The sequence below is a fragment of the Hahella sp. CR1 genome, from assembly GCF_029813005.1.
GTDB lineage: Bacteria > Pseudomonadota > Gammaproteobacteria > Pseudomonadales > Oleiphilaceae > Hahella.
Map to the genome: position 1 here is coordinate 1 of NZ_JAPELK010000020.1, position 56445 is coordinate 56445.

Below are 56445 nucleotides of genomic sequence, written 5' to 3' on the forward strand. Positions count from 1 at the left end.
GTCAACCGCCGGTAAGCTGTGAGGAACTAGATTGGCTTCTCGAAGATAGGCCAGGGGGTGGTCACCTAGCACTACGCCTGTGCTGGCATGATCTTCATAAATGCTGTCCAGACGACCGGGAGGCTTGAAGTCTACGCCTCTGTATTCAAACTCGGAGAAGAGTTGATAGTAATAAAGAAAGCCTGAGCACTCCCAACGTTGCTGATATCTATTGTCGCCTAACGAAGTCAGAGCGTCGGCGGAGGCAAGGGCTTCAAGGTCTTCTCTAGTTATTTTCGGAAGATGCATTACCTGTGCGAGAGAAGTAAAACCTTCGTCGGCCCTATGCTGAATAATGGAGACTGCGGCCTCTTCTGATAATCCTTTAACGAGCTTGAACCCTAGTCGTAAAGCACCTTCTTTTGTGTTGTCGGTGTGTGGCTCTAAACGGTGCTCCCAGTAACTATTATTTATATCCACGGGTAAGACGATAACGCCATGTCGCTGGGCGTCTTGGACTAATTGCCAAGGAGCATAAAAGCCCATTGGTTGACTGTTTAAGAGTGCACAGCAGAAAGCGGAAGGGTAATAGTATTTAAGCCAGCCCGAATGATAGGCCAGCAGCGCAAAACTGGCGGCATGGGACTCAGGAAAGCCGTATTCGCCGAAGCCCTCTATCTGTCGGCATAAACGCTGAATATATTCCTGGCGTACACCTTTGTTAAGCAGATTGGTTATCAGTTTGTCCATTAACTTGCCCATATGACCGCGGCGTTTCCAGCTAGCCATAGAGCGTCTTAGTTCTTCTGCTTCTTCGGAAGTGAAACCAGCCCCGACAATGGCTATGGCGATAACCTGTTCCTGAAAGATGGGAACGCCGAAAGTACGCTTCAGAATGGGGGTTAGCTCAGGTAACGGGACGTCTTCAGGATCTTCCAGATTATGTCGTCTACGCAGGTAGGGGTGAACCATATCGCCATGAATCGGACCAGGCCTGACAATCGCCACTTGCACCACAAGATCATAGTATTTAGCTGGTCTGAGACGAGGAAGCATGTTCATTTGGGCGCGAGATTCCACCTGAAAGAGCCCAACTGTGTCGGCCTGCTGCAACATGCCATAAACTTGGGAATCTTCGTCTTTGGGAATGCTTTCCAAAGAGAACGTCTTTCCCGTTATTTCACTAATATATGTCGTACATTTTTTCAGTGCTGTCAGCATGCCTAGCGCCAACACATCGACTTTCATTAATCCAAGAGACTCAAGATCGTCTTTGTCCCACTGTATGACTGTACGCTCTTCCATTGCGGCATTTTCTATTGGGACCAGTTCAACTAAAGGACCTGCGGATAAAACAAAGCCGCCTACGTGCTGAGATAAGTGTCTTGGAAAGCCTAGCAGTTCAGGTAGCAACTCTTTAAAACATGTCAGGATATGATTGTCCTGGGAAACCTGAGGTGTGATGACTTCATCTATCCAGTTCTGTCCCCGATATCGCCAGCCATAATTAGCGATCACATTTTCGAGCTGAAATAAGTCGACTCCTAGCGCCTTACCCAAGTCCCTTATTGCGCTTTTGGGGCGATAAGTAATTACTGTCGCAGCAATGGCGCAGCGCTCACGGCCGTAGCGCCGATAGAGATATTGGATAATTTCTTCTCTGCGCACATTTTCGAAATCCACATCAATATCTGGTGGTTCGTCACGTCCCTTGGATATAAAGCGCTCAAAAAGAAGGCTGGCTTTGGTGGGGTCAACAGCGGTTATACCAAGACAATAGCAAACCACAGAGTTTGCGGCCGAGCCTCTTCCCTGACAGAGTATGTCTGATTTTTTCGCGTAATCCACAATGTCGAAAATAGTCAGGAAGTAATACTCATATTGCAACTCACTGATGATCTTAAGTTCTTTCTCCAATGTAGCTAAAACTGATTCAGGTATGCCTTGTGGATAACGAAGATGCGCCCCTTCATAAGTCAGGCGACGTAAATAAGCGCTAGGGTCGTCTCCTTCGGGAACGACTTCCTTGGGATATTGGTAACGGATTTCATTCAACTCAAATGTGCACCTCGCTGCGACCTTCAGGCTCTCTTGTATTGCGCTAGGGGGATAAGTTTCATGAACTTCACTTAAAGGGCGTAAATAGTTTTCCGCATTAGGAGCCAGGAGCTCTTTTATAGAGTCCACTGATTGATTGAGGCGAATTGCTGTCAGTGCGTCGTGAAGCTGCTTTCGCTCGGGCGTATGCATCTTGACTTCATTGCTGCACACAACAGGAAGGTTATAGGCCTCGGATAGCGTTTGTATAAGCTCTCGCTTTGAGCTGTCCTCTTCTGACAGGGATAGCTCCAACAATAGCCATAGACGGCCAGAGAATGCTTGTACTAACGCTGGGATAAACTCTTGATCACTTCGCTTGGGGCGCCAAAGTAGGAGGCCTTGCTTGATGCTTTCATTAAGGTCATGAGGTGAAAATCGATAGTCCCCTTTTTCTGCTTTTCTCCTGCAGTTGGTAATAAACCGGCAGAGTTCGCCATAAGCTTTTTTATGGGGCGTCAGTACGACAAAGCAATCTCCTTCATAATGAAACTCGCTGCCAATGATTAGCTTAAACGCTGAAGCTTCAGGAGTTTCCTCCCTTAGCCGGCGTAGCTCTCGCCACGCTTTGACGGCGCCAGCGACGGAGCACTCGTCCGTAATCGCCAAGGCGCTGTAACCCTGTTCAACGGCTTGTTGCACTAGCTCTTCAGGGTGAGACGCGCCTTTTAGAAATGAATAGTTGCTTATGCAATGGAGCTCGGCGAAGGACATGGGATAACTGCTTATTCAGGAAAAAAAACCGTGCCGGAACCACTGTTTTTCAGGGGTATGAAAAATCCAGTGCAAACTATTGTTTGGGGTGACGGCAACATAGTAGTCCCGCCTTACGGCATATTTATCCCACCAGCCCGAATCTATGCGTAGTGGCCCATGAAGCAGCTTATAAGACTCAATATTGATAAGCGGCGCCGAAGGCAGCAGCCAAACCGGCTGTGGTGAGGTGCGTGAACGTGGATATTTTACAAGCGCGGGTAACGGCGTTTGTTGGGTTTTTAGTTCTGGTCTATGGTCGGTGGTCAGACTAAGAAAATGCACATGATCGGAGCCCAGCCGGGCAGCCAGCCGATTGAGCAAGCGAGTCTTTTCGGCAGCGATATTTTCGTTGAAATGTGCGAATAAATACTCTGACTGTTGGGGCGCTTCTTCAAAGTTGGAGGCGAAAAGCTCAACCATTACAACCGGGGCGGACAGCTCTATTCTTTCCAGGCTCTTATTCAGGATGTATAACCAGGAGTCGGGCCGGTTATCTCCCTGTGCGAGTCTGATGCTTTCCAGGGTCGGCGGTTGATGACGATGAATAAGGCGTACTTCCAAGGACTGACTAATCAGGCAGCGCTCCTGTAAAAAAAGGCAGAACTCTTTAATGGCTTTGGCTAAGTAGAAGAGCAAAGGCTGTAGGCTTTCAAATTCCTGCTCCAGGTCTAGCCGCTTTTTGAAACGGCTTGGAGGAGTAAAAGGCGAAGGCCGCCAAGGTTTGCGGCCAAGCGCGTGGTCAAGATACAAAGCAAGGTCTGCATCGATTCGATACGCAAGATCGCAGCTTGGAAGTTTGGCGATATCATAAATAGTTTTTAGACCCACCTTGCGCAGCTTATATTCAGTACGACTCTCCAGCTTCAGGCGATCTAATTTCAGGAGCTTGAGCGCCCGCCAAAAACTCTCGGCGTTTACATCTTTTTCTAGGTTTGAGCGAGCAAGGAGGCGGGCTGCTTTGGGGTGAGGCGCTGTTGCGTTCAACGTGGTAACGCCAAGGGCTGCAAACGCCTGCTGAATGTCCTGGCGCAATTGTGAAGGGCGTGTATACAGGCGTTTCATTGAGGCGACTTCCAAATACAAACCGTCAGGCTCGTCCAAGCTGACCCAAGAGGAAAAGCGGTTAGCAATTTGCGCTGCTCGATGTATTGCTTGCGTTTGCTTGTGGGGCTTGATGTGGAGAACCTGTAAGGTGGGGCATAGGCAGAATGCTGTGTTTAATAGCATCCCAGTATCCACGCCTGAGTCCGAGGCGCTCGCGTTTGTGTCAACAATGACAGAACCATTTTCCTGAATCAGAGCAATGGGAGTGGTTTCTCTGAAGTCTGGACTCCACGTTTCTGCATACAGGTGTGGAAAGTAAAGATATAACCATCGCATAAGATCATACCGCCTTTGAACTTATCCGGTTCTTTCCCTACGAGCGTCACTTTCAGCTTCCGTGTGAAATGAGGGGTGCCTAAAAAGAGAGAGCGGATGTAGCGAGTCTATGGCTATTTTGGATGTCGCCCACCCCCTACGCTGTTTTAGGATCTCCACGCATAAGACTCCTTGAGAGAGCATATTTAAACGAACTCGCAATGAGCTGGGCGAGTTGGCGTACTGTCTATCCTGAAACAAGAAGCACGGCTTTTGCTGTTGAGCGGCAATAATCTGTAGTCGACGCACGTGCTCTGGTCGCATGCTCCCAGGCCATGCCAGTACCGCGGCGGACGATGAGCTTTTCAGACCTTCTTCTATCGACCAGAGCAAATCCCTGCGAGATTGAGGTTGCGTTATCAGGTTGTTGTAGAGACTTAAACCGCCATTAATTAATGCAGGCGCATATAGTGGATACGGCGGCGCTACCCACAGTATCCACTGTTCTTGATGGCTTAATGGAGCCAAAGCCGGAAACAAAAGGCTGACCTCTCCCATACCTGGTGATCTATATCCTATTTCTGTCACGCCATCCGCTGGCCATCCACCGTCGGCCAATGCTTGGTTCAAAGATGGAAAGCCAGTATCCAATCCTTTTATTGGGGCTGAAGAGAAATGTCTTCCTCGCCATATCTGGCCTCGATTAATTGCTTGTTCTAGCCCTGATTTGTTCATTGTCTGAGTAGAATTAAGTTTAAATAAAAACACTGTATATAAAAGCAGTATTTTTGTCAAAATAGAGATTACTTACTCTTTTTTAGGGCATGGATATTCAGTTATGCTTCCAAACGGCCCCGCTTAAATAAGCGGTTACAGGAAAAGCGAAACATGTGACAACGAGGCATTCATGGAAATAAGAGAGGCGTTAGAACAGGACTTTGAGCAGATTTGGCGGATATTTCACTCTGTGGCTGTCGCGGGAGAAACCTATGCTTACGCCCCTGACACAAGTAAAGAGGAAGCCTACGAATTATGGTTGCGGCAGCCACAGAAAACCTATGTCGCAGTTGAAGGCGATACAGTCCTGGGAACCTATTACCTGAAGCAAAATCAATTGGGGCTGGGCTCTCATGTCAGCAATTGTGGTTACATGGTGGCGGAGGCCGCCCGTGGTAAAGGCGTAGCGGCGTCCCTGTGCGAACACTCGCAAGCCATGGCGAAAAAATATGGGTACAAAGCCATGCAATTCAATTTTGTGGTATCCACCAACGAAGTCGCGGTTAATCTGTGGCGCAAGTTGGGCTATGACATCGCCGGCCGCCTTCCCAAAGCCTTCCGTCACTCAAAGCTTGGACTTGTGGATGCGTTGGTTATGTATAAGTGGCTGGGGGACTAAGACTTGGATGAAAGGCCATAGATCTTGTTGCCTATGGCCATATTGCTTTATTGCTTTATTGCTTGCTAAGCATCATTTCAGTGCTTTCAGACTGTGGAGACACCAATACCCACTTTTCATTTGTATTCTGAAACTTCTCAAGCGAGTCTAGCTTTGTATTGGAAACCTGAGACATCCATTTGGAGTTAATGTTGTGAGAGTCTCCCTCTACCAGAACCGATAACAGACGGCTTTCTGGGCTTGTAAAGCGCAGTTTATACCAGCTAATGAAGTTTTCTTTGTTAATATTTTTCACTGCTTCCGCCGTGCGTATATGTGAGCCAAAGTCTAAGCTGCCGTTCTTGATTTCTTTCCAATATTCATAAGCTTTTTCTTCCAGCTCTTTATCCGCATTTAACTCCGTAATTAGGGTGCTTTTAAAGATGTTGAAGTCTTTCTCTGGCATGGCAATTAATGTTTCGAGAAAGTTTTTCATGAAGTTTAGTGTCTCTTTCTCCAGCTTGTCAGGGCCTGAAACTGGGGATTGCATGTTAAACTTCATGCCCGGGATGTTTAAATAGTTGTTTGATGTAGCGTGAACTACATATCCAAGTTGTTTCTCTGTTCGCAGCTCTTTAAAGAAGGATTCAGATAGCATTTTCTCCAATAGCTCAAAATGAGCGCGCTCCTCATAGCTTGCAGAGGCTCCCTGTACATATACAAGCGAAACTGAGTCTGTAAATTCCGACTCCTCGAATACTCGGGTAATACCTTTTGGCATACGCATTACATACTCCCTTATTTGGGGACTGCTTTCTTTATTTATGATTGCGTCGGCCACCATTTTATTCCATGTCTCTGCTTGGACTTGTTCAACATTACCGTAGGCAAATGAAGCAACATGTAGGTTGTCTTTGAAATCCTCAAGAAGATTGATCATTCTTGAATAGGATGCGCCTTGCATGCCCTTTGCGAGATCAGAGCGACTATAGCTTGGAGTATAGATAACACTATCCGTTGTTTCTTGAGCGACGGTTAATGGATGGGCTTCCTCTGTATATTTTTTTAAATACTCTAACCACCCATATCTGTATCCCTCATAGCGTCGCTCCTTTACCCTGAAGGTTTTAATTTCTTCCAAGGTTTGCGAAAGCAGGAGTTCTACGCTTTCTGGATAGCCGTGGAAGTGCAGAGCTATTCCATTTTTTTGTCTTTCGATACTCAAATCCGTATTTACTTCTTCAGCAATAAGCGTTTGATGCTCAAGTTTCTTTCTTAGTAAGTTCCAGAACAATTGCGTAAGCGCTGCATTTCTTCGGTCTTCGTCCATTTCAGGAGAGCGTAGTAACACAAAGTAGTAAGCTAATGGGCTACCTGCTTTGGTATTTTTGCCATACCAAGCCTTGATGTTTTGATGCGTGCTCAGTAGTTCGGGCGAGGCTGATATATTGCCGCTTATCTGCACTTTACCTTTCGGCAGAAAAGGATTTGTAGGTGGTCGAGCCATGTAATAGCTCTCTTTCGGTAAGTAATGTTTTTGCTCTGAAGGGGTAAGCATGCTCACTGAGTAGGGAGTGTTGAACCATTTGGACTCTTTGGATAAAACGAAGTCAGGATGGGTGACGATCGCCATCATGTTATCAGGACGAATGGCTTCAAGAATCTTCTGGTAAAGTGAGGGATTGAATTTTTCTGCGACATATCCTTTGGCTACAGCGTAGTCTGGGCCATAGAGGTTTAAGTTATGAGCTGCATTGGCGATATTGAAATCGTTAAAGTAGCACCATTGCAATCCTCTGGCTTTTTGAAACTCATTAAATCTCCATTCTTCCAGCGGCTCTTTCTTTAGTATGTCGACATACGCCATCAGACGTCTGATAACATCCCAGTATTGTTCGCCACCTTTGTAATGAAGGTTTATATATATTTCAATGCGCGAAGCGCCTGGGTCATCTGTGTTAAATCGGACGCTCACGCCCTGCGCGTAGCTGTAGCCTCTCAGGTTGCTGGAAAGCGTCTGAGGAACTTGTTGCTCAAGTAAAAAGCTGATGAACTCTTCTGGCACCGCTTTATACTCTTCCTTGATATCAGGAATAGGGAAGTAAAGTATCATGTACCTTTCCAAGTCATCGAACTTTGTCTTCACCAAAGAGGGAACTCTATTCAACTTGAGAGGCTCTTGATATAGAGGCGCTATAGCCTGACGCACAGGTAAATCTTTAAACTTTTCTCTGGCCAGCGATTCCAATACCTCGTTGGACTGTGGAGCGCTAATTACCAAAGACATCTTTTCTGCACTATATTGCGCTGTCCACCATGCCTTCACCCGGTTAGCGAGCTCTTGATCACTGAAAGCTTCGAAAGATTTCGCATTACCCATTCCAAAACGCGTAATAGGGTGATTGGTGGCGAATGCCTCTGATGCGGCATCAGTTAGACGCCAATAAAGCATGTCCTTTCTATATTGGTACTCCGCCTGGATTGCGTTTCTTTCTCTTCCTACATAGGTTGAATCCAGCGTAGGGGCAGACATGGCGTCGGCGAACAGATCCAAGGCGCCTTCCAGATGCTGGGGCTCAACATCAAAGTAGTAGTTTGTAGCGTTATAATCAGTGGAGGCGTTGGTTGAACCTCCATGCTTCGCCAAGTAGGTCTGTAAGGCGTCTGCCTCTGGATACTTTTCGGAGCCAAGAAAAAGCATATGCTCCAGGAAGTGCGCCATACCCAGTATATCTTGAGGGTCTTGCTGAGTTCCTACAGAAGCTTCGAGGGATATATTGGCTTTATTTAAGGATGGGTCCGAAATTGTCAGAACCTTCAGTCCATTGTCTAGCTTTAGATAAGAGTATTGTTTTGATTGCTCACACTCTTTAGGAAGCAAAGGGTTAATTTCTTCAGCGTAAGCGCTAGCAGAGAGAACTAAAGCGCAGGATAAGTAAATGAAGTGTGTAATACAGCGAAAAAACACTAAAAACTCCAATGATCAGACTAATCTGGTTGGGGGGAATTACTATTTATCAGGGGGTATGGGGCTACTGCATTGATGGGAATGCTACGACAGGGACGATTCCGTTCGATGAAGCTCCAACATACTACTGGTTAACAAGCGCGCTATTTTATAAGTTTTTTCCTGAAAGATTAACTAAATTTTAGAAAACAAGTGACGGGCATATTAACTTCAGCCTGTTGAGCCGGAATTACCGGCGTCCAGTAATGTGAGTAGACGTAATAAAGGAGCACCCCATGCCAAGCCTGGGATTACAGACTGATTTGATGTTCAGCCGGTATTCCGGTGTGGTTGAGGATGTGGGTCGGTATGTTGTGATTACCACGCCGAGCAATCCGAATTATTACTTTGGCAATTATCTGTTGTTGAAGACGCCGCCGCAGGCGGGGCAGTGGACTGATTTGGAGTTGGATTTTGCGCGTTATGTTGGCGCGCCGCCGCGGATCAGGCATTTTGCGTTTCAGTGGCGCGTCAGCGGTGAAGAGGACGGGGCTGATATGAGCGGTTTTATGCAGCGGTTTTATGCAGCGGGGTTATGAGTACATGGAGTGTGCGGTCCTCACTGCGAAGCAATCAGAGTTGTTAAAGCCGCAGAAAGTTAACGTTGATGTTGATGTGCGGACGCTGCAGTCGGAGGAAGATTGGCGCGCCTGGTATGAGCTTGAGCTGCAGGAGCGGGATGTCGATCAGCCGAAGGAAGAGAATGTGGCTTTCCTGCAAGGCGTTCGTGATATGTACCGGAGTATGATCGCGGCAGGAAGAGGAGATTGGTTCGGCGCGTTTCAACAGGGAGAGTTGGTGGGCAGCGTTGGTCTCTTTTTTGATGAGCGTATCGGCCGGTTTCAGAATGTGCTGACCAAGTCCTCCCATCGAAGCAGGGGGATATGCCACACACTGGTGCACGCCGTCGCCAAAGCGGGTTTTGATCGGGCGGATATATTAGTCATGGTGGCGGATGAAAACTATCACGCTGCGCGAATTTATGAATCCTTGGGATTTCAGCCCAGTGAACGGCAGGCGAGTCTGTGTCGTCGTAATGTGGGTGGGAGTCAGTCGAGCGAGGAGAATGGTGAGAAAACAAGCAGGCCGGAATAACTCTCCGGCCTGCTTGTGAACTGAAATCAGTTGCCGGTTTTCAGCTTCTGCCAGTAATCGTTATAAAGCTCCATGGCTTCGCCTACGTCCTGCTGGAAGTCGCCTTTCTGGATGACTTCGGCGGGTGGGAAGATGGTTTGATTGTTACGCAGCTTTTCGTCCAGCAGGCTCAGCGCTGATTTGTTGGGAGTGGCGTAGCCGATAAACTCCACGCAGCGCTTGGCGATTTCCGGTTGCAGCATGAAGTCGATGAACTTGAGCGCATTTTCCTTATGCTCAGCGCCAGCGGGAATGGCGAAGCTGTCGACCCAGAATGCTGCGCCTTCTTTGGGATAAATATACTGGATGTCCGGGTTTTCCTGTTGCGCCTGTATCACTTCGCCGTTCCAGATCATGCCCAGATTGACGTCGCCCGCCATATAAGGCTCACGGGGCGCGTCTGAGTTATAAACCAACACATTGGGCATTAGGGTTTTCAGCAGCTCATAAGCCTGTTTGATTTCCGCAGGATCAGTGGAGTTGCCGGAGTGGCCGTTAATTTTCAACGCCATGTGGAACACTTCGCGAACATCGTCCGTCAGCAGCAGGCTGCCTTTCCATTTGGGGTCCCACAGATCTTTCCAGGAGGTAATGCTCTTGGGATCGATCGCTTCCGCGTTAATGCCAATGCCTGTGCTGCCCCAGGTGTAAGGGATACTGTATTGGTTGTCCGGATCGTAGGGTTTGTTCAGCAGGTTCGGGTCCAGGTGCTTGAAGTTGGAAAGCTTGGACTTATCGATTGGCGCCAACAGACCTTCTTTGCGCATTTTCGAGATGTAGTAGCCAGAAGGCACGACAACGTCATAGCCTTTGCCTTTTTGTAGTTGGACTTTGGCGTACATGACCTCGTTGCTTTCGTAAGTGGCGTACTCCACTTCGATGCCGGTCTTGGCGGTGAACTCGTCCAGCACGCCTTCAGGTATGTATTCCGTCCAGTTGTACACGACCACTTTTTCCGCCGCCCGGGCTGTGCCGATAGCGGCGAACAGGAAGCCTGCCGCGAAGAGGAAGCCAGTTACAAAGGAGGTTTTTTTCATGCTTCGGTTTTCCTTTTCATAAGTAGCGTCACCACCGTGACAAGAGTTAAAGAAATAAACAGCAATACTGTGGCCAACACATTCACCTCGGGCGAAATGCCCACCTTCACCATTGAGAACACCCGAATGGGCAGAATCTCAAAACCGGGTCCGGTCACGAATGAGCTGATAATGACATCGTCCAGAGACAGTGTGAAACTCAGCAGCCAGCCGGAAATAACGGCGGGCAGGATAATCGGTAAAATGATCAGGCGAAAGATGCGGCTTTCACTGGCGCCTAAATCCTGCGCCGCTTCCAGTAAGTTTTCGTCAAACCCTTTCAATTGGGCGTAAACGGTAATCACGACGAAAGGCAGGCAGAACGTGATATGGGCGATCAACAGGGACCAGAATCCCAGCTGAATTCCCAGTGCGATAAAAATAACCAGGAAGGTTATCGCCAGGACGATATCCGGCGACATCATCACCACGAACAACAAGCTGCCGGCGGTTTTCTTGAGGGGAAACTTATAGCGATAGATCGCCAGCGCCATTAACGCCCCAATGACTGTCGCCGCTGTCGCGGACAGACAGGCGATAAGCAGAGAATTGCCGAAGGCGTCCATCAACGCATCGTTATTCCACAGCTTTTCATACCAGCGCCAGGAGAAGCCTTTCCAGTCATAGCCGTACTTGGATTCATTGAACGAGTTGACCACCAGCACCAGGATGGGCAGATACAGGTACAGGAAGATCAGGCCCAGAAAACCGGACTTAAAGATTCTGATCATCGAGGCCTCCCATGCGCTGTACTTTCTTGTTGGCGGCATAATACAGCCATAGCATCATCCCCATGATGACAATCAGCGTGACGCTGAAAGCGGAGCCGAACGGCCAGTCCCGCACCACCAGGAACTGATTCTTGATGATGTTGCCCAACAGCAGGTTCTTGGCGCCGCCGAGCAGATCCGCCACATAGAACATGCCCATGGCGGGCAGGAATACGATCAAACATCCGGCGACGACTCCCGGCATGGTGAGCGGCAGTACGATGTGATAGAAGCGCTGCCAGAATCCCGCGCCCAGATCGTGGCCAGCCTCAATCAGATCCTTGTCCAGCTTGTCGAAGCTGGAGATCAACGGCAGGGCCATAAAGGGCAGCAGGATGTAAGTCAGGCCGAACACGACTGCGAACTCGGTATAAATCATCTGAATAGGGGCATCAATGACGCCAATGGCCTCCAGCACCCAGTTGAACAGGCCTTTATTGCCAAGCAAAAGCTTGATGGCGTAGGTGCGTATCAGGCTGTTGGTCCAGAAGGGAATGATCATCAGGAACATCATGAAGGCGCGCCAGGCTGGCGACATCTTGGCGACAATGTAGGCGAACGGGTAGCCGAGCAACAGACAGATCAGCGTCGCCTTGGCGGACAGCGCCAGACTCTGCCAGAAAACGTCGGCGTAAAGGGGCTCCCAGATACGCGCGTAGGCGTCCAGCGTCATCGGCCAGACCGCCAGATGCTCGGAGTCAGGCGTCATCACGCTGGTCAGCACTACCAGAAAGTGGGGCGCCAGAACGAACAACGCCAGCCAGGCCAGCGTCAAAATAATGATGAAACGGCGAAAAGGCGATTGGCTCACGTCAGGACTCCGCTTTGATCACGTGTTCCCAGCCATCCACCCAATCGACCCAGACTTTCTGATTGATGCTGTAGTCGAAGTCAGGATCGTCTTCATCAAAGAATTCACTGGCCATGATGGTCTGTCCTGACGGCAACTGGATCTGTGAGTCCAGGGTCTGTCCGGTGTAATTGCGCTCCAGTACTTTTCCTGAGAAACCAGGACGATCTGGCGCATCCTCCAGATATTCAATCCTCAAGTCTTCCGGGCGCAGCAATACATGTACTTTATCGCCCGCCTCGAAACGGCGGTCTGCGTGAATCTCACGCTTGAAGCCGTCCATCGCGGCGAGATAGCGGTAATCGCCCAGGCTTTCCAGGATTTCCGCGTTGAATACGTTGATTTCCCCAATGAAGCTGGCGACGAACAGATTATTCGGGCACTCGTATATTTCACGCGGCGTGCCTACCTGCTGCGCCTGACCATTGTGCATGACCAGAACACGGTCGGACATGGACAGGGCTTCTTCCTGATCGTGGGTGACGTAGATAAAGGTGATGCCCAGCTTGCGCTGTAGCTGTTTCAGCTCCATCTGCATCTGTTGACGCAGTTTGTAATCCAGGGCGCTGAGGGATTCGTCCAGCAGCAATACTTTGGGGCGATTCACCACGGCGCGGGCGATGGCGACGCGCTGCTTCTGACCGCCTGACAGCTGATGCGGTTTACGCGTGGCGAAATCAGACAGGCGTACGGTGGCTAACGCCTCTTTTACGCGTTCGGCGATTTCCGGCTTGCTGACCTTGGCCATTTTCAGACCGAAGGCCACATTGTCGAACACGGTCATATGGGGGAACAGGGCGTAACTTTGAAACACCGTATTCACCGGCCGCTTTTCCGCGGACAGCTTGGAAACATCCTGCCCGTTCAGCATGATGCGCCCTTCATCCGCGCCCTCAAATCCGGCGATCAGGCGCAGCACGGTGGTTTTGCCGCAGCCTGACGGCCCCAAAATCGTAAAGAATTCTCCGTCTTCAATGCTCAAGTTGAAGCCCGACAGCACTTCTTGCGTATCAAAACGTTTGGTGATGTCGGCAAGCGTAAGAATGGGCGGTTTGCTCAATGTGTATAACCCTGACTCTGTGACTCCGCGAAAATCGCGGGAAAAGTGACTTTTCTGGCAACGTTTAACGTATGACCCTCTTCAACCCCGCGATTAAAGTGGATTGCATGGCCAACGTCAATTCCGGTCTAAGACTTAATGTCTATACTTTAGCCAGAAGTGACGAAATGACGCCTGTGAACAACGCAATTAGGAGGCTTTAATGAAGCGCCTTATTCTATCTGTTTTGACTGTCTTTATCGCCGCTGTAGGTCTTGAGGTGAGGGCTGAAGGTAAGAACGTGCAATTGACGTCCCTGGACTGGCCGCCCTATACCTCGGAAGGTCTGGCCAACCAGGGCGCCAGCGCGGCGGTGGCCAAAGAGGCGTTCGCCGCCATGGGTTACACGTTGGAGGTGAAATTCTACCCCTGGAAGCGCGCCGTGGCCCTGGCCAAAAACGATCCGGCCTATGACGGCTATTTCCCTGAGTACTACGCCAAAGAGCTGGAAGACGACTTTATCCTGTCCGAGCCGATGGGCTCAGGCCCTTTGGGGTTCGCCCAACGCAAAAATCATCAGATTGACTGGGCAGCGCTGCCGGACCTCGCCAAATATCGCATCGGCGTGGTCAGCGGTTATGTGAACACCGCTGAGTTTGACGACATGGTGGCCAACAAGCAGCTCAATGCGAGCGAGGCGGGAGATGACGTGAAGAACCTGATGAAACTGGTCTCAGATCGCATTGATTTGGCGGTCATCGACAAAAACGTCATGAAATACCTCCTATCCACTGAGGCGAGCCTTAAATCCGCCGCGGGCGCGATTGAGTTCAACCCGACGTTATTGGAAGACAAGAAGCTTTATATCTGCTTCAAAAAAGGCCCTCGTGGGGAAGAGCTCGCCAAGGTGTTCAGCGAGGGCTTGAAAAAGATCGACGTCGATAAAATCATGCAGGGATATTTTTAAGCCTGACTTTGTCTCCGGGATAAGCCTCAGGAGAGATGAGGCGTTTCCTGCGGTCCCGCCGCCAGCTCCATGCCAGGGATTCGGCTCCAGTAACCATTGCTGTGGTTGAGCTGGTAGGGCAGGACCCTGTCCTGCTCCTGTTTGAGCGCCAGCGCTAAACTCTCTGCGACCCGCAGGGTATCCGGCGACTCAGGGCTCAGACGAATCACATTCACGCCTGCATGCTGCAGATCGCGCCATTGATTCAGCAGGTGATAACACTTGCCGGACTGCGTCTGAATGCCGTTGAGGTTGAACAAGGTTTCGCCTTCCTGGCTTCGTGTGGGAATGCCTTGAGGGTATTTCTTACAGACGAAGCGACAGTCGTCTTTGGGCAATCCCTCTGATCTGGCTGTGAAGCAGCGGGCGGAGAGCGCAAGGGGAAGATGACCGTAGGCGAATAACTCAGTTTCAATGGGGGAGGCGAGACTCCCCAGAATGCCTTCCAGCGCGTGCCGGCTGATTTCTACGGGCGGCGTCCAGCGTTTAGCGCCTGCTTGTCGCATGATTTCCAGCGCTGGCGCGTTATAGATATTCAGGTAAGGGCCGGCGATGAAAGGCCTTCCGGCTTCCGACATCAGGTGCGCCGCCGCCATGTCATTGGCTTCCACGCTCAGGCGTTCGTTTGCATTGGCCGCTTTGCAGATAGCGCGCAGGGACTTTAATTCCGACTCCGCTTCTATCAACGCGAGGGTGGAAAGCGCGACTTCTTTTCCGGCATCAAGCAGTGAGTCAGCGATGTCCAGCCAGTCGCGCAAGTTCATCTCCCGGCGCTTGGAGCAGACAGTTTCTCCGAGATAGACAATATCGACCGGCGCGGCGGTGACCTGGGAATAGAATTGAACGACCATGTCTTTCGGCCAGAAATAAGGCAGGGGACCCAGAGAGATTTTCATAGTACTGCGCCTTCTATCTATTGATGATTCGGAGATACGCGACCCGAGGTCAACGCTTTGATTTACTGCCAGGGACGGGAATACGCGCCTAACGTAGTTTGCGCGCCCTCAGACAGCGCCTGTAACGCCTCCAGCCAATCTTGCTGACATCGGAACGCCGCAGGTTCGCGCTGGAAGCAATCCAGGGCCTGACGCCAGGTGGACACGACCTGTGCGACATAAGACGGGCTGCGCTGTCGGCCTTCTATCTTCACCGCCTTGACGCCGGTTGCGGCGAGTTCTGGAATGAGATCGAGGGTATTCAGGCTGGTCGGCTCTTCAAAAACATGAAAAGCATGGCTGTCGCCGGCGTCAAAGCGTCCCTTGCATAAAGTGGGATAACCGGCGTTTTCGTCCGCTTCGAAGCGATCAATGAGTGAGCCGTTTAGGCGGGACTCCAGGCGTCCGTCTTTCTGTTCCCACTTTACGAACTTAGCGGGCGAGCAGGCGCCGCTGTTGTTGGGCGATTCACCGGTCATGTAGGACGACATATAGCAGCGCCCCTCGGCCATGATGCACAGGCTGCCGAAAGCGAAGACTTCCAGATCAACCGGGCTATGCGACGCCACCTGCCGCACCTGCGGCAAGGACAAGACTCTGGGCAGAACCGCCCGTTTGATATTGAAACGGTTGTGATAGAAGCGCAGCGCTTCATAGTTGGTGGCGGAGCCCTGTACGGAGAGATGCAGGTTCAGCTGGGGATATTGGCGGGCGGCGTAATCCATGACGCCGATATCGGCGGCGATCAGCGCGTCCGCCTGCAAGCCGGCGACTTTATCCACCGCGTTGCGCCAGCGCTCCCAACCTTGTGACTGAGCATAGGTATTGATGGCGACGAAGAGCTTCACGCCACGGTCGCGGGCGTAAGCCAGCGCTTGTTGAGCTTTGGCGTCGTCGAAATTCAGCCCGGCGAAATGGCGGGCGTTGGTATCGTCTTTGAATCCGATGTAAACAGCGTCGGCGCCGTTATCCACGGCGGCGCGAAGAGCGGGAGGACTTCCCGCCGGACAAACCAGCTCCATTGCATACTCCCAGGGCGGCAAATGCGAGTAAGGTAGCAAAAGCGCTGTGTGGGGGATTTGATGGAAATCAATATGCCCCGGGTCCTGAGTCTATTTAATAACGGCGACTAAACGCTGCGACAGGGGAGACTGATGTTCATGTTTAAAAGCCCGCTGCAATTTTCCAAAGAGCTTGCCGCCGCCTTGCCGGCGCTGACAGATGTGGTGCGCCGGCCGGGACGCTATCTGCTGCATCCCTTGGCGCGCACGCCGTTTCCGCTGCAGGCCGCGCTTATTCGCAAGCTGCTGCAGGACGGTTTCGGTGAGGCGATCAGAGAAGGAGAGTTCGACTCTCTTATTCATCGCTGGGTTAAAGTGACGGTTGTGGATTTGGAACTGAGCTGGAGCCTGAGTCTTGCTGAGGATCGCTCCATCAGAGTAGCGCTAACGGAAACGGCGGATACGGAAATCCGGGGCGATTCCGCCGCCTTCGCCTTGATTGCTGGCCGCAGGATGGACCCGGATACGCTGTTTTTTCAACGCCGGATTGTGATTCTCGGAGATACGGAGCTGGGCCATGAGATGAAGAATCTGCTGGATACCGGCGATCTCAACGATCTGCCCGCGCCCGTCCATAAGATGTTGGAGCTGGCTTCCTCCCTCGCTGCTTACTGGGAAGCCTCCAAACGGGATCTGGCGGCGGCGCTGAGCTATAAAATTCCCGTTACGCCGCAAACCTCCTGACGCCTGAAAACCCGCGTCAGAAAAACGCCAGCCAGGCTCCGACGCCGATCATTAAGGTCCCAGCGATACGGTTCAACAAGCGGACGTTATCGCCTTGCAGCAGGAAGTGGCGCAGCGTGCGGCCGCCGCTGGCGTATAACACCAGGCAGAAAAATTCCACAATCAACAGGATCGAAACCAAGGTCGCCAATTGCGGCGCCATTGGGGCGTCGGTTGAAATGAAGGGCGGCAACAGCGACACCATGAACGCCCAGCCCTTGGGGTTGGAAATCGCCGTCACAAAGCCCTGTGTAGCCAGCTCTGTAGGGCTGGCGACGCGGGAGTCCTCCATCTTCTCGGGAATGGCCATTTTGCCCCGGGATAGCCACATCTGTACGCCAAGGTAGGCGAGGTAAGCGCCCCCGACGTACTTAAGCACGGAGAACACCTGCGGATACTGCAGCATCAAAGTGGCGACGCCTACGACAGAGGCGACGGAGACAATGCCGACGCCGATCAATTCGCCCCACATCATCCAGAACGTACGCTTCAAACCAATGCTTAATCCCATGGTCAACGCCAGCGTCATGCACATGCCCGGGGTGGCGGACACAAACAGGCAGGTGGAGAGAAACACCAGAAGCACGGAATAGTCGGTCATACAGCGGTCGTCCTGAAAGCGATGGTCAAGCGGATGGCGTTAGGGGAATAAATCAGAAAAGCCATTATCAGGCAAGCCGGAGCCGCCCGATAATTGCTTTTTTCAATAGGGCTCCGGCGCTGGCGGGCGCCGGAGGCTAAGAGGGAAAGGTCAGGCGTGGGACAGCCTCGCCGTCCACGTCTTCCTGTTTTTCGACCAGACTGTGGTCCGTGCCCAGGATCATGTACATGGTGGGCACTACAAACAGCGTGAAGATCGTGCCGATGGACAGGCCGGATGCGATCACCAGACCGATATCGAAACGACTGACGGCGCCGGCGCCGCTGGCGAACAGCAGAGGCAGCACGCCCACCACCATTGCGGCGGTGGTCATCAGAATCGCCCGCAGACGAATGCCGGCGGCCTGCTCGATGGCCTCGCGCTTGCTCAGTCCCTGTTCCACCTGCAACTGGTTGGCGAACTCCACAATCAAGATGCCGTGTTTAGTGATCAAGCCAATCAGCGTCACCAGACCGATCTGAGTGTAGATATTCACCGACGTCACACCGAAGGCGATGGGAATCAACGCGCCCAGCAACGACATCGGCACGCTCACCAGAATGATGAACGGATCGCGGAAGCTCTCGAACTGCGCCGCCAGCACCAGATAGATCATCAACAGGGCGAAGAAGAAGGTGAAGATCAGCGCGCTGCCTTCCTGCTTGTACTGTCGGGACTGTCCGGCGTACTCATATCCATAGCCCTGCGGGAAGATGGTCTGCGCCTTCTGGTCCAGGAAGTCCAATGCTTCGCCCAGACTGATTCCGGGCGTCATGACGCCTTCCACCACCATGGAGTTCAACTGCTGGAACTGCCCGCGCTTATTTGGCTCCACGCCTTTGGAGACTTCCGCGATGGTTGAGAGCGGAATCAGCTCGCCGGAAGCGGTGCGCACGTAGTAGTCGTCCAGTTGCTCAGCTGTGGCGCGGTATTCCCGCAGCACTTGTGGAATCACCTTGTAACTGCGGCCTTCCACGCTGAAGCGGGTGGTATAGCCGCCGCTCAACATGGTCGCCAATGCGGCGCCGATATCCTGCATGCTGATGCCCAATTCCGCCGCCTTGCTGCGGTTGATGGAGATATGCGCGGTAGGCTTGTCGAACTTCAGGTCGGAATTAACGAACAGGAACTTACCACTCTTGCGTGCTTCCGCCAGCAGCTCCTGACCCAGCTCATACAGCACCTTGTAATCCTGCGCGGTGGTGATGACGAACTGCACAGGCAGGCCGCTGGAGCCGGGCAGGGTGGGCAGGTTGAAGGAGACCGATTGATAACCGGCGATATCCCCCATGCGCTGCTGCATGATGGGAACCAGCTCCATCTGACTGCGCTCACGCTCTCCCCAGGTTTTCAGGATCATGCCGGAGAACATGCTGTTGGCGGAACCGTTGGCGCCTTGCACGATGAAGTAATCGTTTCTCTCATCAAAGGTCTCAATGGTTTTGATGACTTCATCGGTATAGGCGGCCACGTAGTCATGAGTGGCGCTCACCGGCGCGGTGGACATACTGAAGATGATGCCCTGGTCTTCGTCCCTGGCCAGCTCTTTGTTGGACAGCTGGTACAGGTAAAAACAGCTCACCAGCATCGTCAGCACCATCACCAGCGTGACCGGACGATAATTGAGCGCGTTATGCAGGCGACGCTGGTAGGCGCCTCTGAGCTTTTCAAATACCTCATCCAGCCAGATCGCCATCTTGCTGTTGGTTTCCGTCATCAGCTTGGAGCACATCATCGGCGACAATGTCAGCGCAATGACGCCCGAGATGATCACCGCCCCCGCCAGGGCAAAGGCGAACTCTTTGAACAGGCCGCCCGTCAGTCCTCCGAGGAAGCCAATCGGCGCATACACCGCCGCCAGGGTGAGGGTCATGGAAATGACCGGCGTGGCGATTTCCCGGGCGCCAATGATGGCGGCTTTGAACGGCGACAGGCCTTCATCGATGTGGCGGTGAATGTTCTCCACCACCACGATGGCGTCGTCCACCACCAGACCGATAGCAAGCACCATCGCCAGCAGGGTCAGCAGGTTGATGGAGTAGCCCAGCGCCAGCATGAAGAAGCAAACGCCTACCAGAGACAGCGGAATAGTCACCACCGGAATCATTACGGCGCGCAAAGAACCCAGGAACAAAAAGATGACGAATATAACGATGACCGTCGCTTCGCCAACCGTCTTGATCACTTCGTTGATGGAGTCGCGAATGAACTTGGTGGCGTCATAAGCCACTTTGACGTTCAGCGCGCTGGGCAACTGCTTCTCAAGCGCTGGCATCAGGTCATAGATATTGTCGATGACTTCCAATGGGTTGGCGGCGGGCAGGGACGTAATGGCGACAAACACGGCGCGATTGCCGTTGAAGTACACCGCTGAATCGTCGCTTTCCGCATCCAGCTCAATGGTGGCGACATCCTGCAGACGCACCAGGGTGGCGTCATCCCGTTTCACCACCAGCTGCTGGAATTCCTGCACGCTGTGCAAATCCGTATCGGCGGTGATATTGGCGGTGATGTACTGGCCTTTAGTCGCGCCGGCGGCGGACAGAAAGCTGTTGGAGCCGACGGCGCGGGCGACATCCTGAGGCGTCAGGTCGAAGGCCGCCAGCTTCTGCGGATTCAGCCAGACGCGCATGGCGAATGTTTTGCCCCCGAGAATTTCCGCTTTGGCCACGCCATCGGCGGTTTCCAGCTGCGGCTGCACCACGCGTTTCAAGTAGTCGGTGATCTGCGCTTCGCTCATGTCCTGGCTGAAGAAGCTGACGTACATGAGCGCAGTGGTGCCGGCGGTGGACTTCTGAATCACCGGCTCTTCCGCATCCGCTGGCAACTGACGGCGCGCCTCCGCCACTTTGGAGAGAATCTCCGTCATCGCGGTGCTGGAGTCAAAGCCCAGTTTCAGGTGCACTTCCACCAGACTGGAGCCCTGGTTGCTGGAAGAGGTCAGATAGTCGATCCCCTCGGCGCTCGCCACGGCCTGTTGAATGGGCGAAGTGATGAACCCCGACACCAGTTCAGAACTGGCGCCAGGATAAGCAGTGGAAATATTGATGACCGCATTTTCCAATTGCGGATATTGCCTCACCTGCAGAGTCTTCAGGGCGTTGAGACCCAATAGCAGGATAATCAGGCTGACGACGGACGCCAGCACCGGACGGCGTATGAATATATCGGTAAAACGCATAGGCTTCTCCTAGTTTACCGGTGCGGATCAGCGCAGTTCCACGTTGTTGTTGATCTTCACGCGGGAGCCGTTCTGCAATTTGAGCTGACCGGCGGTGACCACGGACTCGCCGGGCTCCAGCCCTTTGGTTATTTCAGTCCAGTTGTTCTGCGACAGCCCCGTTTCAACATAACGGCGCTCGACCACCATATTTTCCTGGGCGTCTTTGGTGGCGGCCTGACCTTCTGCGGACGCCTTGCTGATTACGAATACAGAGGTGCCGTACAGCTTGGCTTCCAGAGCAGTGGAGGGAACTGTAATCACATCGCGCTCGGAGCCCAGCAACAGCTTCACTTCCGCGAACATGCCGGGACGCAACGCCTGGTCGGAATTCTCGAAAGTCGCCTGGATAGTGAAATTTCGGGTTTGCTGGTCCACTCGGGCGTCGATGGCGGTGACCTTGCCGTTGAACGTGCGTTCAGGAAACGCCGCCACCTTGGCTTCCACCTGCAGGCCGTTATGCACTTGGCTGAACAGTTGCTCGGGCAAAGCAAAATTGACGTATACCCGAGACAGGTCCTGTAGGGTGACAATGGGGGTTCCTGGCTGCACATACTCGCCAAGATTGACCTTGCGGATGCCCAATGTGCCTTTGAACGGCGCGCGAATGCTTTTCTTGTTGATGCGGGCGCGCTGGCTTTCCACCTGCGCCTGCGCATTCTTTAACTGCGCGCGGCTGGTTTCGAAATCCAGGCTGCTGGCGACATTGCGTTCTAAAAGCTTCTGATCGCGTTTGTAGGTGGCTTCCGCGAGTTCTGCGGAGGCCTGCATCCCTTTTATTTCCGCCACATCCACATCGGTATCCAGTTGCACCAGCAGATCGCCGGCATTGACCTGCGCGCCGGACGAAATCGGCATGGATTTGATGACGCCTGCTTCTTCGGAAGTCACCGTCACCTGCTGCACGGCGACAACGTTACCGATGGAGCTGTAGAAAGGCGTCCATTTCTCCGTGCGGGCGCTCTCTGAGGAAACGGTGACCGGCGGGGGCTGAAAGTTGGCGAAATATTCGCCCATCATTTTCGGCTTCAGATAGCCCAGGAAGTAGAAAATTCCACCGAAGACGACAGCAAGTACGACAATCATTATCGTCATGCGTTTAGCCATGAAGTTCTCCCTTTATGATTACTTGTATATGTCCGAGTCCGGCCGGAAGGCGGCCGGGAAAAGTTGTATGCTGGCGATGGGGTTGGGGCGTTGCCCCGAGGTTCGTTGATTGCAATCGCTGAGTTCCGGTTCTTCCTGATCCTGCTGAATTGTAAGTGCTTTTCGCGAATGTTCCTGAATAAAGGCGAAGCCGCCCTATGTTAGCGGATAAAACATGGTTGTCACCTCTAGTCATTATTAAATACGGGTAATTCCTGCGGTTTCATCTAGAAGGACATCGAAAATTATCGCAAAATGCCGAGTCTCATAGGACGAAGCAATTTCATCACCTGACTCTATATTTCGGATAGCCATTTCAACCTGATGCATTTAATAAGGTGTTTAGCTAGTTTCACATTTTTTCTGGCCGTTTCCGGACTTGCACACGCCATCGACATTCCGTTTTTTTCAGACAAACTCAAATATGAAGTTGTGGTGGAGGATAACGAGAAGCTGAAATCCTTGGTGGAGGACGAGCTGGATCGCCAACGGGATGAGAACCTCACGCTCAAGCAGTACACCAACCCGGTCAAAATCGCCCGCTACGAAAAAGACATCATTCAACGTCTGCTGCGTTCTCAGGGATATTACGCGGGGGCCGTGGAATACCGCCTCAAGGAAGATGACAAAGGCGTGACCTATCTGCTGACCCCGGGTCCCCTGTACAAAGTGCAAAAAATCACTTTCGACGTGCCTGACGGGTTCAAGATGCCCAGAGCTTCCACGTGGCCTTTGCGAGAGGGGCGCGCGCTGGTGGCTTCCAATGTGCTGGACACTCAGGACGCGCTGAAAAAATATATTCAGGAAAACGCCTGCTTTTACGAAGTGAAGCTCAGCTATGTAGCGGAAGTGAATCACGCCGATCATTCCGCGACGGTGTCTTATCGCATGGAGCCCAGTCCCAGCGTCAACTTCGGCGAGATCGCTGTTTCCGGTCTGACGTCCGTCAAAGAAGAATATCTGCGCACAAAACTGGGATATGAACCGGGACAATGCTTCAACCGCGCCCGCGTGGATCAGGCGCGCTTGAATCTGCTCAAAACCAACCTGATTGCGCGCATCGAAACGAATATCGCCCAACCGGAGAACGGACGCGTCGATACCTCCTTCAACTTGCAGGAGCGCAACCACCGCACGCGTAAAGCGGGGATTGGTTACAGTACGGATGAAGGGATTGGGCTATCGCTGGGCTGGGAACATCGTAATATTCTTGGCGCTGGCGAGAAGATCGAAGTAGGCGGACGCGTGTCGCAGGTGCGTCGCACCGTGGAAGGCGAGCTGACGCTGCCTAACTTTTTTCGTGATGATCAAAGCGCCATTCTCAACGGCGACCTGACCAAGAAGGAATTGGACGCCTATGATTCCCTTAGTGCTCAGACCAGTTTTACGATCAAGCGTCAGTTCACGGATATCCTGTCCGGCTCCATCGGCGCGCAGCTGAAATACAGTGAAGTCACCGACGAAGGCGTGACCGATGAGTTTGGTCTAGTGTCTTTTCCATTCACCTTGAAGCTGGATACGACCGACAATCTCCTCGACCCGCGCAAAGGGTTTATTCTTACCGCTGGCGTTCAGCCATACATTGATACCCTGGAAACCTCCCGCCGCTTTGTGAAAACCACTTTCTCCGCCAGTACGTATCTGACTGCTGACTCCTTTTACTGGGAGCCCACTTTGGCGTTACGGGCGGCGACAGGAACTATCTCCGGACAGTCAACGGGCGATATACCCGCTGACGAGCGCTTTTATGTAGGCGGCGGCGGCTCCGTGCGCGGATACCCATATCAGTCACTGAGCCGAATCACTGACGATGATCCATTTGGCGGCAGCTCGTTTAACGAAGTCTCCGTGGAAACTCGCTTTCGCTTCTCCGAGAGCTGGGGCGCTGTGCTCTTTGTAGACGGCGGCTTCGCTTTTGACGACGCCAACCTGCAGCCGGGAGAAGAACTGAAATGGGGAACGGGAATCGGCTTGCGCTATTTCACTTTCTTCGCGCCCATCCGCTTTGACGTTGGCGTACCTCTCAGTCCCAGGGATGGAGTGGATGACAACTTTCAGTTGTACATCAGCATAGGGCAGGCCTTCTGATGCTGCGCAAATGGTGGGTGCGTTGGCCGGCTCATTTTTTCTCCCTGATCATGAGTCTGATTGTATTCATGCTGCTGCTGGCGGTGACTTTCGTCGGCAGCGAAAGCGGGCGTGTCTGGCTGCTGGGTAAAGGCCTGCCGCTGGCGTTGAAAGGCTCTCCCATTCGAATTGAAGTCGAAGATGTCGGTAGCCCGGATCTTGGCCACTGGAGTTTTGGGCTGCTGGAAGTCTATCTCAACGAGAAGCAACTGGTGCGGGCGCGGGCCCTGGATCTGCAGGTGGACATCAACAGTCTGTTCGCCCAGCGGGTGCACGTGGACAATCTGTCGGCGGATGATTTGTACATCAACCTGGTGGACACGCTACCAGAGTCCAGCGAGGAAGAAGAGGCTCCGCCGGAGTCTGGAACTACGGCAATGTGGCCGGTGGCGCTGGATGAATTGTCGCTGCTGCGACTGAAAGTAAAAGCGCCGGGCATGGAAGATATTCCTGCGGCGAAGATTCATGGTTCCGGCACACTGTACTGGACGGATGTTCCCCTAACGTTAGAGCTGAACGCCGGGACGCTTGAGGAAAAGCCCGCGCAGATTGCGGTCGCCACGCAATGGGATGAACAAAAACGGCTGACATTGACCGCAATGTTGAATGAGCCGGCTGGAGGCTGGCTGGGCGGATTGGCGAAAATGCCCGCCTGGCAGGCGCTGGATGTGGAATTGAAAGCTGTGGTGGCGCAGTCCGAACCCTCAGATCAGGCGACCAGCGGCGCACAGAGCGGTCCGACTTACGGCATCGATCTGCAACAATTGAAAGCCCCGTTGTTCGGCCACAGCCTGCGCGCATCCGGAAAAGTGGATGTGAATCTGGATGCGTTTCTGGTGCAAACCGCAGGACTGGATATCTATATTGATCAGCGCCTGCAAAAGGTGCGTGGGCGGGTGACGGATGAAGAGCTGGACGCGCAGGTGGACATCGATCGCTTTCCGCTGGATGTGCTGGCGCCCTGGACCAAAGATTTCAGCACCGGTAACGCCAGCGCAAGTCTGCGTGCGACGGGCTCTCTGAATGACCCGCAAGCCTCGGGCAGCGCCAGCGTGCGCACTAACTTTAGCGGCAAGCCCTTGATCGCCTCCGTGCGCGGCAGTGGCGGCAAAGAAAAGATTGTCATCGACTCCCTCACCGCCAGTCTGGACGAATTGCAGGCGCAGGCCAGCGGAACGGTGGACCTCGCGGCGGAATCATTGAATATTCGCGTCACCCGTGCGCAGACGCCGTTAAGTTATCTGAGTTTGTTGGATATCGCGCCGCCGGAAGGGTTGGAACTGTTTGCGGAAGCGAGCGACGTCACTGTGACCGGCCCCTATGTGTCGCCCAACTATGAAGGGCGGGTGTCTGCTCGCGGCTCCTACCTGGATTTGCCTTTTACGGTGCAGGGCGGCGTGAAAGGCGGCATAGACTCCGTCACGCTGCGCGACGCCCGCGTCAACACAGGGGAAGCCTGGGTGACGGCTGCAGGCAAGATCGACTGGAGCAAATCTCTTCTCGACCTGAGCGCCAAGGGCGGCAAAATCCCGCTGGACCTGCTTAGTAAACTGGAAATCGAGCTGCCGCCTGAACTGGGACCCACACTGGTTGGCGTCGACGCCAAAGTGAAAGGCAAGTTCACCAAGCCGGAGTTCTCCGGCGTGGCGCAGGCGGCGGGCAGCTTTAAGTCGCAAGCCTTTGCGGTGAGTGCGAACCTGTCCGGCTCTCCCGATGTATTGAACTTTCGCTCATTTCGCGCCGAATTGCCCCGCGCGCAACCTAAAGATAGCGATGCGGCCGCAAGCCAGGCCGAGCTGGCCACGCTGGAAGGCTCCGGGCGGGTCAGTATCGCCAAAAGTACGCTTAATCTGGATGTCGTGGCGCATAAACTGCCGTACTCACTGGCTGCATTGGCGGATGTGGCGTTGCCGCCTGATCTGAGCGGCGATGTGGATGCAGATTTACACGTGGAAGGGGCGTTTACCGATCCCAAAGTCAGTGGACGCCTGCACACCGCGGGTCGCTATTCGACCTTGCCGTTTGAGGTGACTGGCGAAGGCGAGGGCGGAACACAGGGGGTGGATGTTTCCTCCTTGACCGCGAATCTGGGCGATGCTGGGCGTATCGATCTGTCTGGCTGGTGGCGACCCACCGGGTTTGACGTCTCGCTGAACGGCTCCGGTGTGAACACGAAGAGTTTGCAGGCTTTAGGCTGGCAAATGCAGCATGGGGTGTTAAATACGGATTTGCGATTGCAGGGTTCGCTGCAGCAACCCAAAGTGGACGGTTATGTCGCCTACGCCACGGAAATCGAAGGGATGGACGACAAAGGACGAAAGCAAAAATATCCGTTGCAGTTGCATACTGATATCGCCACACAGGAAAACGAAACCTTGTCGCTGGTGACAGTGATCAAGAAAGACGATACGCAGACCGGCAGAGTGAAGCTGGATATTAACGCGCGCACATATCTGGATTTCTTCAACCAACTGCAGGGCGAGCTGGATGTGCGTAAGATTCCGCTGGATGTGGCGGTGGCCGGTAACCTGGAGACGCGCTGGCTCAATTTTCTGCTGGACCCGGATATTCACCGCTTTTCCGGTGACCTGAATCTGAACCTGTCTGCGCAAGGCGTTCTTGGCGATCCTCTGTTAAATGGCGATTTGAAACTGCAGGATGGTTTTTACGAAAACCGCATCACCAGCACTTTATTTAAAGACGCTCAGGCCAATCTGGCGTTTTCCGGCCGGAAAATGACCATGAGCGACAGCTCCGCCAGCGATGGCGGCTCCGGCAAGCTGGAGCTGCTTGGCCATGTGGACTGGAGTGAACTGAAGGGCGGTGAAGAAAGTGATGACAAGCCGATAGAACTGCAGCTGGTCGCCACCAACGCCAGTATTCTGCGTCGCTCCGATATGGAAGGGGCGGTGTCCGGGAAGTTGACGCTGGAAGGAGACTTCAAAAACCTGCTGCTTAGCGGAAAAGTGGAAGTGTTGCCGTTCGCGATGATGCTGGACGCGGCGCTGGGCCGTGATATTCCGGAGATTGAAGTACGCGAGGTGGCTAAAGAAGTGTTGGAGGAAGACAGCATCCTACCTTTGCCCAAGGTCGCTCTGGATATCCGTCTGGTCGTCAACCAGCAGGCCTTTCTACGTGGGCGTGGCTTGGAAGCGGAACTGAAAGGCCGGGTGTTCGCCAAAGGGCCGCTGGAGTCCGCCTCCTACCGCGGCAACTTTGAAACCCTGCGCGGCACCTTTGAGGTCTTTGGTAAGAAGTTCGATTTGCAGGAAGGGGAGGTGTTGTTTGAGAACGACAGCTTCACCATGTTTATCGTGGGCGTCTACACCAGCAAGGACACGGAATATCGTGCGGAACTGTCCGGGTCGCTGGCGTCGCTGAAGGTGAATCTGAGCTCGAACCCGCCCTTGCCGGAAGATGAAATCCTGTCGCAGCTCATGTTCGGCAAGTCCGTGCGCAACATCACGCCGATTCAGGCCTATCGCCTGGCGGCAGCGGTGCAGACGCTGCGAGGGGAAGGCGGCAGTTTCTTTGATCCTATCGCCACCACTCGCGATTTGCTGGGGGTTGATACGCTATCCGTCGACACACAGGAAACCGACAACGGCAGCGGCGTGTCCGTCGGCGTGGGCAAATATTTGACTGAACGCGTCTATCTGGAGCTGGAGCGAACCCCAGATCCAGCGCAGCCGTGGAAAGGCTCCGTCGAGGTGGAGTTGAACCCCAACCTCAACCTGGAGACGACCACTGGCGGACAGTCCGGCTTTGGCGGAGTCGAACTACAGTGGAAGCAGGACTACTGACGCCAGGATGGCGACAAAGCCTGTAATCAATGATGTTTCTGATGCTTGTCGTTTTCTTTTTTCAGCACGACATAGACGCCGCCGAAGAATGCGATGGTCATGCCTACTACCAGTAATCCCGCGATGATGGTTTCGTCGATGTACATAATGGATCTCCAACTTGGCTGATCGATAATAACGTGATCTTTAGTTGGATTATGGCGAGGGTCCGCCATGGCGAGTTTGACTCAGGTCAACCTCTCCCGGCGGCCATCTCCCTGGTAACGCTTATATTGACCGGGGTCAATTCCGGTCAGCCATTCGACTCGCCGATTGTTGCGGCGCCCCCAGGATGCCGGCTTTGAAGTCCTGACTGACCGGGTAGTCGCCAATCCAGATAGACAGAATGGCGTCGAACAGCTTCTTGCCTGGAATGACGCCGCGGTCACGCCCGTCCAGCCAGACTTGCGCCCCGACGCCGGGGATATATTCCACGACGGCGGTGTCTCCTTTTTCCAGCTTTTGATCGAACATATGCACCATCTGCTCGATCTCCACACGGATGTCCTCCGCCTGCTGCTTGCTGATATTCAGACGCATGCCTTCGTAAAAGGCGTCTGCGATCTTGCGGCCGCGCACGTCTCGCAGCATGGTGAACTCCATGCGCCGGTAACCTTCATCGGCAAGCAGAGCTGGCGCTTCGTGAGTCGTGCGCTCCACATATAAGGCGCCGACATAAACATCGACAAAGACCAGAAAGCGGCGCGTAGCGGCTCCATTCAAGGAAAGAGAAGGGCGGTCGCCCTCCGGCGGCAGGGACTCAGGAACTTCCACGCCTTGCAGCGTTACCGCAAAGGACGGCTTGGTCAGACTCAACAAGACGATAAACAGCATCGACGATAGCGTTGGGGATATGCTCATTGTGGCGCCTCTTTGCCCTTGGGTCTGCGACAGCATTCATGCAGGCCCCGGCGCCAGGGTTTGTTATAACTTTATAAGTTCCTGGCGCGACAGGTTGATGGACGTATTTGTTTTTATAACGTCAGGGCTTTCCAGGCTTGGCTGCCTGGGAGGTTCTGACTGAATGTTGAGCAGTGTTACACAAAGATACAAAGATTGAGTGGATGCTGATCACATTTTCATCTGTGTCGATAGGTCTTTTTATATAGTCCGCTATCGGGGCGACATTATTTTCCCAACTCTTCGTAAAGGTTAGAAAAAAGAGGCTGGCGGGCTTAAAATAGCGGGCTTTAGCAACCTCAAGCCACCGCAACGCGACAGAGTCCCCCATGTATATTGACTTCCAGCAATTAGAAGCGACCAAAATCTATCATTGGATGACGCAGACCATCATCCCTCGTCCCATTGCATGGGCGCTGACCCGCAATGAGGATGGAGGCATGAACCTGGCGCCGTTCTCCTATTTCACGGCGATTTCCAGCGCGCCTCCCACCATCGCCATTTCCATCGGTAAAAAGCCCAGCGGAGAGCTGAAAGATACGCGCAGCAATTTACAGGTTGGCGCGCCCTGCACGGTGCATATCGCTGGTCGCGAAATGGCGCAGGCGGTGACGGACTCGTCCCGGACGCTGCCTTACGGCGAATCCGAACTGCCAGGGCTTAACCTGTCATTGGTGGACTTCGAAGGTTTTGAGTTGGGCAGATTGGCGGAATGTCGTTTGGCGTTTGGGTGCCGGGTGCAGGAAGTGGTGGAGCTGGGCAGCGTGCCCCAGGCGATGGTGCTGCTCAATATCGAAAAACTGTTTGTGGACGATAGCGTGATGACGACGGACGCCAAAGGCCGTCACAAAGTGGACGCAATGCAGGTGAACCCGCTGTCCCGTCTGGGGGCGGATGAATACGCCACATTGGGCGAAGTTATCAGTATTCCGAGGCCGGCATGAGTCAGTTAAGCAATCCCAGCCAAGCGCTGTTACGCCAACGTGAGCAGTTGAGCGGCCGGATACTATTGTGCTCGCCGCCCGCAGACGCCATTGCTGCGGACCTGCGCCAGACTGGCGCAGAGGTCAGCGTTCTGAGTTGGGATCACACGGCGGTGAACGCCTGCCGGAACGCCGTAGCGGAAGAGCGGTTATTTACGGATCTGGCGTTGCCTGCTGACGCGCAATGGGATCAGATCGCCCTGTTTATGCCGAAGGCCAGAGAAATGCTGGATCTGATGCTATCCGTTGTCGCGCCGGCATTGAAACACGTACAGCATATCTGGCTGGTGGGCGAAAAGCGCGAAGGCGTGGAGAGCGCCGCCAAGCGTCTGGCGAAAGAAGGCTGGGACGCCGCTAAAGTGGACTCGGCGCGTCATTGCCAGGTTTGGCAACTGACGCCAGCGAATGATTGGCGGCCGCAACAGGACGAGTTCTGGCGCGCCTACGAACTCACGCAGGAGAAAGTAGACACGCTTCAATTATTCACGCTGCCGGGAGTCTTCAGCGCGGGTCGTCTGGACGAGGGAACGCAAGTGCTGCTGGAGTCTCTGCCGGAGTTGCGCGGGAGGCGTTTTCTGGATTTTGGTTGCGGCTGCGGCGTTATTGGAACGACTTTGAAGAAGCGCTATCCCAAAGCATCGGTAGAGCTGACGGATATCAATCTGCTGGCGCTGAAAAGCGCGGCGCGCACGGCTGAAGCCAATAGCGCTGAGTTGAATATCTATGCGTCAGACGGGCTTGCTGAGGTGCAGCCCGGCGTAGACGCCATTGTCACTAACCCGCCGTTTCATCAGGGGGTGAAGCAGGATACGCGCATCACCCAGCAGTTTCTGCGCGATTGCGCTCGCGTGCTTAAGCCGGGAGGTTCATTGACCCTGGTGGCCAACCGTTTCCTGCCATACCCGGACTGGATTGAAGCCCATGTTGGGCCGGTGCGGGTTCTGTTCGAGAACAGCCGATTCAAGGTGTACCATGCCGTCAGATAATGTTTGGCGTTCCGGGGGCGGGGAAGTGGACGCGCAAAGTCGCTGGCGCCGTAAGTTGATCGTCGGCGAAGCGGTGGCGGATGCGTCTACCTGGCTGGCCGCGCAGACCGGTTTGTCGAAGCAAAAAGTCAAAGACGCCATGCTGAAAGGCGCCGTCTGGTGGAAGCGCGGCGGCAAGCCGCAGAAGCGTCTGCGCAGAGCCAAATCTGCATTGGCGGTCGGCGACGTGCTGGAGCTGAATTACGATCCTCAGATTCTCGCGTTAAACAGTCCGCAGCCCACATTGGTGGCGGATCATGACGCTTATTCCATCTGGTGCAAACCCGCCGGGCTGCTGACGCAGGGCTCCGAATGGGGCGACCATTGCAGCCTGCTGCGCATGGTGGAACTGCATTTCCAAAGCAAGCGGCAGGTATTCCTGCTGCATCGCCTGGATCGCGAGGCCATGGGATTGGTGATCATTGCCCATAATAAAGCGGCGGCGGGGCGGTTTGGCGCGCTGCTGCAGAATAATGCGCTGGATAAATTCTATCTGGCGCGGGTAAAAGGGCGACTGGCGCAAGAGCAGGGGGAAATCGACTTCCCTGTGGACGGCAAAGCAGCGTTGAGCTATTACCAGGTCCAGCATTATGACGAAGCGACGGATTCCAGTCTGGTGCGGGTCAAACTGATCACGGGACGCAAACATCAGATTCGACGCCATTTTGCAGATCTGGGGCATCCCTTATTGGGCGATCCGCGTTACGGTTCCGGCAACAAGCACGAGGACGGCTTGATGCTGGCGGCGATGGAACTGGCGTTTAACTGTCCCATGCGCCGCCGGGCCATGCGAGTAGTTATGCCGGAGGCGTTGCTTCCGGCTTGGGCTCATCAGCGCTGACAGACGCTTGGGCGGCGATGGCGTCATGATTGGGGCAGAAATCGGGAACCCCAAGATTGGCGTTTTCCTGTTGCAGGTGTTCTCCACAGTGGGCTTTTTCTGAACAGTTACGACAGTTTTGAATGGCTTTGAACACCTCGACGGAAGATGAGCCCCGAACATAATGCGCGGTGTCGACGCCTTTCTGCTTCAGCATCTGGCCCAGGCGCTCTTGTTCCACCCGGTTGGCCAGCCCGTTGTAATAAAGGTCCGCTGTGCGTGAATTGCGAAAAATAAACGCCAGCACCATCATGGTTGGCAGCATAAATACAGCGGCGACGGCCATCCAGATAATGGTTATTTTCATCATTGCCATACTCCGTGCTCAGGTAAACAGGGTCTGATATAAGCATAGATTAGATTGCTTCCTGGCGGAGAAGGCTGTCCGAAATCAAGAAAAGAGTCACAGATGAGTATCGCTAACGAAAACCCTAACGCCAGGCCCATAGTGGTGCTTGGGCCCACTGCCTGCGGAAAGACGCGGCTCGCCGTAGGGCTGGCGCGCGCCATGGCGGGAGAGGTGGTGTCTGCGGATTCCCGGCAGGTGTTTCGAGGTATGGATATTGGAACCGGCAAGGATTTGCAGGATTACGGCGATACGCCTTATCACCTGATCGACATTGTTGATCCGGGGACTCCGTTCAGCCTGTTTGACTACCTCAGTTTCATGCAGCGGACACTCGATGATCTGGAAACAAGAGAGATGCGCCCTATTATCGCCGGCGGCTCTGGGTTGTATCTGGATGCGATCCTGCGCGGCTATCGACTGGTTGAAGCGCCTGTCGACCTGCTGCTGCGGGAACGGCTCAAACATCACGATCAAGAGCGACTGAATGCGCTGCTGGCCTCATTGAGACCCTTGCATAACACCACTGACACCCAGGACCGTGAACGCACGCTGCGAGCCATAGAGATTGCCTACGCAGAGCTGAATGAAGACAGTCCCAGTGTGCAGATCAGTATCGATCCTGTCGTGATCGGATTGCACTGCGACAATGACCGATTACGCGCCCGCATTCGCGAACGTCTGGAAACTCGTCTGGACGAAGGCTTGATTGACGAAGTGGAAAGCCTCCGGGCGGCGGGTTTGAGTTGGCGGCAGTTGGATGAGCTGGGATTAGAGTACCGCTATGTCACGTTGTATCTGCAGGAGCAGCTTAACCGTAATGACATGATGCAAAAACTGGCGTCCGCGATATATCTCTTCGCCCGCCAGCAAGTGAAATGGTTCCGTCGTATGGAGCGTCAGGGCGTCGCCATCCACTGGCTGGAGGCGGACGACGCGCCATTGGACGCCGCTCTGGCGTTATTGCAGCGCTGATGTCAGAGCGGCCACTTGCCAACGGCGACGCAGATGACGATAAGCCCCAGGCACAGATTGGCCAACACAGCCTGTCGCACCTGATTTAGCGCGGCGCCGGCTTCGCTCCAGGTCTTTTCCAGCGTGCAGGTCTTCAGCTTGCGAAAGGGAAAGAAAAACACACCAACGAAGATCAGCGTCATCGCCAGTGCGCCGCCCAGCATGACATGTACATACAACGGCGGTTTACTACCCCACAGCGCGAGCATGCCCACGCCGGAGCCCCAGAGCGTCAGCACGGCGATCCACACCCACCGGAAAAAGCGGGTCAGCACTTCCGACCACAACGGCAGGCGCTGAGGCGGCTGCAATTGCTCCGCCGCTGTAGGGCGCAGAATGAAATAGGCGAAAAACATACCGCCGACCCAGCCCAGGGCCGCTAGAACATGAAGTATTTTAAGTAGCGAAAGCATGGTGAAGCGTATCCTTGTTGCATTGAAGCGATTGATATTGCGGCGACGTTTTTTCGAAGGCTTTTCAATAACCTGTCGAGGGCTTTGTGCGCAGTAGTGGTATTATACGCGTCAACATCAATCTCGATTCAACAGTAAGTTCCCAAAATGCAAGAAGATTCAAAGGGTTCCCCGGGGCACAACTTCGACGAACTGAAAGAGCGCTTTCAGAATAATATTTATGGCACCCCCAAAGGGCGCTTACGACTGGATCTGATCAACGAAGACCTGGATGCCCATTTGGCGGAACAATTGGGAGAGGGCGCCTGGCGAGTTTTAGATATCGGCTGCGGCGCGGCGATGATCAGCGGACGCTTGGCGCAGGCGGGACATCGCCTGACTTTGACCGATCTGTCCGCAGAGATGCTAACGGCGGCCCGCGCCAATCTGGAGTCTCTGGGAGCGGCGCAGGCCTGCGAGGAGTGGCGTGAAGGCGCGATGCAGGAGGTTCTGCCGCAACTCCAGGGGCCCTATGACCTGATAATCGTCCACGCAGTGCTGGAGTGGATGGACGACCCTCGCCCCGCCCTGGAGCAGGCGCTAAGCAAGTTACGCAGTGGCGGCGTGCTGTCCCTGGCTTTCTATAACCGCAATAGCCTGATTTACCGCAATCTGCTGCAGGGCAATTTCCGCAAACTCAAGAAGAACAACTGGAGCCATCGTAAAGGGGGGCTGACGCCACAGAATCCACTTGATCCCGATGAGGTCTACGGCTGGTTGGAGCAGGCGGACATGAGACAGTTATGCAAACGAGGCATACGCACTTTTTACGACTTCATGCAAAAACACGTCGCCCGCGAGCGCAGCTATGAAGACGTACTGGAAATGGAGCGCGCCCACTCCCAGAAAGAACCCTACCTCTCCCTGGGCCGGTATATTCATGTGTTGTATCGGAAGGAGTAGGGCTGACGCAGATCTACCGGCAGCCCATGGGGTTTAGGCCGCCGATTAAGGCTTCCTGGCCACCAACACCGCGCGGGCCGGGGCGGGGTAGCCTTCGACGGTTTTGCTGAAGTCCTCTGGGTCGAGGAAGTCTTTGAGTGACTGAAAGGTCATCCAGTCTGTCTGGCGTTGTTCTTCCAGTGAAGTGACGCCTTCATCCACAATGCGAACGTCTTCGAAGCCGCAACGCTCCAGCCAGCGTTTAGTGGCCAGAGAGCTGCCGATAAACCAGACATTGCGCATCTGCGCGTAGCGGTCCAGCGGGGTCAGGATGGTGTTTTCGTCGCCAGGGATGACCAGTGTTTCCAGCACCAGTTCTCCACCCGGGCGCAGGGCCGCTTTCAATTCATCTATGTGATCAAACGGCGAGCGGCGATGGTACAGCACGCCCATGGAGAAGACTGTATCAAAGGCGCCCATGTTGGGCGGCAGGTCTTCTGAACGCAGCGGCAGGTAATAAACCGGCGCGGTGGGCGCGTATTTTTTAACGCAGTGGAACTGGAACAGAAACTTGGGCGAAGGGTCCACGCCGAGGACGAACTGCGCGCCTTCACCCAGCATGCGCCAGCAGTGGTAGCCGCTGCCGCAGCCAACATCCAGCACAAATCGATCTTTTAGTGGGCTTAAATGCGGGGCGACGCGCGTCCATTTCCAGTCAGAGCGCCACTCCGTGTCGATATGGGCGCCAAAGAAATTGAAGGGGCCTTTGCGCCAGGGATGCAGACCGCGTAGTCCTTTGATCAGCGACTCCCGCGCTTCTGGATCAAGGTCTGCTTCCGCGCCGATCATCAATGTGTCGACGTCGAACTTTATTTGGCTCGTCTGCGCCGCGGGAAGCTGCTGCAAGGCGTTCCACCAGCCTTCATAGTCGCCATGAGTACGAGAATAATAGCGCTCATCCAACACGCGTTCGAAGTCGGGGATAAAGCGCTGCAGACGGTTTTTGTCGGCGTGGGCCAGGAAGTCGTCGAAACGGATCATTTTATTGCCAGAAAAGAGACGAAGTTAAAACATTGGAACCATAAGTAAGCCTGGCTGAACCCGGCCCTTTGCAGACGCTCAATATGCGCCTCGATGGTTTCCGGCACCAGGACATTCTCCAGGGCGCTGCGTTTTTGCGCGATTTCCAGATCACTGTAGCCCCGGGCACGTTTGAAGTCATGATGAAGATCGAACAGGGTATGCTGCTTGTCTGCATCGGCGAACTCGATTTTCTCGGACAGCACCATCGCGCCGCCGGGTTTCATGTTGACTGCGATGCGATGCAGCAGATCTTCCCGTTGCGCCAGAGGAATGAACTGCAACGTGAAGTTCATGATCGCGATGGAGGCGTTTTCAATGGGCGTGCTCTGGATGTCCTGACAGAGTATTTCTGTGGGGATGGCGCTGGGCATGCGCTCCATGTTCACTCGACAACGCTCCACCATGGCGGCGGAGTTGTCGACGCCTATCACCTTGGGCTTGTCCTCGGACGCATTGAAGTGCTCAAGGTTGCTGCGGATGGCGAGGGTGGAGGCGCCCAGGGAGCAGCCCAGGTCGTAGCAATGGGTTCCCGCCTGGGCGTAGCGCCGGGAAATAACGCCGATCATCTCCAGCATCATGGCGTAGCCGGGCACCGAGCGGTTGATCATATCAGTGAATACGTGCGCCACCCGCTCATCAAATTCGAAGGCGCCGACGGCGCCTTTGGCGTCTTGGTAGATTCGGTCTTTGCTGTCACTCATTTTCCGCTCGCTCCTGTCAGGGCGCGCATTTTACCGCCCCGGCCCATACAGGGTCCAGTCGCCTGGGTTATTGTAAGCCCTGATGACTGGCGTATAAGGCGCTTAAACCGCAAGAGAACGCTAGACTTTGCGTCTTAACCCATCTTTAATTGGCGGTTGTGCGCCATTGGCCAAAAAATTTGAGAAGCATTTATTGAAAAGATAGAGAGGATAGCGGGCAGGTTTATGACTCATTACGCCATTTCAGACTTACTCAAGAACAAAGCGGAGATCGGTAGCGAAGTCACCGTCAAAGGCTGGGTAAGGTCAAGAAGGGACTCCAAGGCGGGCGTCTCTTTTATTCACGTGCATGACGGCTCCTGCTTCGACGCGATTCAGGCGGTTGTCGCCAAAGAGCTGCCGAACTACGACGCTGACATTCTGCGTTTGACCACCGGCTGTTCCCTGATTGTCACCGGAACCCTGGTAGAGTCGCCCGGGCAAGGACAATCCTGTGAAATTCAGGCCACCTCGGTGGAAGTGGTTGGTCTGGTGGACGATCCGGAAACCTATCCGGTCGCCAAGAAAAGACACACCTTTGAATTCCTGCGCGGCGTCGCTCACTTGCGTCCGCGCACTAACGCGTTCGGCGCCGTGACTCGCGTGCGTACGGCTCTGGCTCACGCTGTGCACCATTTCTTCTATGAGCAGGGCTTTCAGTGGATCAACACGCCGATCCTGACCGCCAGCGACTGTGAAGGCGCCGGCGAGCTGTTTCGCGTCAGCACCCTGGATATGGTCAACCTGCCCAAGACGGACAGCGGCAAGATCGACTACAGCAAAGATTTCTTTGGCAAAGAGACGTTCTTGACCGTGTCCGGTCAGCTAAACGTGGAAGCCTACTGTCTGGCGATGTCCAAGGTGTATACCTTCGGCCCCACGTTCCGTGCGGAAAACTCCAACACCAGCCGTCACCTGGCGGAGTTCTGGATGATCGAGCCGGAGATCGCCTTCGCGGATTTGAACGCCGATGCGGATCTGGCGGAGCGCTTCCTCAAGCACATGTTCAAGGTGGTGCTGGACGAGCGCAGCGACGACATGGCGTTCTTCGCTGAGCGCATCAATCCTGAGGTGGTTACTCGCCTGGAGAATATGGTCGACAAGGAATTCGTGCGTATCGACTACTCTGAAGCGATCAAGATTCTGCAGAACTGCGGCAAGAAATTCGAATACCCGGTGCAGTGGGGTCTGGATCTGCAATCTGAGCATGAGCGCTATCTGGCCGAAACCCATGTGGGCGCGCCAGTGATCGTGATGAACTATCCGAAGGAAATCAAAGCGTTCTACATGCGCTTGAACGACGATGATAAGACCGTTGCGGCCATGGACGTTCTGGCTCCGGGCATCGGCGAAATCATCGGCGGCAGCCAGCGTGAAGACCGTCTGGACGTGCTGGACGCCCGCATCGGCGACATGCACCACAAAGAGGAACTGTGGTGGTATCGCGACCTGCGTCGTTACGGCAGCGTGCCCCACGCGGGCTTTGGTCTGGGCTTCGAGCGCCTGATCGCTTACGTTACCGGCATGGAAAACGTGCGTGACGTCATCCCGTTCCCGAGAACTCCGGACAACGCCCAGTTCTAAGGCGCTGGCCAAGACGTTCATATAGACGTCCCAGCCAACAAAAAAAGGCCCGATTAAATCGGGCCTTTTTTATGCTCGAGGCAAACAGGTTATACGCTGTCTTAGTAGCATGACGTTGTCAGAAGAGACTGGTCAGGAATCGCTTCAGGTCACACGGGACGGTGACCTCCGCCATATGCCCAAACTACGTCATATTGGCGTCAGGTATTAAAATACGCCGAAGCCTTTCAGCAGAGACACAATCGCCAACACCACCGCAACGCCGCCAATAACCATGGCCGCTGCGCCGCCGCTTTTCGGCGGCTTGACGTTCTGCAGGTTGTTGAGTTGCGTCGCCAGCGTGGTTTTCTGGCGTTCCAATTGCTCGACCCGCGTCGCCATGGCGTCGATCTCGCTTTGTTTTTCCGCCATTTGCTCGCGCAGGGCTTTGGCGATCTGTTGCACCAGATCCTGTCCCTGCTTGCTGATCTGGCCGCGCAGAAGCTCTTCCACCGTGCCTTCGATGAGCGTATGCAGCTTCTTGTCGTTGAGGATGTCTTCTATGTTCAGACTGGGCGCAGGCTCGTCTCTGGTGGTGCGCTCGATCAGGGTGCGCTTGAGTTCTTCCTTGGCTGACTGCAGTTCCGCTTCCCAGGTGCTGAGCCTGTCTTCCACATTGTTGTCCATAGTGGCGGTGGCGGAGTGGGTGGCGATATCCATGACCTGGGGGCGAATACGCTCGATGAGGTCGTCCAGGTCGGGCGCTTCCGGTACAGGCTTGGCGCGCATTTCCAGGTCGTTGACGGTTTCTCTTAGCTGTACGTCCAGATCGCGGCGGGACTCGCTGACAGCGTCGTCAATAGAGCCGAGCAAGCGGTCTTCCAGGCTTTTCAGCTCGGCGTCCAGCAATGGCGTAAGGGTTTGTTCCACATCACGGGTAATGGTGGCGGCGAGTTGCACTTCGTCAATAGCAGGGGCGGCGGGAGCTTCTGCCGGCTCAATGCTGGCGATGTGCGCCTCTAGAACCTGCTGTACGCGCTTTTCCAGTCCTGGCATCAGTTCTTCGCGCAGCTGTTCCGCCATAGCGCCGAAATCAGGTTGGGATTGCTCCGGCGCTTCAGAAGGCTGGTCACGCAGCTGCTGGATATCCTGGCGTAGAGTGCTCAGCTCGCTTTCGCTTTCTCTCAGGCGGCTTTCGAAACCATCGAAAGAAGGGAAATCGCGACTGTTTTTCTCCAGTTTGTCGAGACGGTCCACCAGGATTTCCCAGTCGGAGGCGGACACCACGGCTTGCTGAGGTTGCGGTGGGGTGTATTCCGGTGTGGGGGTGGGAATGACAATCTCTGAAGAGACTTCTTCTACCGTTTCCGCCACAGGCTCCGCTTCCTGAGGTATGGCGACGGAGGTGAGGGTTCCGCTGCGTGCGGATTCAATCACCATGGCTAACTTTTCCGCTTGCGGCGGCTTGAACAGCGTGCCCGAGGCGCCGATGGCGCGGGCTTCCGCATCGTAATTATCTTTTCCTTCTTTCCCGGTGCACATGATAACGGGAATATGGGAGGTCTGAGGGTCCGCCTTGATTTTCTTGGTGGCTTCGAAGCCGTCCAACTCAGGCATCAGATGGTCCATAAAAATGATATCGGGCAGATTGGTTTTCAGCATTTCCAGAGCATGTACCCCGGATTCTGCAAGTTGAACCTGCAAATTATGCTTCTCTAACAGTCTTTGTAATGTAATACGCGCCAGTTTGGAGTCATCTACCACCAGTGCAGTTTGCAGCGACATTGCGGAACCTTTTGCAATTTAAGATACATCGATAAATCTAGCACATTCTTGAAGCTAGCCGGCAAAATCCTAGTATAGGGTTTGTTGACGTTTCTGCATCCTCTGAACGCCCTAGCCACAGGCTTTTTCAGGCGTTAAAAGGGCGATGCCGGAACCTCGACAAACACTAAGGTACGACAAAGATATATCAAATAAGACTTTCCTATCAAAAATCATAAGGTTAGATATTGTAACAGCATGTTTTTTGATCTGTTTAATGTAACTTTCGCCATTTGGTCACCTTAGCGTCATATAGCCTTTCTAGCATCGCGGCTAAAGATGATTAAAGTTAATTTTTCTATTGCTTCAGCTTTGTATTTGCATATTCAAATCAATATGTTGCGTTTGCTGGAAAAATAGATAATTACGCCGCAAGGGCTTAATCGCAAAAAAGGACATCCAGATGCAAGATTCCTTAAGAGCCGTTTTTATCTCAGATGCGCACTTGGGCTCGGCCGCCTGCCAGGCTGAGCACTTGCTGGATTTTCTCAATAAAATCAAGACGGATAGATTGTATCTGGTAGGCGATATCATCGACCTGCTGGAAATGCGACGCAAAGCCCACTTTCCCGAGACGCACCGGGCCATTCTCAGCCTGATCATGCGTAAAGCGCGGGAAGGGATGGAGGTCATTTATATCCCCGGCAACCATGATGACTTCTTCAGGCAGATGGCGGGACAGACCTTCTCCGGCGTGAAGATTCGACTTAATTGCGTCCATCGCACAGCGGATGGGCGCCGCTTCCATGTCAGTCATGGAGACGAGTTTGACCAAATCGTGCAACTGAGTCCGCTGGCGCTGCTGGTGGGAGATAAGGCCCATGGTTTAATGCTCAAGCTTAACAGCTGGCTGAACCGCACCCGCAGGGTATTCGGCTTTCCTTACTGGTCCCTGGCGGGGTATCTGAAGACCCATTTAGGACGCGCAAGGGAGTTCATTCAACGCTACGAAAATGCGGCGTTGAAGGCGGCGCGCAACCTGGAAGTGGACGGCTATATCTGTGGCCATATTCATTACGCTGCGTTTCGCCGCAAAGACGGCAGGCTCTATTGCAATGACGGCGACTGGGTGGAGCACTGCTCCGCATTGGTGGAGACCCACCAAGGACAGTTAAGGCTGCTGCACTGGTCGGAGCAGCCGCGCTGGCTGGCGGTGGAGCCGGATGCCGAACCGACCTGGATCGATGAGCCTATTCCTGGCCTGTTTCCGGTTCCTGCCAGTAGCGGGTTGTCTGGTGATAAGCAAGCGCCCAAGGCCGCCTGATACGCTGTATCGGCGTTGTCCCGAGACCGGCTATTCCATTATGAGAAGCCAAATCAAACAGTTGGCTGCTTGCTTCTTACAGAAATATAACGCAGCTGTCTTCTCGCCGGGCTTGAACCAATTCCCCGAAAACGTGTCTACTATCACAATATTGATCTGCTTTTAGCATCGCAATCGGCATAGGTGGCGGGCGATCGTCATGACGGCGAAGTTTAGGAATATTGGGAGAGGTTAAGCATATGTTTGGAAGTCATTCACAGGATAAAGCATCCATGCCTGCGCGGGAGCAAGCGTTGCCGGGCAGAGCGGAGCCCATGGAAATTGAGGCCGAGCACTTTGTCTTTGGCGTGGACATGAGAGGTCCATTTCCAGCGCAAATGCAAACCGCGGTGTTCGGGCTGGGGTGCTTCTGGGGAGCGGAGCGTTTGTTCTGGAAACAGGAAGGCGTTTATAGCACCTGTGTCGGCTATGCGGGAGGCTATACGCTCAATCCTACATACAAAGAAGTCTGCACCGGGCAGACCGGTCATGCGGAAGTGGTTCAGGTTGTGTTTGACCCCGCTGTGATCAGTTATAAAAAGCTGCTGAAACTGTTTTGGGAAAATCACGATCCGACTCAGGGGATGCGTCAAGGCAACGACGTCGGCTCTCAGTATCGCTCCGCTGTCTATTACGCTAACGACGAACAGAAGCAATTGGCGGAAGCGTCGAAGGCGGAGTTCCAGCAGTCGCTGCATGACGTAAACCGTGGCGCTATCACGACGGAAATTACGCCAGCGCCAGAGTTTTATTTCGCTGAAACCTATCACCAGCAGTATCTGGCCAAGAATCCTGGTGGATATTGCGGCCTGGGCGGCACTGGGGCTTGTCTGGCCAGCGCGGACTAAGTTTTGACTGAGCCTGCGACCCTTACCGGCTGACCTTGGTCATCCCGGAAAAGAACGACCCTGAGCGGGATTCTGTGGCGGCGGCCTGGAGCGCCGCCGGAGGCGAGGTATCCCGGCTGGGACGATTCTGGGAGCCTCCTTCCTATGATCCGGCCAAGGTGCGGGTCTATGGAAATGACACTTTTGCTCTGGTGCTAGCGCAGAAGTTGGGACTTGACCTGATTTCACCCGCAGACGACCTGTTGGTGCAATTGCCGCAACAGGCGTTGCAACGCTCGGTAACGCTACTGCCTCTGTCAGGGGCGATGACGTTGAGTTTTCCGGCTTTCCTCAAACCTGCCACGCCCAAGCTGTTTAAAGCCGCCGTGTATGCAACCCCGGATGATTTAGCAGCGGAAACCCGAGGCCTGGAGCCGGATACGCCGGTGCTTCACTCGGACATCGTACAGTTCGCTTGTGAAATTCGTTGTTTTGTCTGGCGGGGAGACGTGTTAGACGCGGCGGTCTACGAAGGTGATGGAGCGCTTGATGACGGCTTGAGATTCGCCAGACAGCTTGGTCAAAGCGAACACCTCCCGACCACCTGCGTGCTCGATATCGGCTATATCCCCCAACGCGGTTGGGCGATTATCGAAGCCAACGCCGCCTGGGGCGCCGGCCTCAACGGATGCCGGGCCGAGAAAGTATCGCCTTGTATTGAGGCGGCGACCCGGAAATTGGTTACTGGCAGTTAACAGAGTACTCACCAATCGTCAGTCTGCCTTTTAACGCTTCTGGACTGAACTGATTCAAAAACTCCGGTATTTCTTGCTGAGCAGAGACTCTATGAATGAAATCGTAGACGGCGGGCTCTAGTATCGGGCCTGAATAGAGATAACAGGTGCGATCAGAGACTACAAAGAGAGTGGAATATTTTTCCTGGAAGCCATTCAAATTAATATTATCCAGGGCGGGAGAGGCGTGAAAAGCGCGAGTGACACTCACGTTATCGCCTTCCGTACTTTTAAAGTCATTCAAGTAGGCTGCCCAGTCAGCATAAAGCTCGGACTCATTCAGTGGCGAGTCTTGCAGAAATAATTGTATTTTCCCTTTTTTATTATTGCTTTCTACCGCGTTAGTTGTTGAACAACCGGCAGATAAATAAGTAGTCAAAATTAAAGCCAGACTAATCTGTAGTCGATATTTACATCTAGCCATTTAAGGGCTCCCAAATAGAGATGATTTCTTTATTGGTGATCATCTTTTGATACAGACCGGCGCTTGAAGCTGTGGGGCTTGGCGTCAACAATGTGCTGAGAGGTCTCCGGCTCCGTTCACTAATATAAGCATTCCATCCCCTCCATTCATTGCTTAATTGCTTTCTCCTGATTTTCCATTGTTCTTGTCGCCAAAACTTCAGGTTAAGTAATATACTTTTTTCTGTTTTGGCGAAAGCTCAATTGGGCATATTCACTCACAATAAAAAATTAGTTTCTTGTTGGGAATATCGATAAACCCTAGGATTGTCTAGTTGGCGTTCGTACAGTTATTCATAAAATTAGTTATGAAATGTAATAATGGATATAACAAGTAGAGCCAATATGATATAAGCTCACGATTTTCTGGCAGCTATTGGTAACCACCGTTATGGCCGTAAGAGCCGAGAAGAAACAACAAGTTAATCGTAATATCTGTAACGCCGCGCTGCGTTTGTGCCGGACGAAAGGGTATTCCGGGGTGAGTCTGCGGGAGATCTGTCGGGAGGCGGGGATTGCGCCGCCGACGTTTTACAACTATTACCCGAATCTTGAAGAGCTGGGTCTGGCGATTATCGACGAGGCGGGGCTGACCTTGCGTCGTCTGATGCGGCAAACCTGGAAAGAGGTGGATGTGCGGGAAGGGGTGGTGCGTCGTACGATTCGCGTCTTTGGGCGCTATCTGGAAGAGAATGGCGACTTATTTCATTTCGTCGCGGCGGAACGAGTGGGGCGCGTGCAGGCGTTTCGGGATGCGATTGAGCGTGAGGTGAAGCATGTGGTGGAAGCCATGGCCAAGCCGCTTGCGGAGGTGGGAGCGGCGACGGACAGGCCGGTCGCGCATCCGCTTTATCTCTCTGAAATGCTGGTTAATTGCGCGTTTCAGGCGGGGGTTGAAAGCCTGTCCGCCAATACGGAAAAACGTAATGAAATCATCGAGCGCACGATCATTCAGGCGCGTATGGCTATTTATGGTTCGGAAGCCATGGCGAAAGGCGCTGTGGCGTCAGTTTCTGCGGAGTAATTCGCCGGTTTACGGCAGTGCTAGAGGTAATTCCTAACAACTGTTCGTATCGGCGAAATCCCTGCCAGTGGTGCAAAAATTGCGCACAAATTCAATGTTAGGCCAAACTTAAGCGCATTTAATGTGTTTTTTGTGCCGAATATCTCGCTTGTGGAAATATCTCTTATTCCTCTTCTTGTTTAAAAATTAACAAGTGTTAGTTTTATTTTGTCGAACAAAGACTCTCGCAGCGAGCGCGAGCGTCAGCCCTTGTTCGACAGCAGTAAGCATAGTTGGAAGTGCAGTACTGAATGAATAAGAATAAAGAGGAACGGAGATGGACCTTATACCCAAAGGAACGTGGAGAACTCTGTTGTGTCTGCTGCCTGCGTTGGGCCATCCTGTCGCCCATAGTGAGCTGAAGCCGATGGCGGATCAGGAGATGGGCGAAATTTCCGCCCAGTCCGCACTGGAGTTTTCCGCAACGGACATCAATTACAACCTCAGCCAGTTGACCGGCATCGAGTTCATCAAAAATCCCGGTATTGGATTTACCCGGGTGGAACAGCGCACGCAAACTGAGTCCGTGGACGCCACGGTGTACCGGCTCCAGCTCAATGGCTCCGGTGAACTGCACGCCTTCGCGGAAGAGCTGACCCTCGGCGACTATGGCGGGGCCAACAACTCCATCTACAAAGACGAAAATGGCCAGGGCGTGCCCGACGTGGCGTTGAGGAACTTCGGTTTTGGCAAATCGGCGCAAGATCCTTTCGTGTTTGAAGACCCCTATCTGGAAATTCAGAAGCAGCATCATGCTGACGGCACAGACACCATTCGCGGCATTCGCTTTGGCTTCGGCAGAGTCGATGGCTCGACGCCGGTGACTATCGACTCCATCTCCGGTTACATTCCGGCATTGAGCATTATGGCGGATCTGGGCGGGCTGGTGCGCTCACAGATATATGGCAGCGGCACCAAAGACACCTTCGTCAACATTATCGGATACATGCCAGATGGCTCCGGCAACTACCCGCAAACGCCAGCGCCTGGCGAGTGGGTGTGCAATGGCGGCATGTGTGGTTTTACTCCAGACAATGTGGGCCTGACCGGCAACGCTGGCATTGGTTACAGCTACGGTGGGAAGGAGTTGAACCTTTCGAATGTGACCAGCCTCGACTATCACAATGTTAAAAACTTCTATATTTCCTTTGTGCAGGGCGCGGGCAATTTGATGTCGAATCAGAATGGTTCGATCAACGGAGCCATGTGGTCGCAGCATCTTGAAGGGATTATTCCTGATTCCCGGCCGGATTTGCCGGGCTGGAACTTCGGCATTCCTTTCAACGACCCCAATCATCCAACAGACGGTTATCTGGAGGCGCATACCGACGTTGGGCCGACATTGCAGCAGATCTTTTTCGGCGTCGGGGATGACAATCCGCGCATGGGATATCAGAACAACAAGTTGTTTTAAGCGGCGATGAACTGTATCGGGAGGGAACCATGAAACATCCGCAACCAGTGCTGGCGCTCTGTTGCCTGACGCTCAGCGCCGCGGCTACGGCGATGGAGGCGTTGACCGATGAGGAGCTGGGGCAAGTGGACGGTCGCAGCGGGTTCAGTTTCGCTTTCGATAACGTCAAGTTCAAAGGGATGGCGATAGACGGCGCCGAAGCGGGCAGCATTAATATTATTGCTGCGGACGGCTCCAGCCTGGGTTTGAAAGAGTTCCAGCTTTCCGCTGACGCGATCGGCACATTTGAGTCGCCGTTGACCTTCAGTCTGGTGGAGATGGACGGTTCTCTGGTGAATAACTCGGGCGCCGGGCTTCCCATGCTGCGTATCGGGCTGCCTGGAATGGAAGGCTGGCGCAATCTGGACGTGCGCTTCAATGAGGAGTTCGGCAACCCGGACGTCCCTAATCCCAATAACCCCAATATCCGCGCTGGTGGAACGCCGTCGGAGCACACCATGCTGGGGAGCGTGTCGATGAATGACATTTCCATTCTCGGCGGCGTGGCCTATAGCGGGATTCCTGAGGGCTACAAGATAGAAAGCACTCGCGTCGATGATGGCAGCCGCGGCGCGGATTCGCGTCAGGGAATGCTGCTCAATGTGGACATCAATGAGCTTTTGATCCCCGAGTGGCTGGTCGAATCTCAGGTTGGCGATGGCGTGTTCGATCCCGCCACGGATTTTATTCTCTACAATTTCAGGTTGGAAAATCTACACCTGCACTCCGCCACCTTTGAAGCCGCGCCCAACGGCTTGCGCTTCGCCTACTCCGACCCGCAGCCTTTTACGGAAGACGGCGGCATCATCCCGTCGGGGGGAGGGCTGCCGGATACCCAGCATCCAGATTACGATCCCAATTTCCCTAAAGTGGACCTCACATTCCAGGCGCAAATGACGCAATCGAAGCTGAATGAATCCCGCATCCATGGCGTTACCTTGGATCATCTTATATTCAACGTGCGCAACTAGGCGGAGTGACCATGAAACATCACAAACCAGTCACTGACAATCGCCTTCTGAGTCGCGCAATGCTGGTGTGTCTGGCGCTAACCGCTTCCGAAATGGCCGCCTCGGAATTACGCGATATGGAGGAGGGAGAGCTGTCGCAAGTAACGGCGCAAAGCGGCTTGATCATCGAGATACCCCGGGTGCGCATCAACGCCCATGATGGCAGTCTGGACGATCCTGGCACGCCGCAGGATGAAAGCGATGGTCGCCGCACCCGAGGATTTCGCTACAACTACATCACCACTGAGCATGACGGCGGCGCCCAGACCTATTATTTCACCGATGAAATCTCCATCGCCATGGATATAGAAGGGCCTCTGAAACTGGATGTGGACGATGGCGGCCACATGGTTCTGCAATTGCCTGAGCGGGTCAATTTCGTCGGCGATGGTTACAGCATGAAAGGCATTTATCTCAACAATACTGGCGACCCGGCCAACGGCGGCAAGCTGCTCAACGAGATCAACATTCAGGGTAACTTTGAAACCGGTGGTCAGGTGTTTGTGTGGGGGTATGACCCCTAGGCGGAAGCGCCGTTCCATTTAACCAAGGTGTGGTCTTCGCCTTGTAGCTCTTCTTTTATTATGGCGGCTATCCGCTCCCAGTTCCCACCCGCCAGGCCCGCGCCAATCAATGGATAGCCGATGCGTTTGCCAGAGAAGTCAGTCTTGATCTTTCTCATGACAGAGCGAATCGCCTCATAGTCCGCCAGGTCGCCCTCGCCACGCCAGTGGAACTGGGTATAGGCGTTAACAATCGTGAAGGATGTATCGCTGCTGGTGATCTCGGCGCAGGAGTAAGTTCCCAACTTGTCCCGAGCGCCTTTTTCCGTTTTTAAATCCGCTTTGTAAGCATCCGGAAACGTATTTTTGATCGTCAAAGCGATCCCACGTCCCATCTGACACTGACAATTGCAGCCATGAATAATGACATCAAAGTGACCGGCTTGCGCCAGCGCCAGTAAATCGCCTTCTACTGTTTTCATGTGGCCTCAGACTTTTGAGTGAATGGCGAATCATATCAGTTTCAATATATACACCGTAATAAAGCCAAAGTGATTTAGTGTGAGCCGCGCATATTAATTATTTGGTTGAATTGTGATCGCTGAATTGATTGTATCGGGGGCAGGCGCAGTGCATATTCGGCTGAAAGAGAATAGAATCTGTTCACTTTTCATATGGCGGTTTAATAAACTATGCAAGGCCGAACCTTTCTGTCTGGAATTACTAAATTCACACTCATCTCAATGTTAACTTTCGGCGCTTATGCCGAAGAAGTTGTTTTGTTTCAAACTCAGCTTACCAGCAAAGGGCAGGTCAGCCCGAATCACTTCCCGGCTGACTGGACCAGGCCTGCTACAAGCGAATACAACACTGTGGGTTATATACGCAGTAGCAGTAGCGATACCAAAGTGTTGCGTAAAGCTGTATTCAAGCTCGATGCTGCGCCTTTTTCTGAGATCAAGAATGCTGGCGTAGACGTCTGCATATTTATTCATCCCGCTTCTTATGGCCAGTATGAAGATAAATTGACGGTGACGCAGAATGAGGCGGTCTGCTTCAATCAGCATAAAGGCGATGGGCCGCAGTGGCCAAAATCCACGGTGGAGATTAATTTTCCAGGTCAGGGTTTGTTGATTCCCAAAGACTCGATAGTGGCCTGCGACTCGCAAGGAAGCTTGCCGGTAGGCGCGAATGACAACGGCCAGTTCCAGCTCTTTTCAAACTTTACCTGCGAACTTTTCATGGCGGACTACAACCCGAGTGACGCTGCTTCCCCGGCATATCAAAGTGTGAGAGCGCCGTTTTTTGATGAGAGTTTTGTGTATACGCCACATTCCAGAACGGCCTATCACCAGAATCTATCCAATCAGGAACTGAAAATTAACGGCGTTTGGGCGTATGACAATACTAATGGCGCTGAAAGCGAAATTTGTATCGCCAAGGGTGGCCAGACGGTTTGTGACAGTCGTCAATTTGAAGGCAATGACTATACGACCCGCAGCGATTTCTTTGCCTATCAAGAAACCTGGAAAAAAGGCGAAAGCTTAACGGCGACTTGCTCTTCTTATGATGAACAAGGTTCTCCAAAATATTGCTCTTTTTATTTTATGGTGGAAGTTCCAGGGCAGAATGGACTGGATAGACGGTCGACAATCAGTCATGAGCAAGCCGACGCTTATTGTAACAATCCTTATCCCTCTAACTATGTGTTGAGCCATCATAGCTATAGTGATTATCAGCGTTGCATGAATGTGTTGAATTGATGATCCGGTGGAAACCATTCCATGTCGCAGTCTGCTCTGGATTGTTATCGTCTGACTTGGTGTCTCTCGTGAACAACTTTCAGCAAAGCGTATATCCAATGTTGGAGCCGTGGGCGACATGAGTGGAATGGTTTCCCGGTTCAGTATCGTCGGCTTTGTCTACGTTGAAATGACGGTAGGTCTCAAGGTCCAAAAAGGAGAGGGCGGTGCTCTGGAGCGTGCGGAGAGGGAGAATGACAGGAGGTTGGCCGCGCTGCAGCAACAGGTCGACCATCTTGCCAACATGCTTCATAACGCCATCCTGGCAGCGCACGCAGAGTCCCAGTTTGAATACATTGCGGCGCAATATCGGCTGTACCAGCCGGGCATGGCGGGGTTTACGCAGTTTCCGACGTATCGCTCCTATGATGAAACTCAACCAGGCGAAGGCGGTTACCTCCTGCTCCATGAAAACCCTGCCGTCACGCTATGTTTTTGCACATTTCCTGGGCGGGAGGAGACGAAGGCGTTGCAGGATTTGATTGCCAGGCTTGTTGTTGAGGCGTCGGGAGAAGGCTCACTCTTATAGAGCCTTCATTATTTCCTTCAGGCGTACGGACTGACCAAGCGGCGAATAATTCGACGTCATATATGGGCCGAAAGCGTCGTGTTTCATTTTTCGATAATCAAGATCCCCGTTACTAACCAAGTCAAAGGTATGCGTGATTACGCCTTCCAGCGATATTAACTCCACATTGCCCTGTTCATCGTAGCGAGCACTGAATACCGGCGCGCCGGAATTTCCCCAGAAGGCGGGGCAGTCCGTATCGAATAATACACCGTCGTAACCCGGCGATTTGGGCGAGGGCAATAGCTTTCCTGATCGCTGTTTGCGCTGACATTTGGCGGAGCTGACCCTCAAAGTGTTTTGTGTCTTAACAATGGGGTAGCCAACTGAAAACAGCGCTGCGCCTGTTTCTGGAGCTGGACCGAAGTTTAGCGGGGTATCCTTAAGCGCCAGCTTACCCTCGGTGTAACCCGGATCATAATGCACGATCGCCAGATCGTTGATACCTTCAACCGCGCTGTCATATTCGAAGGAGGCGACGGGGATATAAAGATCGTTTTGATCAATCGAGCTGTCCTCAGAGTAGGCGAGATAATAATTGCCTTTCTTGGAGTCGTCCCTAAAACAGTGCTTGGCGGTAACCACCAGTCCGTGCTTCAGAATAAGGCCGGTGCAGATGCGGAAATGATCCTCATCCAAAATCGGAACGATATAGTCAAAGTCATCAACCAGACTTCTTTCCAGACCGTCGGATTGCCCAGCAACGCTTTCCTCTACCGACGTACAGGAAACAACTAACGTCGCCGTGAGTATGCAGGCGCTCACTTTAGCTAAGAGGGCGGTTAATTTTGATAGGAGTAAGCGTTTACGCATCATTTCTCTACTTCTACGGAAAGGGGCGGCTGTGATTGCAGGGGCTTTCGCTTTTTAGGTCCCTTCAGGAAAACCAAACGCCCTGTTTAGATCCCCAAGCGTTAGCTCGCGACTGAATTTTAAAAAACGTGGCGGATGATAACATGTCATGCTCGTTGTAAGAGCAATGATGAGAAATACAGGTTCGCATACGAAGGAGGTAAAGCTGGACTGGTTCATCACTCATCATTTGGCTTTGTATTGCTATCGTGTATATTTTGAGAGCAAAGGCAATGCCCTAAATATCCATGCATAGGGCTTAGTAAGCGTTATATGGTAGTTTATCCTTTTCAAATGTGGTTGATATGAAATATAAGAATATAAAAGGTATGCTGCACAACCTATATCACTCTTTTATGGCGAGTCTGCACCACTTAATTTGCGCAGATGGCAGGGCGATAGATGAACTTTGTAACCTGCTTGATAGAAGTGAACATGACCTTATATCTTTTGACTTCCATAATGGCGTGTCGATTCCAGGAACGCACTCTGATGAAGTAATGAACTTATTTAGAGCTTATTCTGATGGATATGTGGATTTGTTGTTGGCGCATCGCTTGAAGAAAGAAAAGCTGCAGTACGTTATGTTTACAATAAGAAAGGGTAAGTCTGCGTATAAATTTAAAGTTGAAGCTTTGGATGATCGTGGTTTTTCTCATGAATACAGCTCATAAGTCGCTACTCTGATGAAAATCAGGTTGCTCCATTGTGATTGCCTGTTCTAGCGTTAACATTGCCTGCAAAAGCATCCCGTCTCTGCTCTTTTCACTGACTGATAAGTATGCGGTTATCATGTCGCTCCAGCTGGCAACTCTCTCTGTGGCTTGCCGCTAGGCGCAGAAACTTCACGATAATTTACTTTGGATTGCTAACCGAATGACTGTTATTACAGATATCTCACGGTGGTAACGATGATTAATTTTAGAGATCAGGATCAGAAAAAAGTATTTATACACTTCGCTAAAGTCCTAAACGATGACTTGGCGTTGGCTGTTGCGGAACATGAGAGAGAAATTACCACCAAAGAAGAAGCCGAACGCTTCTCTAAGTTCTATTGGCGTATGGTTGACCTATCGGTTATCGCAGATAGGAACAAGCATGAAATTGATGGTGTGCTTGGAATGCAGGCCATTATGGAGGATTTGATTAACATCATGGGTGGATATCTGGAGCGTAATGGATTTGCTGAGCAGTGGGAGGCTGAAGATGGGGATTAGTACCTTTTTTCTTGTACTATTGGCGACAGGTAATTTGGATGCGACTCCTTCCTGAGAATATATGAGGGAGAAATACTCTCAGTCCCTTACGGCAGGCGGGAAAGGGCTGATGAGGCGCGAAGACAGGCCGCTGTGGCCAGTGCGGCAGCGGCAGCGAGGTAGATAGTATATTGAGTCCTGCATTCCTGTGACCGGAACGACATGGAACTTTTAATGTTCCGCAGTTTAGAGAGGACGCCTACGGCGTAGGCTGGCGCGGTTCATCCAAAGACTTTAGATATCCCCCTTGTTTCAGGTGTAGATCGTCACCATCCCAACCGGCGTACTGGGTATTATCTGAAGGATCGAAAGCAATAACGCCAATCAGCTCTAAGCGCCCGTCGTACCAGATTGTGGAATCGTGCTCGTAATAAATTTTCCCAAGATAGATGCGGTCATTGGGATTGCTATCATCTTTTACGCTTACAAAAACGCCGCCATCCGCACCTCCCGCCCATATGGTTCCTGCAGGGCCTTCCTTGTCCGGCTCAGGCCCAAATTCAACAGAACATCCGGCTAGTGAAAGTAAAAGAGTTAAAAGTAGATATCTCATGTTTTTGTATGTGTCCTACGTAACAGGTATGCGTCAAACCATGCCAATATCTTCGCAGCTTTTTCTGACTCAGTGGCGGCTCGGAGCACCATCGGGTGCTGATAGTGGCCGCATCTCCACAATGCGGCAGCAGACTCAAACGACAATTCAAAAGCATCGTCGCTGAGTCGCTTGGCAAGTTCTACTACCGATGTCTCTTCTAGAGAGTCTAGAGCCCCCAAAGCTCTTGCGGCAGTAGGGTCTCCCATTTTTAGCTCAGACAGAATATACGGCTCAAGGGGTTTGGCTGTGGGGCCTAATCGTATGGCCACTTCAAGCGCACACCGAAGCGGCAGGCCAATTGCGCGATATGGAACTCCCCATTTATTTTTTGCATCCCCATTAAGCAATGACTCTATAACGGCAACCGCTGCCTCACCTTGTTCGAGTAACTCTAGCTCTGCCTCTATCATTGTGGCTGGGCTTGTAAAACGCTCGAATATAGACTCTGTCATACCAACTCCAATTCTGATTGCGATGGCTGGTTATTCTTTGTTCACAGTGATACTGATGGGCTTATGCTTGTCAACGAGTGTGGCTATGATAACACCTAACAAAATAATCATAAGGATGCCAGGCAGCATCCCACAGAAAGGCGTTAGCTGAGTAATACGGAGCATTGAATATGAAACACGAAGATCGACAGCCTATATTCTTAGCGCCAGGCCAAGGCCGCTCATACTCTATGGGGCCTATTTCAGCCATATTCAAAGCGGATGGCGAGGAGTCTGCTGGAGCTTATTCAATTTCCGAATGGTGGTTAGAACCGTATTCAAAAGGGCCGGGCGCTCATAGCCATAATGAAGATGACATATTTTTTGTTATAGAAGGAACAATGAGCTTTCTCATTGGCGAAGCATGGACGGAAGCGCCAAAAGGCAGTTTTGTTCTCGCCCCCAGTGGCGTCACTCACGACTTCGAGAATCGAAGCGCGTCCCGTGCAGGCGTTTTAAACATATCAACCCCAGGCAACTTCGAACAGCATATGCCTCAAATTGTTTCCTGGTTTGAGCAACACCCTCTGGGTAAAGAGATCAAGGTATGAGATGCCCATATTGTGAAAATGAAATTGCCTCTGAAGTTCCTTGCAAGGGCGAGTCTTCATGTGAAAGTTGCGGCGAGACATTTTCTTCTGGACTCACGGACTTTAACAACCACTCTCCACACGAAGTGAGCGAGAGCCTTCCTTATACTGTATTCCTGCACGGTTCCATAACCCAATTATTGTTCAGGAAGGATCAACGATTATGTGAGATTTGTGGATCTATTTACCAGTCTAGAGATAAAGTATGCCCTCAATTGAAGGCTTCATTGCGACGTTGGTATAAACAACCGAAAGATATAATAGAAAAGGGCTCAAGCGTAAGCGCTGAGCTTGTTCGTGCTGAAATTGAAAACTATTTAGCCAAGAATGTTAAACGGAAAGTTTGGCCGGAAATTCTGGGGAAATAAAAGTTATTCATCGAAATGTACACGACGGTTTTCTGCTCTGATGATGTTTAAAGCTTTTTACCTGTACGTTCCCGGCGTCGATAATTGCGGAGTTGTAATGAGAGAAAGTTTGAGGAAGAAGATCATTTCTGTCTGTGATCAGAAAATTGCGGCTAAAGGCGTCAATGTTGGTGTGTCGTTTTATGCTTTTTTCGCCAATAAAAATGATGACCCTGAATTACTCATGGAAGCCGCTGAATGGTGGATTTTAACCAATAAACTGGACCACTTCGAAAAGGCGGTAAAAATAAAGGATCTGGTTCAACAGGGTGCGTGAGTTGTGTAATGAATCGGGTAGGATTAGCGCACTGAACTAAATGCAGAAGCTTTTCAAGCCCGCACAGGTCGAAGGAGGAGGCTATTAACGGTTCAATGAGAATAATATTGGCTGTTCTGATACTGACTATATTACCGTCCTGTAGCGATGGCGAAGGTTCAGGATTGAGTTCTAATTCAGATCAGGGAGCCCGTCGCAGTATAGATACCCCACACAGCTATTCTACGCATGAAATCGAAGCCCTTGCCCGTCTAAAACTTCCACCCGAAGCAAAGATTCTTAGCAGCCATATTGAATCAGGGGGCCTGGATGGTTTGGTTGCGCTGCTGATTCTGCTGCCAAAAAAACAATTCTCGTCTTTTATGTCGCAGGCAGGATACGAAACCAACCCCGAGCCCGTAAATTACGTGTCATCACTTTTTGTTTCAGTAGGCCGTGAAATATCAGGCTGGCCAAATCAGAAACAGTGGGATGACATCATCCACAAGGGCCAACTAACGATTATCCGTGGCGCAGAGCCAGGGTTTTCGCGCACCACGATTATTGACCAGAGCGGGGCTGACGAATGGCGGCTTTATGTAATCCATCACGAGTTATGAGAAAAAATAGGCCGCCACCAGGCTCGCAGAAAACACATTGAACAATGTCCGGGAAGTGTTGACCGCCTTAGTCAGGCGACATGGGCGAAGAACGCGCCAATAAGGCCAGCTTGATAAAAGGGAATAGGGGTCGTAAAACCGCCTGCTTTGATGATGGTCGCGACTTTGTCAGCTGGCAGTACGGCGACGTCCTGACTATAGGCGGCTTTCATCCGCTGAATATCCTCTTGCGATACCGCTGCGTTCGCCATCAGCCGCAGCCATAAATTTAACTGTCCCTCGTAGATTTCACTGTGAGTGTCTGCGACTAAATCGGCGCTAACGAGAAGCCCCTCAGGTTTGAGTCTGTTGGCGATATGGCGGAAAAACTCACTTCGGGCTTGTTGATCCAATATGAATTGGGAAACCAGCAGACTGGTGGCGCCATCAAACTTTTCTTCACTGGGAAGTGTCTCCACATAACCCTGATAAAAGTCGCACCTGGATGTAAACCCCGCCAGCTCCACTGCATTGCGGCACTGATTCAGCATTTCGCCAGACGGCTCAACGGCGGTAAAGCGCCATTCAGGAAAATGCCGGGCTAAGTGCAGCAGTTCTTTACCCGTACCAGCGCCCACACACAGGATGTGGGCTCTTGTTGGCAGGACGCCAAGAATGGTCTCCATGAAGAAATACAGCCCATTGTTAATCGGCGACATCCGTCGCCACTGCGTGTCGTAGTTTGGCGCCTGTTGGTCGAATAGTTGTGTCAGCTGCTGTTTATCCATTTAGGGTCGCTCGCTTTGCTGAATGTGTGTGCTCATTTTACGTAACTGTAAATGTTACATATATTGGATGCGCGAGACAATTGATGTAACGTTAAAAGTTGCGTGATAGGATTAGGCGTCTATTACACGAGATGCAAGATGAGAAAAGACAGTCGTTTATCCCGAGTGTTGCACGTGCTGATTCACCTGGCCGCCAGCGACAAACCTATGACTTCAGGGCAGATTGCTGAGATGCTGACGACCAACCCAGTCGTGGTGCGCCGCACCATGGGCATGTTGCGAGTGCAGGGATATGTTGATTCCGCCAAAGGCCACAGCGGCGGCTGGACGTTGATAAAACCGCTGAACGAAATCACCCTGCTTGACGTGCATAATGCGCTTGGCGAGCCGACCCTGTTTACGCTGGGTCTCACCGACGAACACTCAAACTGCTTTATTGAGCATGCGATCAATGAAGCGCTAAAAACCGCCATGGACGACGCGGAAAAGAAACTACTGAGTCGATTTGGCGAGATTACGCTGGATGCCCTGGCGAAACGTTCTTGATGGTGGAGGGCGGTTGACCGTGACAAGCAGAGTGATGAAATGTAATACGTGTGGCGCACCAATGGCGGAAACCTGGCTTCTGTGAAGCTTTCGGTGAGACTTAGTTAAACACCTAATACTGAGGCGTACGGAATTCGATTGCCGCTGATTTTTCTGACAATTAATGATGCTGTGCGGGCACTACAAACTGGGATTAAATAATGAACTACATCCAAAAGGGAGTTCCAGAAGTTAACTTCTACACCAGCATGAAGGACATTGCTGGTTGGCTTGAAATTGAACTGAGAGATTATGACTGGCACATATCCGATATAGACGGTGGCTGGTGTGGGATCGTCGACCCGAGTTGGGTGCTGGGCGAAGAGTTTGCAGCAAAGATTGAAGAGTTCGATTACCAGTTTGTCTGGGCTGTTATATCTGCATTTCCGAAGGGAACGGAAGCCTTC

At 52.8% G+C, this 56445-nt stretch carries 54 protein-coding genes (1 of these 54 only partly in view); 29 read left to right on the forward strand and 25 right to left on the reverse strand.

Annotated features, from left to right (window positions below; translation table 11 throughout):
- Positions 1 to 2790: error-prone DNA polymerase (locus tag ONV78_RS29310; protein ID WP_279508067.1), on the reverse strand; the 2790-nt coding region annotated here is incomplete at its 3' end.
- 15 nt (positions 2791 to 2805) lie between these two features.
- Positions 2806 to 4212 carry a DNA polymerase Y family protein gene (locus tag ONV78_RS29315; RefSeq protein WP_279508069.1) on the reverse strand — a complete coding sequence of 469 codons (1407 nt, stop codon included), beginning with the start codon at positions 4210 to 4212 and terminating at the stop codon, positions 2806 to 2808.
- A gap of 886 nt (positions 4213 to 5098) precedes the next feature.
- Between ONV78_RS29315 and ONV78_RS29320 the strand changes: the two genes are divergently transcribed.
- Positions 5099 to 5587 (forward strand): GNAT family N-acetyltransferase, encoded by a 489-nt coding sequence (locus ONV78_RS29320; protein ID WP_127972315.1) that lies wholly within the window; start codon positions 5099 to 5101, stop codon positions 5585 to 5587.
- A gap of 55 nt (positions 5588 to 5642) precedes the next feature.
- Here ONV78_RS29320 and ONV78_RS29325 read toward each other — a convergent pair whose 3' ends face one another.
- Positions 5643 to 8534, reverse strand: a complete 2892-nt coding sequence (locus ONV78_RS29325) for an insulinase family protein (protein WP_279508072.1) — start codon at positions 8532 to 8534, stop codon at positions 5643 to 5645.
- A 275-nt stretch (positions 8535 to 8809) separates the two neighbouring features.
- Between ONV78_RS29325 and ONV78_RS29330 the strand changes: the two genes are divergently transcribed.
- Complete coding sequence (locus tag ONV78_RS29330) at positions 8810 to 9112, forward strand: hypothetical protein (protein ID WP_279508074.1); 303 nt, start codon at positions 8810 to 8812, stop codon at positions 9110 to 9112.
- Positions 9096 to 9668: a GNAT family N-acetyltransferase gene (locus tag ONV78_RS29335; RefSeq protein ID WP_279508076.1), complete on the forward strand. Its 573-nt coding sequence runs from the start codon at positions 9096 to 9098 to the stop codon at positions 9666 to 9668. Before ONV78_RS29330 ends, ONV78_RS29335 begins: the two co-directional genes overlap by 17 nt.
- 26 nt (positions 9669 to 9694) lie before the next feature.
- Here ONV78_RS29335 and ONV78_RS29340 read toward each other — a convergent pair whose 3' ends face one another.
- The 4 genes from ONV78_RS29340 to potA are packed head-to-tail and all read right to left on the reverse strand — an operon-like array spanning position 9695 to position 13463.
- On the reverse strand, positions 9695 to 10744 hold the full coding sequence (locus tag ONV78_RS29340) for an extracellular solute-binding protein (RefSeq protein WP_279508078.1): 1050 nt from the start codon (positions 10742 to 10744) through the stop codon (positions 9695 to 9697).
- A complete protein-coding gene (gene potC / locus ONV78_RS29345; RefSeq protein ID WP_279508080.1) occupies positions 10741 to 11514 on the reverse strand; it encodes a spermidine/putrescine ABC transporter permease PotC in 774 nt (257 codons plus the stop codon). Before potC ends, ONV78_RS29340 begins: the two co-directional genes overlap by 4 nt.
- On the reverse strand, positions 11498 to 12364 hold the full coding sequence (gene potB / locus ONV78_RS29350; protein ID WP_127972307.1) for a spermidine/putrescine ABC transporter permease PotB: 867 nt from the start codon (positions 12362 to 12364) through the stop codon (positions 11498 to 11500). Before potB ends, potC begins: the two co-directional genes overlap by 17 nt.
- 1 nt (position 12365) lies before the next feature.
- Positions 12366 to 13463, reverse strand: a complete 1098-nt coding sequence (gene potA / locus ONV78_RS29355) for a spermidine/putrescine ABC transporter ATP-binding protein PotA (protein WP_279508082.1) — start codon at positions 13461 to 13463, stop codon at positions 12366 to 12368.
- Positions 13464 to 13665: 202 nt separating this feature from the next.
- Here potA and ONV78_RS29360 point away from each other — a divergent pair, with 202 nt between their 5' ends.
- The gene (locus ONV78_RS29360; RefSeq protein ID WP_279508084.1) at positions 13666 to 14409 is read left to right on the forward strand and encodes an ABC transporter substrate-binding protein; all 744 of its coding nucleotides are present in this window, start codon (positions 13666 to 13668) and stop codon (positions 14407 to 14409) included.
- 26 nt (positions 14410 to 14435) lie between these two features.
- On the opposite strand, the gene ONV78_RS29365 is transcribed toward ONV78_RS29360, so the two are convergent.
- A complete protein-coding gene (locus tag ONV78_RS29365) occupies positions 14436 to 15344 on the reverse strand; it encodes a U32 family peptidase (RefSeq protein WP_279508086.1) in 909 nt (302 codons plus the stop codon).
- Between the two features lie 62 nt (positions 15345 to 15406).
- A complete protein-coding gene (locus ONV78_RS29370; protein WP_279508088.1) occupies positions 15407 to 16405 on the reverse strand; it encodes a U32 family peptidase in 999 nt (332 codons plus the stop codon).
- 138 nt (positions 16406 to 16543) lie between these two features.
- Between ONV78_RS29370 and ONV78_RS29375 the strand changes: the two genes are divergently transcribed.
- Entirely contained in the window at positions 16544 to 17128 is a 585-nt protein-coding gene (locus ONV78_RS29375; RefSeq protein WP_279508091.1) for an SCP2 sterol-binding domain-containing protein, read from the forward strand.
- 16 nt (positions 17129 to 17144) lie between these two features.
- On the opposite strand, the gene ONV78_RS29380 is transcribed toward ONV78_RS29375, so the two are convergent.
- The 3 genes from ONV78_RS29380 to ONV78_RS29390 all read right to left on the reverse strand — a co-directional run bounded on the left by ONV78_RS29380 (position 17145) and on the right by ONV78_RS29390 (position 22134).
- Positions 17145 to 17768 (reverse strand): LysE family translocator, encoded by a 624-nt coding sequence (locus ONV78_RS29380; RefSeq protein ID WP_279508092.1) that lies wholly within the window; start codon positions 17766 to 17768, stop codon positions 17145 to 17147.
- A gap of 136 nt (positions 17769 to 17904) precedes the next feature.
- Positions 17905 to 20988 carry an efflux RND transporter permease subunit gene (locus tag ONV78_RS29385; protein WP_279508094.1) on the reverse strand — a complete coding sequence of 1028 codons (3084 nt, stop codon included), beginning with the start codon at positions 20986 to 20988 and terminating at the stop codon, positions 17905 to 17907.
- A 27-nt stretch (positions 20989 to 21015) separates the two neighbouring features.
- The gene (locus ONV78_RS29390; protein ID WP_279508095.1) at positions 21016 to 22134 is read right to left on the reverse strand and encodes an efflux RND transporter periplasmic adaptor subunit; all 1119 of its coding nucleotides are present in this window, start codon (positions 22132 to 22134) and stop codon (positions 21016 to 21018) included.
- Positions 22135 to 22608: 474 nt separating this feature from the next.
- Between ONV78_RS29390 and ONV78_RS29395 the strand changes: the two genes are divergently transcribed.
- Together ONV78_RS29395 and ONV78_RS29400 are read left to right on the forward strand one after the other, a co-directional pair.
- Positions 22609 to 24261: a BamA/TamA family outer membrane protein gene (locus tag ONV78_RS29395; RefSeq protein ID WP_279508098.1), complete on the forward strand. Its 1653-nt coding sequence runs from the start codon at positions 22609 to 22611 to the stop codon at positions 24259 to 24261.
- Positions 24261 to 28103 carry a translocation/assembly module TamB domain-containing protein gene (locus ONV78_RS29400; protein WP_279508100.1) on the forward strand — a complete coding sequence of 1281 codons (3843 nt, stop codon included), beginning with the start codon at positions 24261 to 24263 and terminating at the stop codon, positions 28101 to 28103. Before ONV78_RS29395 ends, ONV78_RS29400 begins: the two co-directional genes overlap by 1 nt.
- Before the next feature lie 26 nt (positions 28104 to 28129).
- On the opposite strand, the gene ccoM is transcribed toward ONV78_RS29400, so the two are convergent.
- Together ccoM and ONV78_RS29410 are read right to left on the reverse strand one after the other, a co-directional pair.
- Complete coding sequence (ccoM, locus tag ONV78_RS29405) at positions 28130 to 28249, reverse strand: cytochrome c oxidase subunit CcoM (RefSeq protein ID WP_279508102.1); 120 nt, start codon at positions 28247 to 28249, stop codon at positions 28130 to 28132.
- A gap of 136 nt (positions 28250 to 28385) precedes the next feature.
- Entirely contained in the window at positions 28386 to 29003 is a 618-nt protein-coding gene (locus tag ONV78_RS29410; RefSeq protein WP_279508103.1) for a chalcone isomerase family protein, read from the reverse strand.
- Positions 29004 to 29371: 368 nt separating this feature from the next.
- Between ONV78_RS29410 and ONV78_RS29415 the strand changes: the two genes are divergently transcribed.
- The 3 genes from ONV78_RS29415 to ONV78_RS29425 are packed head-to-tail and all read left to right on the forward strand — an operon-like array spanning position 29372 to position 31891.
- Positions 29372 to 29986 (forward strand): flavin reductase family protein, encoded by a 615-nt coding sequence (locus ONV78_RS29415; RefSeq protein ID WP_279508104.1) that lies wholly within the window; start codon positions 29372 to 29374, stop codon positions 29984 to 29986.
- Positions 29983 to 31011, forward strand: a complete 1029-nt coding sequence (locus tag ONV78_RS29420) for a class I SAM-dependent methyltransferase (RefSeq protein WP_279508105.1) — start codon at positions 29983 to 29985, stop codon at positions 31009 to 31011. The genes ONV78_RS29415 and ONV78_RS29420 overlap by 4 nt, the downstream gene beginning before the upstream one ends.
- Entirely contained in the window at positions 30998 to 31891 is an 894-nt protein-coding gene (locus ONV78_RS29425; RefSeq protein WP_279508107.1) for an RluA family pseudouridine synthase, read from the forward strand. The genes ONV78_RS29420 and ONV78_RS29425 overlap by 14 nt, the downstream gene beginning before the upstream one ends.
- Here the strand turns inward: ONV78_RS29425 and ONV78_RS29430 are convergent.
- Positions 31848 to 32240, reverse strand: a complete 393-nt coding sequence (locus ONV78_RS29430) for a DUF6455 family protein (RefSeq protein ID WP_279508111.1) — start codon at positions 32238 to 32240, stop codon at positions 31848 to 31850. The genes ONV78_RS29425 and ONV78_RS29430 overlap by 44 nt on opposite strands.
- Before the next feature lie 99 nt (positions 32241 to 32339).
- Between ONV78_RS29430 and miaA the strand changes: the two genes are divergently transcribed.
- Positions 32340 to 33251: a tRNA (adenosine(37)-N6)-dimethylallyltransferase MiaA gene (gene miaA, locus ONV78_RS29435; protein ID WP_279508112.1), complete on the forward strand. Its 912-nt coding sequence runs from the start codon at positions 32340 to 32342 to the stop codon at positions 33249 to 33251.
- Positions 33252 to 33253: 2 nt separating this feature from the next.
- On the opposite strand, the gene ONV78_RS29440 is transcribed toward miaA, so the two are convergent.
- Positions 33254 to 33703 (reverse strand): CopD family protein, encoded by a 450-nt coding sequence (locus ONV78_RS29440; protein ID WP_279508113.1) that lies wholly within the window; start codon positions 33701 to 33703, stop codon positions 33254 to 33256.
- 147 nt (positions 33704 to 33850) lie between these two features.
- On the opposite strand from ONV78_RS29440, the gene ONV78_RS29445 reads away from it, so the two are divergent.
- Complete coding sequence (locus ONV78_RS29445) at positions 33851 to 34645, forward strand: methyltransferase (RefSeq protein WP_279508114.1); 795 nt, start codon at positions 33851 to 33853, stop codon at positions 34643 to 34645.
- A gap of 45 nt (positions 34646 to 34690) precedes the next feature.
- Here ONV78_RS29445 and cmoB read toward each other — a convergent pair whose 3' ends face one another.
- Together cmoB and cmoA are read right to left on the reverse strand one after the other, a co-directional pair.
- Entirely contained in the window at positions 34691 to 35665 is a 975-nt protein-coding gene (gene cmoB, locus ONV78_RS29450) for a tRNA 5-methoxyuridine(34)/uridine 5-oxyacetic acid(34) synthase CmoB (RefSeq protein WP_279508116.1), read from the reverse strand.
- Entirely contained in the window at positions 35662 to 36408 is a 747-nt protein-coding gene (cmoA, locus tag ONV78_RS29455) for a carboxy-S-adenosyl-L-methionine synthase CmoA (RefSeq protein WP_279508118.1), read from the reverse strand. The genes cmoB and cmoA overlap by 4 nt, the downstream gene beginning before the upstream one ends.
- 225 nt (positions 36409 to 36633) lie before the next feature.
- On the opposite strand from cmoA, the gene asnS reads away from it, so the two are divergent.
- Positions 36634 to 38031, forward strand: a complete 1398-nt coding sequence (gene asnS / locus ONV78_RS29460) for an asparagine--tRNA ligase (protein ID WP_216739097.1) — start codon at positions 36634 to 36636, stop codon at positions 38029 to 38031.
- 207 nt (positions 38032 to 38238) lie between these two features.
- Here the strand turns inward: asnS and ONV78_RS29465 are convergent, their stop codons facing one another.
- Positions 38239 to 39795 carry a response regulator gene (locus ONV78_RS29465; RefSeq protein ID WP_279508121.1) on the reverse strand — a complete coding sequence of 519 codons (1557 nt, stop codon included), beginning with the start codon at positions 39793 to 39795 and terminating at the stop codon, positions 38239 to 38241.
- A 442-nt stretch (positions 39796 to 40237) separates the two neighbouring features.
- Here ONV78_RS29465 and ONV78_RS29470 point away from each other — a divergent pair, with 442 nt between their 5' ends.
- The 3 genes from ONV78_RS29470 to ONV78_RS29480 all read left to right on the forward strand — a co-directional run bounded on the left by ONV78_RS29470 (position 40238) and on the right by ONV78_RS29480 (position 42719).
- Positions 40238 to 41098 carry a UDP-2,3-diacylglucosamine diphosphatase gene (locus ONV78_RS29470; RefSeq protein ID WP_279508122.1) on the forward strand — a complete coding sequence of 287 codons (861 nt, stop codon included), beginning with the start codon at positions 40238 to 40240 and terminating at the stop codon, positions 41096 to 41098.
- A gap of 239 nt (positions 41099 to 41337) precedes the next feature.
- Positions 41338 to 41985, forward strand: a complete 648-nt coding sequence (msrA, locus tag ONV78_RS29475) for a peptide-methionine (S)-S-oxide reductase MsrA (protein ID WP_279508123.1) — start codon at positions 41338 to 41340, stop codon at positions 41983 to 41985.
- A gap of 35 nt (positions 41986 to 42020) precedes the next feature.
- Positions 42021 to 42719, forward strand: a complete 699-nt coding sequence (locus tag ONV78_RS29480; protein WP_279508124.1) for an ATP-grasp domain-containing protein — start codon at positions 42021 to 42023, stop codon at positions 42717 to 42719.
- Here ONV78_RS29480 and ONV78_RS29485 read toward each other — a convergent pair.
- Positions 42706 to 43182 (reverse strand): hypothetical protein, encoded by a 477-nt coding sequence (locus ONV78_RS29485; RefSeq protein ID WP_279508125.1) that lies wholly within the window; start codon positions 43180 to 43182, stop codon positions 42706 to 42708. The genes ONV78_RS29480 and ONV78_RS29485 overlap by 14 nt on opposite strands.
- Positions 43183 to 43611: 429 nt before the next feature.
- Between ONV78_RS29485 and fabR the strand changes: the two genes are divergently transcribed.
- The 4 genes from fabR (at position 43612) to ONV78_RS29505 (ending at position 47270) form a co-directional block, all read left to right on the forward strand.
- Entirely contained in the window at positions 43612 to 44244 is a 633-nt protein-coding gene (fabR, locus tag ONV78_RS29490; RefSeq protein ID WP_216739103.1) for an HTH-type transcriptional repressor FabR, read from the forward strand.
- 316 nt (positions 44245 to 44560) lie between these two features.
- Entirely contained in the window at positions 44561 to 45697 is a 1137-nt protein-coding gene (locus ONV78_RS29495; protein WP_279508127.1) for a hypothetical protein, read from the forward strand.
- Between the two features lie 29 nt (positions 45698 to 45726).
- The gene (locus ONV78_RS29500; protein WP_279508129.1) at positions 45727 to 46707 is read left to right on the forward strand and encodes a hypothetical protein; all 981 of its coding nucleotides are present in this window, start codon (positions 45727 to 45729) and stop codon (positions 46705 to 46707) included.
- An 11-nt stretch (positions 46708 to 46718) separates the two neighbouring features.
- Positions 46719 to 47270: a DUF6160 family protein gene (locus tag ONV78_RS29505; RefSeq protein ID WP_279508130.1), complete on the forward strand. Its 552-nt coding sequence runs from the start codon at positions 46719 to 46721 to the stop codon at positions 47268 to 47270.
- Here the strand turns inward: ONV78_RS29505 and ONV78_RS29510 are convergent.
- Complete coding sequence (locus ONV78_RS29510; RefSeq protein ID WP_279508133.1) at positions 47267 to 47731, reverse strand: macro domain-containing protein; 465 nt, start codon at positions 47729 to 47731, stop codon at positions 47267 to 47269. The two genes, ONV78_RS29505 and ONV78_RS29510, sit on opposite strands and share 4 nt — an antisense overlap.
- 210 nt (positions 47732 to 47941) lie before the next feature.
- Here ONV78_RS29510 and ONV78_RS29515 point away from each other — a divergent pair, with 210 nt between their 5' ends.
- Together ONV78_RS29515 and ONV78_RS29520 are read left to right on the forward strand one after the other, a co-directional pair.
- Positions 47942 to 49012, forward strand: a complete 1071-nt coding sequence (locus tag ONV78_RS29515) for a hypothetical protein (protein ID WP_279508134.1) — start codon at positions 47942 to 47944, stop codon at positions 49010 to 49012.
- 118 nt (positions 49013 to 49130) lie between these two features.
- Complete coding sequence (locus ONV78_RS29520) at positions 49131 to 49580, forward strand: hypothetical protein (RefSeq protein WP_279508135.1); 450 nt, start codon at positions 49131 to 49133, stop codon at positions 49578 to 49580.
- Here the strand turns inward: ONV78_RS29520 and ONV78_RS29525 are convergent.
- A complete protein-coding gene (locus tag ONV78_RS29525) occupies positions 49575 to 50435 on the reverse strand; it encodes a serine protease (RefSeq protein WP_279508137.1) in 861 nt (286 codons plus the stop codon). The two genes, ONV78_RS29520 and ONV78_RS29525, sit on opposite strands and share 6 nt — an antisense overlap.
- A 341-nt stretch (positions 50436 to 50776) precedes the next feature.
- Here ONV78_RS29525 and ONV78_RS29530 point away from each other — a divergent pair, with 341 nt between their 5' ends.
- Together ONV78_RS29530 and ONV78_RS29535 are read left to right on the forward strand one after the other, a co-directional pair.
- On the forward strand, positions 50777 to 51145 hold the full coding sequence (locus ONV78_RS29530; protein WP_279508139.1) for a hypothetical protein: 369 nt from the start codon (positions 50777 to 50779) through the stop codon (positions 51143 to 51145).
- 237 nt (positions 51146 to 51382) lie between these two features.
- Positions 51383 to 51688: a hypothetical protein gene (locus ONV78_RS29535; protein WP_279508142.1), complete on the forward strand. Its 306-nt coding sequence runs from the start codon at positions 51383 to 51385 to the stop codon at positions 51686 to 51688.
- Positions 51689 to 51926: 238 nt separating this feature from the next.
- On the opposite strand, the gene ONV78_RS29540 is transcribed toward ONV78_RS29535, so the two are convergent.
- Both ONV78_RS29540 and ONV78_RS29545 read right to left on the reverse strand, forming a co-directional pair.
- Positions 51927 to 52280, reverse strand: coding sequence for a hypothetical protein (locus ONV78_RS29540; RefSeq protein WP_279508145.1), 354 nt, complete (start codon positions 52278 to 52280; stop codon positions 51927 to 51929).
- A complete protein-coding gene (locus tag ONV78_RS29545) occupies positions 52277 to 52774 on the reverse strand; it encodes a hypothetical protein (RefSeq protein WP_279508147.1) in 498 nt (165 codons plus the stop codon). The genes ONV78_RS29540 and ONV78_RS29545 overlap by 4 nt, the downstream gene beginning before the upstream one ends.
- Positions 52775 to 52944: 170 nt before the next feature.
- Between ONV78_RS29545 and ONV78_RS29550 the strand changes: the two genes are divergently transcribed.
- The 3 genes from ONV78_RS29550 to ONV78_RS29560 all read left to right on the forward strand — a co-directional run bounded on the left by ONV78_RS29550 (position 52945) and on the right by ONV78_RS29560 (position 54686).
- Positions 52945 to 53364: a cupin domain-containing protein gene (locus ONV78_RS29550; protein WP_279508149.1), complete on the forward strand. Its 420-nt coding sequence runs from the start codon at positions 52945 to 52947 to the stop codon at positions 53362 to 53364.
- A gap of 504 nt (positions 53365 to 53868) precedes the next feature.
- A complete protein-coding gene (locus tag ONV78_RS29555) occupies positions 53869 to 54087 on the forward strand; it encodes a DUF6500 family protein (protein ID WP_279508151.1) in 219 nt (72 codons plus the stop codon).
- A 107-nt stretch (positions 54088 to 54194) separates the two neighbouring features.
- Positions 54195 to 54686, forward strand: coding sequence for a hypothetical protein (locus ONV78_RS29560; protein ID WP_279508153.1), 492 nt, complete (start codon positions 54195 to 54197; stop codon positions 54684 to 54686).
- 71 nt (positions 54687 to 54757) lie between these two features.
- On the opposite strand, the gene ONV78_RS29565 is transcribed toward ONV78_RS29560, so the two are convergent.
- The gene (locus ONV78_RS29565) at positions 54758 to 55453 is read right to left on the reverse strand and encodes a class I SAM-dependent methyltransferase (protein ID WP_279508155.1); all 696 of its coding nucleotides are present in this window, start codon (positions 55451 to 55453) and stop codon (positions 54758 to 54760) included.
- Between the two features lie 138 nt (positions 55454 to 55591).
- On the opposite strand from ONV78_RS29565, the gene ONV78_RS29570 reads away from it, so the two are divergent.
- On the forward strand, positions 55592 to 55999 hold the full coding sequence (locus ONV78_RS29570) for an Rrf2 family transcriptional regulator (RefSeq protein ID WP_279508156.1): 408 nt from the start codon (positions 55592 to 55594) through the stop codon (positions 55997 to 55999).
- 200 nt (positions 56000 to 56199) lie between these two features.
- On the forward strand, positions 56200 to 56445 hold the 5' portion of the coding sequence (locus ONV78_RS29575) for a hypothetical protein (RefSeq protein WP_279508157.1). It continues 219 nt past the right edge of the window; only the first 246 of its 465 coding nucleotides appear in the window; it begins with the start codon at positions 56200 to 56202; the stop codon falls past the right edge of the window.

Excerpts from the sequence above, each read along its gene's own strand:
- ONV78_RS29315 (WP_279508069.1), bottom strand. The coding sequence starts at position 4,212 with ATGCGATGGTTATATCTTTACTTTCCACACCTGTATGCAGAAACGTGG.
- ONV78_RS29320 (WP_127972315.1), top strand. The coding sequence starts at position 5,099 with ATGGAAATAAGAGAGGCGTTAGAACAGGACTTTGAGCAGATTTGGCGG.
- ONV78_RS29330 (WP_279508074.1), top strand. The coding sequence starts at position 8,810 with ATGCCAAGCCTGGGATTACAGACTGATTTGATGTTCAGCCGGTATTCC.
- ONV78_RS29335 (WP_279508076.1), top strand. The coding sequence starts at position 9,096 with ATGCAGCGGGGTTATGAGTACATGGAGTGTGCGGTCCTCACTGCGAAG.
- ONV78_RS29340 (WP_279508078.1), bottom strand. The coding sequence starts at position 10,744 with ATGAAAAAAACCTCCTTTGTAACTGGCTTCCTCTTCGCGGCAGGCTTC.
- potC (WP_279508080.1), bottom strand. The coding sequence starts at position 11,514 with ATGATCAGAATCTTTAAGTCCGGTTTTCTGGGCCTGATCTTCCTGTAC.
- ONV78_RS29360 (WP_279508084.1), top strand. The coding sequence starts at position 13,666 with ATGAAGCGCCTTATTCTATCTGTTTTGACTGTCTTTATCGCCGCTGTA.
- ONV78_RS29365 (WP_279508086.1), bottom strand. The coding sequence starts at position 15,344 with ATGAAAATCTCTCTGGGTCCCCTGCCTTATTTCTGGCCGAAAGACATG.
- ONV78_RS29370 (WP_279508088.1), bottom strand. The coding sequence starts at position 16,405 with ATGGAGCTGGTTTGTCCGGCGGGAAGTCCTCCCGCTCTTCGCGCCGCC.
- ONV78_RS29375 (WP_279508091.1), top strand. The coding sequence starts at position 16,544 with ATGTTTAAAAGCCCGCTGCAATTTTCCAAAGAGCTTGCCGCCGCCTTG.
- ONV78_RS29380 (WP_279508092.1), bottom strand. The coding sequence starts at position 17,768 with ATGACCGACTATTCCGTGCTTCTGGTGTTTCTCTCCACCTGCCTGTTT.
- ONV78_RS29385 (WP_279508094.1), bottom strand. The coding sequence starts at position 20,988 with ATGCGTTTTACCGATATATTCATACGCCGTCCGGTGCTGGCGTCCGTC.
- ONV78_RS29390 (WP_279508095.1), bottom strand. The coding sequence starts at position 22,134 with ATGGCTAAACGCATGACGATAATGATTGTCGTACTTGCTGTCGTCTTC.
- ONV78_RS29400 (WP_279508100.1), top strand. The coding sequence starts at position 24,261 with ATGCTGCGCAAATGGTGGGTGCGTTGGCCGGCTCATTTTTTCTCCCTG.
- ccoM (WP_279508102.1), bottom strand. The coding sequence starts at position 28,249 with ATGTACATCGACGAAACCATCATCGCGGGATTACTGGTAGTAGGCATG.
- ONV78_RS29410 (WP_279508103.1), bottom strand. The coding sequence starts at position 29,003 with ATGAGCATATCCCCAACGCTATCGTCGATGCTGTTTATCGTCTTGTTG.
- ONV78_RS29415 (WP_279508104.1), top strand. The coding sequence starts at position 29,372 with ATGTATATTGACTTCCAGCAATTAGAAGCGACCAAAATCTATCATTGG.
- ONV78_RS29420 (WP_279508105.1), top strand. The coding sequence starts at position 29,983 with ATGAGTCAGTTAAGCAATCCCAGCCAAGCGCTGTTACGCCAACGTGAG.
- ONV78_RS29425 (WP_279508107.1), top strand. The coding sequence starts at position 30,998 with ATGCCGTCAGATAATGTTTGGCGTTCCGGGGGCGGGGAAGTGGACGCG.
- ONV78_RS29430 (WP_279508111.1), bottom strand. The coding sequence starts at position 32,240 with ATGATGAAAATAACCATTATCTGGATGGCCGTCGCCGCTGTATTTATG.
- miaA (WP_279508112.1), top strand. The coding sequence starts at position 32,340 with ATGAGTATCGCTAACGAAAACCCTAACGCCAGGCCCATAGTGGTGCTT.
- ONV78_RS29440 (WP_279508113.1), bottom strand. The coding sequence starts at position 33,703 with ATGCTTTCGCTACTTAAAATACTTCATGTTCTAGCGGCCCTGGGCTGG.
- ONV78_RS29445 (WP_279508114.1), top strand. The coding sequence starts at position 33,851 with ATGCAAGAAGATTCAAAGGGTTCCCCGGGGCACAACTTCGACGAACTG.
- cmoB (WP_279508116.1), bottom strand. The coding sequence starts at position 35,665 with ATGATCCGTTTCGACGACTTCCTGGCCCACGCCGACAAAAACCGTCTG.
- cmoA (WP_279508118.1), bottom strand. The coding sequence starts at position 36,408 with ATGAGTGACAGCAAAGACCGAATCTACCAAGACGCCAAAGGCGCCGTC.
- asnS (WP_216739097.1), top strand. The coding sequence starts at position 36,634 with ATGACTCATTACGCCATTTCAGACTTACTCAAGAACAAAGCGGAGATC.
- ONV78_RS29465 (WP_279508121.1), bottom strand. The coding sequence starts at position 39,795 with ATGTCGCTGCAAACTGCACTGGTGGTAGATGACTCCAAACTGGCGCGT.
- ONV78_RS29470 (WP_279508122.1), top strand. The coding sequence starts at position 40,238 with ATGCAAGATTCCTTAAGAGCCGTTTTTATCTCAGATGCGCACTTGGGC.
- msrA (WP_279508123.1), top strand. The coding sequence starts at position 41,338 with ATGTTTGGAAGTCATTCACAGGATAAAGCATCCATGCCTGCGCGGGAG.
- ONV78_RS29485 (WP_279508125.1), bottom strand. The coding sequence starts at position 43,182 with ATGGCTAGATGTAAATATCGACTACAGATTAGTCTGGCTTTAATTTTG.
- fabR (WP_216739103.1), top strand. The coding sequence starts at position 43,612 with ATGGCCGTAAGAGCCGAGAAGAAACAACAAGTTAATCGTAATATCTGT.
- ONV78_RS29495 (WP_279508127.1), top strand. The coding sequence starts at position 44,561 with ATGGACCTTATACCCAAAGGAACGTGGAGAACTCTGTTGTGTCTGCTG.
- ONV78_RS29500 (WP_279508129.1), top strand. The coding sequence starts at position 45,727 with ATGAAACATCCGCAACCAGTGCTGGCGCTCTGTTGCCTGACGCTCAGC.
- ONV78_RS29505 (WP_279508130.1), top strand. The coding sequence starts at position 46,719 with ATGAAACATCACAAACCAGTCACTGACAATCGCCTTCTGAGTCGCGCA.
- ONV78_RS29510 (WP_279508133.1), bottom strand. The coding sequence starts at position 47,731 with ATGAAAACAGTAGAAGGCGATTTACTGGCGCTGGCGCAAGCCGGTCAC.
- ONV78_RS29515 (WP_279508134.1), top strand. The coding sequence starts at position 47,942 with ATGCAAGGCCGAACCTTTCTGTCTGGAATTACTAAATTCACACTCATC.
- ONV78_RS29520 (WP_279508135.1), top strand. The coding sequence starts at position 49,131 with ATGAGTGGAATGGTTTCCCGGTTCAGTATCGTCGGCTTTGTCTACGTT.
- ONV78_RS29525 (WP_279508137.1), bottom strand. The coding sequence starts at position 50,435 with ATGATGCGTAAACGCTTACTCCTATCAAAATTAACCGCCCTCTTAGCT.
- ONV78_RS29530 (WP_279508139.1), top strand. The coding sequence starts at position 50,777 with ATGAAATATAAGAATATAAAAGGTATGCTGCACAACCTATATCACTCT.
- ONV78_RS29535 (WP_279508142.1), top strand. The coding sequence starts at position 51,383 with ATGATTAATTTTAGAGATCAGGATCAGAAAAAAGTATTTATACACTTC.
- ONV78_RS29540 (WP_279508145.1), bottom strand. The coding sequence starts at position 52,280 with ATGAGATATCTACTTTTAACTCTTTTACTTTCACTAGCCGGATGTTCT.
- ONV78_RS29545 (WP_279508147.1), bottom strand. The coding sequence starts at position 52,774 with ATGACAGAGTCTATATTCGAGCGTTTTACAAGCCCAGCCACAATGATA.
- ONV78_RS29550 (WP_279508149.1), top strand. The coding sequence starts at position 52,945 with ATGAAACACGAAGATCGACAGCCTATATTCTTAGCGCCAGGCCAAGGC.
- ONV78_RS29555 (WP_279508151.1), top strand. The coding sequence starts at position 53,869 with ATGAGAGAAAGTTTGAGGAAGAAGATCATTTCTGTCTGTGATCAGAAA.
- ONV78_RS29565 (WP_279508155.1), bottom strand. The coding sequence starts at position 55,453 with ATGGATAAACAGCAGCTGACACAACTATTCGACCAACAGGCGCCAAAC.
- ONV78_RS29570 (WP_279508156.1), top strand. The coding sequence starts at position 55,592 with ATGAGAAAAGACAGTCGTTTATCCCGAGTGTTGCACGTGCTGATTCAC.